The organism is Gloeothece verrucosa PCC 7822 (assembly GCF_000147335.1).
Taxonomy (GTDB): Bacteria; Cyanobacteriota; Cyanobacteriia; order Cyanobacteriales; family Microcystaceae; genus Gloeothece; species Gloeothece verrucosa.
This window is the reverse complement of record NC_014501.1, coordinates 749,731-807,401: the sequence shown is the minus strand read 5'-3', so window position 1 is coordinate 807,401 and position 57,671 is coordinate 749,731. Positions and strand designations below refer to the sequence as shown.

Sequence of the window (57,671 nt, the reverse complement as noted above, 5' to 3'; positions counted from 1 at the left end):
TACCTTAGCCGCTACCGGCATTAGTGCGGTGGGTTATGTCAGTTCTGGGGCAACTTTATTATTAACGGGGTTACGTCCAGCCATTCGGGCTTATGAATATCTAGCCGCCCGTTTATCCATGATTCGTGAACAAATTAAATATCCTCGGGAGGATGTCATCGAGTTGCGTAGCCGCTTTAATCAGTTAGAGGAAACAGTTAAAGAATTACAAGACAAATTAGACCTTAATAACCCTGATTCTTGGTCAACCAAACAAGAGCAAAAAATTCAAAAATTGCGACAAGATTTAGCCAGTTTGATCGCTAATTTAGAGCAATTCGAGGCAAGAAATAAAGCTCAACATGAACAGTTATCCCGAGAAGCCAAAAGCGCCATCGCTCAACTGACGGAAGATAGTCAGTTTCTCGCCCATGTTCGAGAAATCATTCGCTTTGTCAAAAGTTCTTAATGGTCATTAGTCATTAAATCAATACATTAGATCGCTTCTGGTTCAAAGCGGCTAGGAAGTTCACAGTAATGACACAATGAGGTTATTGTCTGAAACTTCTAAGAGCGGCATGAACAAACGACTTATATCTATAGCAGTCAGCGTTGCTATCCTTCTAATTATTTACTCAAAAATCGATATCCAACATCTGCTAGAAGTTTTCCAAAAAAGTGATCCTTTATGGATGACCGTCAGTTTAGGGATGGTTATCCCCATTACTCTATTTACCTCTTGGCGGCTACAACAGCTAATGCCTAAAGATACTCATTTAGACTTTATCGAAGCTAACCGTTTAATTTTAGGGGCTAGTGTCCTCAATATGGTGCTACCCTCCAAAATGGGAGATATCGCCAAAGCTTACTTTATGAAAGACAGAGGACATTTAAGCGGCTCACTGGCTCTATCTTTAGTAATCTTTGAAAAAGCCTGTGATATGCTCTCCCTGCTGTTGTGGTGTGTGTTTGGTTTATTTATCTATTCGCCAAAAGATAGTTTTTTTTGGGTCATGACTTTGGCCGTCGCTGCCGGGTTAATCTTAGGTTTATTATTACTTGGTTCTCGTCAATTTGCCGCAGTATTTTTTGTCAATGCCATTAAAATCGCTCCCAAGAAGATCAAGAAAAAACTGAGTTCAGCACAAACCGCTTGGGAAGAAATGCACTCGTATTTCTGGAGTGATCGACAACAACTGTTGAAAATCTCTCTCACTTCTATCTTTATCTGGTTTTTACATCTGTTGCAAATTTGGCTTTTTATGGTGGCTTTGAGAGCCTGGGTTCCCTTTTGGGTTAACTTTGCTCTTTCTCCTTTAGCTATCTTGGCTGGGTTACTTCCTTTAACTTTTGCGGGTGTGGGAACTCGTGACGGTGCTTTAGTGTTTTTATATGCCATTAGCCCCTCACCCCCTTATTTTGGGGAAGCTACCGCCGCCGCGTTAGGGTTACTCTGTACTTCCCGTTATTTTCTACCAGCGATCATCGGTTTACCTTTTCTTAGCCAAATGATGGGAGCCGCCAAAAAAATGCGGAATCAGTAAAAGTGTAGCCTCGTTATGGTAAACTTTCCCAGGCTTGAGTCACAATTTGACTGAGCCAACGTCGCTGTACTTGATCCAATATGGGATCGTCAGCCAGCACTTCCGCCTTTAATTCTTCCAAAGAGCCACCCTGAGAACGGGTGATTTGAATTAAACCGGCAATGGCGGCCGCGATCATTTCCTCGTCAACTGGTCTGTGACGGAATGCGATAATTTCTTCTGGACTGGTGGGGATAGAATAGTGCATGGCGGATTTAAATTAGCACAAAATAATTTATCTTACAAGGGTATGAAGGTAAAAATTTTTAAACTTGTTTTAAGGATATAGTAATCGGTAGTCTAGCGCAGTTTTTACTTTTTCGGTTCCGTATTTGTAATTAATTTCATTTTTCAGTCAACGATAAAGATGGAAGAAATCCTCTATTTGGAAGTTCCCACACCAGACACAAAAGCCGTAAGCACCTGGTTACAACAACAGTGGCAACCCCCACAAGGACAAAAAATTGTAACGAAAACGGGCATTCGTTTACAACTACGTTCCCTAACTACAACAGCAAGCAACCCGATTTCGGATCAAGAACTGTCGATTTTTGTGTGGTCGGTGCAACGAACCACCTATTTAAAAGTCTTTCGTTGGGCACAAGCTCCCATCAAGCCAGAAAAACCGATCTGTCAACACTTAAGGCGGGCACTCTTAACTCAATTCCCACCTAATTATCCTCAACCACCCGAAATAGATCTGTCTCAACAATCGATTTTTGAAGCTTTAGCTCCCTACTATCCCAAAACCGTCCATTTTTTTGAGAAAATGCCTAAAGGAGAATACGACCTCCAGCGAGTTTATTGGTGGGAAAAACGGTGGCGCGACAGTGTGCGTAACCCCAAAGAACCAAAACAGGTAGTTTTTGAAGGTTCCGGAGCAAGAGTTGCGCCCGTCTCTGAGGATAACCCCTATGACCTCATTTATATCGGGGGTGCCTTGGGAGTGGTTCATGCCGCCGTCATGGCCATGTTAGGCTACCGGGTGCTATTGGTAGAACGTCTATCTTTTGGCAGAATGAATCGGGAATGGAATATTTCTCGTTCTGAATTTCAAAGCTTGATTGACCTGGGTTTGTTTAGCCCACAAGAGTTTGAGGCGGTAATTGCCCGAGAATATACAGACGGATTTAATAAATTCTTTGACAGTAATAATCCTCCCCATTTAAAAGCCCCCGTCCTACATACCCCCAAAGTCTTAAATGTGGCCATTGATTCGGAGAAATTCTTGGCTTTATGTGGCGAAAAATTACGCCGCGCCGGCGGGGAAATCTGGGACGAAACCGAGTTTATCAGGGCAGATATCCATCAGCAACAAGTGAGCGTTCAATTAGTCCATCTTCCCACAGGCGAAGCTAAACAAGTTAGTGGACGGTTATTAGTAGACGCGATGGGAACGGCTTCTCCCATTGCTTGGCAGCTAAATGGGAAACGAGCTTTTGATAGTGTTTGTCCCACAGTGGGTGCGGTGATAGAGGGATTTGACCCCCAAGTTTGGGATGCTCAATATGGAGATGTGCTTAACTCTCATGGCGATATTTCTCGCGGAAGACAGTTAATTTGGGAATTATTTCCAGGCATCGGTCAAGAATTAACTATTTATCTGTTTCATTATCATCAGGTACATCCCGATAATCCCGGCTCTTTATTAGAAATGTATGAAGATTTCTTTACAATCCTGCCCGAGTACCGTCGCTGTGATCTCGAAAAATTGATTTGGAAAAAACCCACCTTTGGTTATATTCCGGGCCATTTTAGTCGAGGCAAGCGCGACCGCAAGGTGGCTTATGATCGACTGTTAGCCATTGGAGACGCGGCTTCTCTTCAATCTCCTCTCATTTTTACCGGCTTTGGTTCACTGGTGCGAAATTTAGGCCGTTTAACCCATTTATTAGATACTGCCCTCAAACATGACCTATTAAGTGCCGAAGATTTAGAGCAGATTCGGGCTTATCAAAGTAATATTGCCGTAACCTGGCTATTTTCTAAAGGGATGATGGTGCCGACTGGAAAAATCTTATCACCTCAACGGATTAATAGTATGCTCAATACTTTTTTTGGACTCCTAGAAGCCGAACCCCCAGAAGTGGCCGATACTTTTATTAAGGATAAAACTACTTGGTGGATGTTTACCCGACTCGCTATCAAAGCGGCACGGAAAAATCCGGCTTTGTTGTGGTGGATCTTAGAAATGGCCGGACCTGAAGATATGATCTATTGGTTAGCCACTTACCTAGACTTTACCCTTGATGGCCTGAAAAATCCCCTGTTTGGCGGCTGGTTTCCTCAATGGTTAAAACAATCTCAGTCTTGGTTAGAAAAGTCCTATCCGGCTTGGTGGTTAAGGTTGTTGAGTTTTCGCTATAGCTTAAATTTTTAGAACTCCTTGTAGACAAGAGCATTTCCAGCAGCGTCTCTAGAATAAAACCCTGCCCTCCCCGGCGGGGTATTACAGCACGGTGTGGGGGATATAGTGTGGCAAAAAAATCAAATAAGTTGCTAAAAAATCTTCTTTTTCTATCTAAAGAGTTAAACTTTTTTCTCTATGGTTAGCTCTAGAGAAGGAAGAGTATATTAAATTCCTTTCGTTACTATTTAAAAAACAAGTTTTGGTAAAAATATATGGATATAGCAGATAACATTAGTAAACTCAAAGAAAAGCTACCTAACGTAACTCCTACTCCTCCTGATTTACATCCTCAAGCTACCGCTCATGAACTCAAGTCTCGCCTGAAATTAGGAGAGCAAGCACTAACAATTATTGACGTGCGGGATCATGATAGTTATCGGTATGGCCACATTCAGGGAGCTATGAATGTCGATCAAGGAGATTTGGAACAATTCGCTAAATCTAGTTTAGAACCCAATCGCGATATTTATATTTATGGGGCTAGTGATGAGGAAACAGCCGAAGCCGCTAACAGTCTTAGACAAGCCGGTTATAGCCGAGTCGCTGAACTTCAAGGCGGACTAAAAGCTTGGCAAGAAATTTATGGCGCTATGGAAGGAATTGACTCCGAAAAACCCCCAAGCGAAGGAGATTATAATGTTAAATCTCGCTTAGAACAGTTCAAGGACGAAAGAGATAAAGAGAACCAAATGAAATAAAGGGCATATTCAATATAGTCTTACACATTTGTCCTAACTAATCAGGATGGGGGTAATACCCCCATTTTTATTGATTTGTTGAACTTTGGCTCAAGAGAAAATACAAATAAATAATTAGGAATACCAAGAGTTTTCTCAAAAATATTACTCTTTTAGATTAAACTAAAGATGATGAACGTGCCATTTGAGGTAAAAAAGAAATATCCATATAATAGTTATTGAAATCGCTCGAATCTACATAAACTAAAATGTCTTGAGACTCGATAAATTCTTCGGGATTGAACCAAATCGGCTCACTATAAAAAACATGAACTTCGTTAGTGACTGGATTTAACCACTGAGAAATAATTTGATAAGGATGGTTTCCATTAACAGCTATAGCTGTGTTTAATTGAACCCCGGCAAAGTGGGTCAGCAATTGTTGTCCTTTGGCCAGCAGCGAAGATTGCTGTTTCTGAAGCTTAAGCGATAACAACAGACTCAAGCCTACCACTGTAAAAATTCCTCCCATTCCTAGTAAAAGGATAGATACGAACCACAGGGACCAAAAAGACTTAATTTGAGCTTGGTCAGGATTATCCGGATGATAAAGAACAGGGACTTGTTGCCCAACTTTATAAGCCGGAGGATTAGTGCCAAAATTGGACTCAAAATCAATTTTTTCTGCTTTTTCAGTTTGAAAGCTGACCCTAGGATAATAAATACTTCCGCCATCATGATCATAAGAGGATTTTACTCTTAGATCAATGACAGTACCAACGGAAGAGACTGAATTTTTTAAAAAATCCTGAGTACCACTAAAGGAAAGCCAACTGCCAAATAACATTCCCAGTCCTAATAGACCGAAGACACTCCCAACTATACTAAAAAGTTTATTGTGCTGATTCATCTTGGTGTCTGTAAAAAACTTGCAAGTGGTTGGTACTCTTAAAATACAAAACCTCTTGCTGTTATTTCGGAAATTACTCAACCATTAGCTTGATTTGTTAACAATGTTAACAAAAGTTGAGTTTAGGATGTTAATAAATTATATTTAAGTTGATTTACTCAGCTAACTATGAAGCGACGAGTTTTCCTACAAAAAAAGGTCTTTAGCGCACTAGGATTGTTTTTGTTTGCCTGTAACTCTAATTCTTCTAATTCTGCCCTCTCCTCGACAAACAAAATGAAATTAGAAAGTACCGCCTTTAGGGCTAACGAACTGATTCCGTCCCTATATACTTGCGATGGTCAGGATATCTCTCCTGCACTGTCTTGGGATGAACCACCAGCAGGCACAAAAAGCCTGGCTTTAATCTGCGATGACCCAGATGCACCCTTTAAAACTTGGGTTCACTGGGTTGTCTATAATTTACCCCCAACTAGCCGCTCTTTGCCTGAAAATGTCCCTTCAGGGGATGCTTTACCCAATGGAGGAGTTCAGGGAATTAATGATTTCAAAAAAGTTGCCTATGGGGGGCCCTGTCCGCCAAAAGGCACTCACCGCTATTTCTTCAAGCTTTACGCTCTCGATACCTTGCTAGACCTGAAAGCCAAAGCTACCAAAGCGCAATTAGAAGCGGCTATGGCTGGTCATGTGCTGGCATCTGCCGAATTAATAGGTATTTATCGTCGTTCCTAATTGGCTTTAGTCGAAACTCGCGTCTCAGACCTTGGATGCAGGATTTTCAAAGCAGTAACTGAACAAATATAGTCAGTACAGTTACTACTCTGAATTTTATGCTATCCTGCTTAATATAAACTACAATTATTGTTTAAAAGTTGAATTAGTAAGAGAAAGGAGAGCTACGCCTTGTTGGACTTTTCTTTCTCTTGTTTTTTAGCCAGCGTGCGCTTGAAGCTAGCTCCTAAGCTTATCGCTGTAGCCGCCCCCAACATGGTTAAGGGTTCAGGCACCGGTTCTATCGCTAGAGAACTTTGCAAGGCGCTATCTAGACTGTTGAACACACCAACACCTATTAAGTAAGTTCCAGGGGTGTTGAAAGTATAGGTGGCAATGCCGCTTCCTTCTCCATAATCACCAACCAGAGAGACATTCGATAAAAGATATCCCTCAGAAGAGCTTTCTACTACGCTATAAAACGCAAAATCGTTATAAGGCAAATAATCGCCAGCATCAAAGATCCATTTAAATTGAATTTGATCATTGGCGTTCGCTGTAATTGTTGTTGCGGCAACAGAACCAGTAGTAGGATTATCACCGATACTACTTATTGTTCCGGAAGATAAGCCGAGAAAGCTTTCAGCATCAATAGTATTCACCCCTCCGTCAGTGGACAAAAAGAGGCTATTACCACTTTGAGATCCCGATCCTAAAATGCTCCAACCTCCTAAAGGAAGGGTTGCTGCACTGGCTTGAGAGCCAAAAGCACTAACAGCGAGTAATGCCATTCCAGTGGACACAAAAAAAGAAGATTTGCTAATTATATTCATCATAATTTTCAATTAAGAGGGAAAACCCTTTCAAAAAAACTACTATGAGTTTATAAAAAAAACCTAAGATTGGCAATAGATATTTAATAAATTCATCAAATCTTCAAAAAAAAATTTAGCCTATTTTTTTGAATTTTTCCGAGTATTTTAATCAATATTATCAAAAATTTGTCGATTATAGCCTTGTTCGTTTTCAACAAAAAATTTAGTAGATTATAAATTGATTTCTAGACGGTTTTATATTTAAGTTCATTTGTCGTAGCTTACTGGAGCTATAGTATTAGTAGTGTAGCAGAACCAAATAATTGAGGAATCGCTCCTCTAACCCAAGAGCGAATTCGTCTTTTTAAGCCTTATTTTGAGCAATTTGTAATTTCGTATACACAGGCTTTCAGCCGTTACTATAAAGTCGGCAATTGATAGTGTAATTTTTAGGGAAAAGATGTAAGTTAAATAAAATAAATAATCTAAACAAATTGTCTGGCAAAAAACCGTTAATATAGCCGATAATACTATGTATGATTTTTCAACATCGATGGCTTCTAGCGATCCTATCTCTTTTGCGGAGTTAATTTTCAAAATTAATAATCAGCAGATAGGTTCAAATTTTACCGCCTCGACAACGACTATTAATAAAAATACTAATTTTCAGGGAAATGATTTGACTGTTGATGATATTTCCTTGACGGCTGTGAAGACTCTTCCCGAACCGTCGATGATAGTCGGTTTAGGAGTAATAACAGGACTAGGGTGGCTGATTCTACGTAAGAATTGTGGTACTTTTTAAAAATCTCAAGACTCTTAATTATCTTAATCCGTAAATTCTTTTGACCGCTCATTCCCTTGGGCTACACCGAATAAAGCTTGACAAGCCATTTCTTGAGCCATCGGCATTTGTCCATAAGAAAACACCCAAGGTAACTCGCCAGCGAGTTGATCACGAAACCACTCTAAAACGTAAGGACTCCCATAAATAATTAACCCTTGTATCAGCCGCTTTTCTAATAAATGCTGATAAAAATTAGCAGCGATGTCAGTTAATCCCGCACTTCCTCGAAAAGGATTTCCGCGAATAAACACTTGTAGTAAAGTAAGCCTGTGATAAGCCCCGGCAAAAGCTAAAGTATTTTGATCAAATAACTGTAAATCATATCCGAATTGTTTCGGTAACACCACCGCCGGAGATTGACGGTCTAAAAAATCCCGATTGAGCAAATCATCCACCACAATTAAATTTCTCGCACTGTTGCCCTGTAAAGGTTCTAGCGGGAAATTCCCCCCGGTTTGTAGGGAAGCTTGTAAAATACTTTTAACGGTTTCCCTGGAAGAGGGTTGTAATAACCCCTGTAGGGGCAATTCATCTCTCCTTACCCTATCTCCTAATTTGAGCTTTTCTTTGGCTTCAATAATACGTTGTACAGACTGGGCAATACGTTCAGGAGATATTCGGCCAGACTGCACCGCCTGATAAACCGCTTCAATTGCCACCAAGGGATCATCAGGCATTAATAAAATATCCGCCCCGGCTTCTACTGCCTTAACGGCGATTTCTGCGGGTGAGGCATATTTCGTCACTCCTCCCATGATTAAAGCATCGGTGACAATTATCCCTTTAAAGCCTAATTTTTCCCTTAATTGCTCTGTGAGAATGGCTCTAGAAAGCGTGGCCGGATTTTCTTGATCCCAAGCCGGGATCAGTAAATGGGCACTCATGATACTATCTACACCAAAAGCGATCACCTCTTTAAAGGGGGGTAATTCTGTCTTTTCGAGGTCTTCTTGGGAATGGGGAAGAACCGGTAAATCTAAATGAGAGTCTGTGGCGGTGTTTCCATGACCCGGAAAATGTTTGGCACAAGTTAAAACCGGATAATTTTGTGTTCCTTCAATAAAAGCGGTTGCCAACTTGCTCACCTGTTCCGGCTGATCGCCAAAAGAACGAACATTAATAACAGGGTTATGGGGATTATTATTAACATCTACCACAGGGGCGAGTATCCAATTAATCCCAATTTCATGAGCTTGCGCCGCCGTGATCGCTCCCATTTTAGCCGCTAAAGATTGAGCCATTGATAAGTTCTCTTTAGCAATTTCTCCTAATGCCATAATGGGAGGAAACTGTGTGGCGGCACTAAAACGCTGTCCTACCCCTTCTTCGAGGTCTGCTGCCATTAAAAGGGGGGTAGTGGCCCAGTTTTGTAGCTGCTGAGTTCTCAGGGCTAATTCTGCCGCACTGCCGCCGACGAAAATTACCCCACCCAGATTTAAAGTTTCTAACCAATGCCGTAATTGCTCATTAGTTGCTTCCCATTGCGGATAAAGTCTTTGGTGATCGAACAAATAGCCAGACGCTCTAACGACCACCATTTGTCCGATCTGTTGTTTGAGGGAAAACTCGCTACAATCTTTCACAACGCTTAACTGAGGTCCTCTTGTGCAGGCTCTATATCCTCATCATCTTCTTGACGAGTATCCCGGAGTTGGTTGAGTAGATGTAATGTGCGATCGCCTCGCTCTAAAGAACGATCTTCAAAAAACACTATTTCAGGGGTTCTCCGGAGGCGTATCCGTTGGCCAAGTTCACGGCGTACAAAACCGGCTGACGATCTTAAGCCCTCCATTGTTTCTGCTTTTGCTTGTTCTGTGCCGTAGATACTGACGAAAATTTTCGCGTGCTGTAAATCTCCGGACACATCTACATCGGTGACACTCACCATCCCCGCACCTACTCGATCATCCTTGATCTCGTAGAGTAACATTTGACTGACTTCGCGTTTAATTAAGGAGGAAACGCGAGAAACTCGACGATCGGTAGCCATGATTTCGCCCCCTATTGCTAACTTTATGGGCTTTAAGTAGGGTTGATTATGTTATTTCAACCCCTATCCGTTACTTAGTCTCTTGCTAAGAGATTCAGATCTACGTTGATCATACTGTAGATACCCCTAACATAGCTCGTAGGGTAAAGAATAAAAACACAAACCCTCCGACTAACATTCCTATCGTTGCGATCGCTGTGAGCGGATTCTTAAATAGAGGTTTCATCCATCCAAAGAAGGAAAAGAAGATGCCTAAAGAAAAACTGATCAGGTAGCGAGGGTAGCGAGAAATGTTATTAAAAAAATCTTCCATGATTTTAATCCTATGATAGTCGTCTCTTTATATATTTAATACATTTAAAAGCAATAAATTAAAGATTCTGTGAAGTCTGCTTATAAAGATTGATTATGCAAATGCTATATGTTAGGCTTCTGTCATCAAATACCAATTTACAGAAAATATAATGTTTAATCGCTCAAATAGGCTCAAAGACTACGCCTATGGCTTCAGCGCGTCCGTATTGTTGCTCCTGTGTGGAACATTGCCCCAGAGAGCTAACGCTCAAATTACCAATCCCAATGTTTTAATCAATGGCTTAGGTGGTCCTGCGGGATATGGTGAGCTATCTCAAGAACCTAACGATGATGGCTCGTCCAACTTATTAGACCTACCCTTTACCATCAACTTTTTTGGCAACTACTTTAACGAGTTTTGGATTAACAACAATGGCAACCTGACCTTCGAAAGTCCACTCTTTCGTTACACTCCTGAACCATTTCCTGTTAGCAACCAGCCAATGATTGCCCCTTACTGGGCAGATGTGGATACCCGATGCCAAGATTGCGGGGCCGTTTACGTGGGTTCTCCTAATTCAGACACGGTTGTGGTGACTTGGGATCAAGTTGGCTATTATGATGAACATAGTGATAAAACCAATACTTTCCAAGTTGTCCTGCGGAATCGGAGTCAGGACTTTACTCCAGGAGACTTTGACATTGAGTTTCGCTATGGCGGCCTTAACTGGACTACAGGGGATGCCTCTGGAGGCTCGAATGGACTGGGTGGTACACCTGCCCAAGCTGGCTTCGATGCTGGTGATGGGATAAATTTCTCGGCACTGCCAGGTTCTTTTAGCTCATATATTTTAAATTTGGTTAATAGTAGCAACCTAATTGATCCTGTCGCTGGAATATGGTCTTTCGCGATCCGACAAGGTAGTGTCCCAGGAACTATCCCAGGAACTACTCCAAGCAATCCTCTTCTTCCTGTGGTGACAGATAACGGATGGGAATTTAATTTTAATATTCAAGACCCTAATATCCCAGTCTTCATCGATCCATTAGTTGGCATCGGTTACGACTATGTTGTTGATTCAGGCCCAAACATTGCCTCTGTTCTTCTGCCCACTGGCATTGGCGATAATAATTATGAACTTTGGCTGTTTAATCCTACTATCAATGACTACGAGAATAGTGGCATCTTTTTGACGGGTGGCAATCCTTTCACTTTCTCGCCAGGTGGCGTGAATCGTTTCAGTATCAGAGGGATCGAGGTTGAGGCTGGGCTAGACCCCAACGATGTTCAAGCATTCGTAACAGGACTAACTTTTGTTAGCCCAGGCCAGGTGTCCATGCGCCAAATCCCCCAAGTCGTTCCAGAACCCTTTACTATTTTTGGCGTAAGTACAGCCTTGGGTTTCGGTTCGTTCTTCAAGCGAAGAGTGTCTAAAAAGCAGGAAAAAAAATCTAAAATTTCAACTCCCGTTTGAGAGTAAGCTCTGATCAAGGCCTCGTCCTTCAAGGGCGGGGTTCAAATAATGGAGAAGGCAAAATTATTCTTCTCCATTTGCCTAAAAGTTGAGAGAGAAAATATCCGGTTCAGCCGCGATTAAACCCTCAAATTTTTTAATAGCCGCTTGAATATGACTGTTAGCCAGATGAGTATCTAAACATGATTTATTTGTCCAAGTTTCCACAAAGGTAAAATCTGTTGGGTCATTTTGATTTTGTAAAAGATTGATTATGCAAATGCTATATGTTAGGATTCTGTCATAAATTCCTAATTTTCAGCCAATATGATGTTTAATCGTTCAAATAGGCTCAAAGACTGCGCCTTTGGCTTCAGTGCGTCCGTATTGTTGCTGCTGTGTGCAACATTGCCCCAGAGAGCTAACGCACAAATTACCAATCCCAATGTTTTAATCAAGGGTTTAGGTGGTCCTGCCGGATATGGTTATGCGACTTCAAAACTTAACCATGATTTAGAGCCAGGGGAACACACACCAGACCCATTAACCCTACCCTTTCCCCTCTTCGGCTCTCGTATGTTTTTTTTTGTTAACCCGAATGGCACCGTGACCATTGCTCCATTCCGTAGTTACACTCCTGAACCATTTCCTGTTAGCAACTACAACTACCCAATAATTGCCCCTTACTGGGCAGATGTGGATACCCGATGCGAAGATTGCGGGACCGTTTACGTGGGTTATCCTAATGAGAAGACCATTGTGGTTACTTGGGATCAAGTTGGCTATTATAATCAACATAGTGATAAAACCAATACTTTCCAAGTTGTCCTGCGGGATCGGAGGCAAGACTTTAAAGGAGGATACTTGGACATTGAGTTTCGCTATGCCGGCCTTAACTGGACTACAGGAGATGCCTCTGGAGGCTCGAATGGACTGGGTGGGACACCTGCTCTAGCTGGCTTCGATGCTGGTGATGGGATAAATTTATGGGTACTGCCAGGTTCTTTTAGCTCATCTATTTTAAATTTGGTTAATGGTAGCAACCTAATTGATCCTGTCCCTGGAATATGGTCTTACTCCATGCGCCAAACCCCCCAAGTCGTTCCAGAACCCTTTACTATTTTTGGCGTAAGTACAGCCTTGGGTTTCGGTTCGTTCTTCAAGCGAACAGTATCTAAAAAGCAGGAAAAAAAATCTAAAATTTCAACTCCCGTTTGAGAGTAAGCTCTCATGAAGGCCTCGTCCTTCAAGGGCGGGGTTCAAATAATGGATAAGGCAAAATTATCTATAGCCTGACTCAGTTGTCAAAATAATTGATCATACAAACGAATATCCGGTTCAGCCGCGATTAAACCCTCAAATTTTTTAATAGCCGCTTGAATATGACTGTTAGCGAGATGAGTATATAAAGATGATTTATTTGTCCAAGTTTCCACAAAGGTAAAATCTGTTGGGTCATTTTGATTTTGTAAAAGCTCATATTGAATACAACCGGTTTCTTGACGAGTGGGTTCAATAAGTTCACTGAGAATAGCTTTAACTTCCTCCACTTTATCAGGCAGAGCCGCCACCCGAGCCACAACACGAAGATATTCTTGAGCCATATTTAATTCCTTTTGAGCAACTAACCCCTTCGATTTTATCAGATCTCAGTTATGGGTCATTAGCTAGGAGCAATCAGCCCTAAGTTAAGTTGCTGATCGCTCATGGTTTATGATTTATGGATGGTTGATTTATTAAGCGGCTTTAGCTTGTGCCTTTTCCTGCAAGAATCTGAGAACCGAAGCTTTTTCCAATAATCCCACTACAACCCCATCGCCTCGGATAACCGTTAACTGAGGAGAGGTTTGATCTTCTAGAAGTTTTACCGCATCCAGTAAAGATTGTTCAGCCTGAATCGTTTTAATAGTATCTGCCGGTTGAATTAAGTCTTTGACTAGGACTTCCGTCCATTGAGAAGTAGGAACTTGCTTTAAGCTGTCAATCAAAAGAACTCCCATTAATTTATTATCTTCATTGGTCACTAAAAATTTTCTCCATTCTTTTTTCCCAATGACATATTCATTAACGAATTCTCGTAAAGTTAAGTCAGCCGAAACAATGGGGCTATCGGGAATAATCGCTTCTTCAACTTTATAACTCCCTAAAGTATCTTGAACCCTAGCCGTTTGGGCAGAAAACCCCGCATTTTGTAACAAGAAAAAGCCAATTAATAAAGTCCAAAAACTGCCAATTTGACTCACGCCAAAAATCGATAAGGCTCCAATAATAACCGCTAACCAACCGAATAATTGACCGACTCGACTGGCAAAAATAACGCCTTTATTCGGATTACCAGTAATCTGCCAGACAACAGATTTTAAAACATTGCCACCATCTAAGGGCAACCCAGGAATCAAGTTAAAAACAGCTAAGGCTAAGTTAATATAAGCTAACATAGAGACGATAGCAGCAAGCGGAGTGGGCAAAGCCAGTTGATTCGAGATCAGCAAAAACAAGCCAAACAGAAGTAAACTAACAACCGGTCCTGCAATCGCTACTAAAAAAGCCTGAAGCGGGGTTTCAGATTCTTTCCCTAAGCTGGCTAATCCACCAAAAAGAAACAAAGTGATAGACTTAACTTCTATACCTTGAGCGAGTGCGACAAAACTATGTCCCAATTCATGGGCAACCACAGAAGCAAATAGGAGTAGTGCGGCAACAAATCCTAACAACCAAGGTGTAATCCCACTCAGTTGCGGAAATTGAGCTAAATCTCCTCCATAACTGAGGGTAACTAACCCCAAAACAAAAAACCAAGATGGATTTACATAAAAAGGTATCCCAAATAAGTTACCTACACGAATGTTGCCGTTCATCTGTGGATTTCCTCCTTTGATTGTTGGTAAAACCTAATTAGCTCTACCTCTTCATTACTCATTGTAACGAAAGCTTAAAAAGAGCCATAATGCTTTAATACAGTAAAACCCGTCGGGAAAAGTACGGTTAGCAACAAACAATTCAACAAATGCGCGTGAGTCTCCACCCGAGCGCGAAGCGGGGTAGAGAGACTAAAAGCTATTAGGGTGAAACCTAAAATCAAGTAGCTGGATGAGTACGGGGATTTTGTCAGCATCCCCTAATGTGTCAGACGATGAAGCCAAAGCCAAGAATCTGCAAAGGTTTTTGGAGTTGCGGTGGAGTTTAGATGCAAGTTCCGACAAGAGCGCCTTCTTCGGGTCGGAGTAGTTGACTCGTAATAAACTATAAATAAGGACTAGGTACAAGGATAAAAACCAAATACCTATTCCCCAAAGCCCTAAAAATTTGATAGCCTAGGCTAATAGCCTTGGGAATAAGATAGACAAAGAGTGAATATTATCATTGGACGGGGTAAAATCGCTCGTCGAGCCTATGGTATCGATGAGATAGCACTGGTCCCCGGAGTGCGGACTCTAGACCCTAGTTTGGCAGATACTCGCTTTTCTATTGGTGGGATCGAGCGAGAAATCCCGATTATTGCTAGTGCAATGGACGGTGTAGTCGATGTGCGAATGGCGGTATTACTTTCAGAATTAGGCGCTTTAGGCGTTCTCAACCTAGAAGGAATTCAAACTCGTTACGCTGATCCCAATCCTATTTTAGACCGTATTGCTTCTGTCGGAAAATCGGAATTTGTCGGGTTGATGCAAGAACTCTATGCTGAACCCATTAAGCCAGAATTAATTAAACAACGCATTAGCGAAATTAAACAGCAAGGCGGCATCGCGGCAGTTAGCTTAACGCCTGCGGGGGCTTACTCTTTTGGGGAAGTCGTCGCCCTTGCCAAAGCCGATTTAGTCTTTGTGCAAGCGACAGTGGTGTCTACCGACCATTTGTCCCCTGCCTCGATTAATCCGCTAGATTTAGCCCAATTTTCTCAAAATATGCCGATGCCGGTAATTTTAGGCAATTGTGTTACTTATGAGGTCACACTTGAGCTAATGAAAGCAGGAGCGGCTGGAATTTTGGTGGGTATTGGTCCAGGTGCGGCTTGTACTTCTCGCGGCGTGTTGGGGGTGGGTATTCCCCAAGCAACGGCGGTGGCTGACTGTGCGGCGGCTAGAGAGGATTATTATCAGGAAACGGGTAGATATGTTCCAGTGATTGCTGATGGTGGCATTATTACCGGTGGTGATATTTGTAAATGTATTGCCTGTGGTGCGGATGCGGTGATGATTGGTTCTCCCATTGCTCGTTCAGCAGAAGCGCCCGGTAGAGGGTTTCACTGGGGGATGGCCACCCCTAGTCCGGTGTTACCGCGAGGAACTCGGATTAATGTGGGTACAACCGGAACAATTCAAGAAATTTTGAGAGGTCCGGCTAAACTTGATGATGGTACTCATAATCTCTTAGGCGCTCTTAAAACCAGTATGGGGACTTTGGGCGCTAAAGATATTAAGGAGATGCAGCAGGTTGAGGTGGTAATTGCGCCTTCTCTGTTAACGGAGGGTAAGGTTTACCAAAAGGCTCAACAATTGGGTATGGGTAAGTAAAAGCAATCGGATGGGTGGGCACTGCCCACCTTATTTTTATTTTATGCAGAGACAGGGAGACAGAGAGGAGGTTATCTTTAAGGGTAAAAAAATATGACAGAGCAAAGTGAGATACAAGTATTTTTAAGCTATGCAAGCCAGGATCGGGAGAGAGTTTTACCGGTTTATGAATATTTAGTAACAAATGGTTATCCCAACACATGGATTGACTGTAAGAAATTACTCGGCGGACAAAACTGGGATCTTGAGATTAAAAGAAATCTTGGCAAGTCCCAAATTATTATTATCTTTATTTCTAATAGCTCTGTTAATAAACGTGGCTATGTTCAAAGAGAAATTAAGATAGCACTCAAATACTTAGAAGAAAAACTAAGTGATGATATATATATTATTCCAGTAAAGCTTGACAGTGATGCTGTTTTACCTGATGAACTATCTAGCCGTCAATTTGTTGATTTGAACTCATCGGATTCATTGTTAAAAATAAAACAATCCTTAGATTCCCAAATGGAGAATCTTGGCTTTGAAATATCTTATAATGATAATGTAGACGAAATTCATGTGAGAAAACAAGTCAGACAAGAATCTTGGGAAGGCTTACCGGGTTATAAAGTAGAATTTACTCTACCAAGATTTAGCTCAACAAGATTTAAAAATCTTGATGAAATTACTAAAATTATTGAAGCCAGATTTATTCAAATATTGCATAGCTACAGGTCAATCAAGTTAGAGCAATCATTAGATAGATTTAGTTTTGCCCAAAATGAATTCTTTAGAACAGATATATATGATGCTTATTATGAAAGCATCTTTCACGAAAACTCTTTTCTCAGCATTTTATATACTGTATATTGGCATGGTTCTGGTGCTGCTCATCCAAATTACGGATTTGAAACCTTTAATTTTATGCTAAATCCACTCATAGAAATTTCTGATATTAAAGATATTTTTAATGATGCTGATAATTGTTTTGAAAAAATAGTCGGCTACGTCAGAAAATCTCTGTTAGAGCAAAAAAAAGAAAGATTTGAAAAATGGGAATTTACCGAAGAAGAAGAAGTCAAAGAAAACAACCCTGACAGGGATAAAGACTCAGATATTATAGAACAATCAACATTTCATCAAGAAATGATTTATTCAAATACAGAAACTTGGGAAGCATTCTCAGCTTTTTCTTTTTCAAAAAATGGGCTGGTTATCAGCTTTGCGCCCGACCAAGTCGGATGCCATGCTGAAGGTGCTTATTCTGTGGAAATGCCCTATGATTTTTTCTCAAAAGATATAAAGCGAGATATTCGGTATGCACTTTCTTTAAACATTTATGATTAATATCAATCTGTATTTAAATAAATTGAAGCAAAAATTAATGCTTGTTGAATATCTTCTTTTTCAAGTTCAGGAAATTCTCTATATAACTCTTCTCGTTCAGGATAGAGTGCTAATAACTCAATTACTCGCCGAACTGTAAGCCTTAAATTTCGGATACAGGGTTGTCATTCATCCGAGCAGAGTTGCTAGTTATGCGGTCTAGTTTCATATTAATTAATAAGAATCGAGATACCTAGTTAAATAATACTATTTAGCGGCGTTCCTCAATAATTGTTTCAGAAACGGGTTTACCTTGTACCTCGAGCAGTTTTCGTTTAGTTGGCTCATCATACGTAGGGTTTTTAATCTGTTTGACTAAGCCAGACTCTAATAGGGCTTGATAAAATTTAGTCTTTTGAACCGTTTTTTGTTGCTCAGATGATTTTACATTCATGTTTACTATGGTATTTTTTTTTACTATAGCTAATTATTCAGTAAAGCTGTTCGATCATCGCTAATTCATCAGAAAGTAGTGGCTTAAATTGCTGTGCCACCCTAATATTTTTTTCTAACTGCTCCAACGTATCGGCCGCATTAATCGGCACTAAAGCAGTATCAAAAGCATAGCGACTCAATCCCTTAACAATAATCTCAGGATTATGATGTCCGGTAATTCCCACTGAACGGATTAAACCCTGTTTCTTAGCCTCAATTGCCGCCCTTATAGCTCCCCCTTTTGATAAAATCGTGTCGAGGTCCCAATCATGAGTTAAAGCATGAAACTGCCACAGGTCTAAATAATTCGTTTGCAAACGCTTTAAAGAGGTTTCTAACTCCCGCCAAGCCCCATCTCTATCTCTAGCACTGCCTTGCCTTTGCGCGAAATAAAATAAAGTGCCCACCCTACGGCTGATCAAATCCGAGCAAAGTTTGAGTAAAAATAGAAAAATTCCCATTAAAACACCTAAAAAAAATGATTCGTTTAAAATTATGGCAATGGATTATCTTAGCAACCCCACTGGTAGGAATCATCGGATTTATCGTCTTTGCCGCCGGGCAACAAATACACACTTGGGGCATTAATTGGATCTGGGGAGTCTTTATTTTGATCTTGGCAATTTGGCGATGGTTACTGGCCAAATGGACTCAACCGGTTATACAAGAGATGGAATCTGTCCTCAACCAAGTTAACCAAGAACTAGAAATCTCCCTAGAAAATTCCCAAGAAATTATCGCCAAAGAAGATATTATCAAACAAGCCGAAGCCGCCTTAGAAAAAGTCCTCAAAGACACCCAAAACGATCCCCCTATGTGGGAAGACTGGCAAACCTTTTGGGGGCGATGTCAAGAACTCGTCACCGCGATCGCCAATATTTTTTATCCCGAGGTTAAATATCCCCTCTTAAATATCTACGTACCCCAAGCTTACACTCTCATACGAGGCACAGTAGACGACCTAGATTTGTGGATGCAAAAATTATCTCCTGCCCTCAATCAAGTTAGCATTGGGCAAGCTGTACAGGCTTATGAAGTCTATCAAAAATTAGAACCCTCTGCCCGCAAACTCTTACAAGCTTGGAATTGGGCCCAGTGGTTATTAAATCCCGCCGCCGCCGTCGCTAAAATCGCTAGTGAACGTTACAATAACCAAGCCGGTCAACAATTAATCGTTAATTTAGGGCAAATCTTGCGAGAAGCCGCCTTAAGAAATCTCTGCCACCAAGCCCTCGCCCTCTACGGCCATACTACCATTAATCTACCCATACCCGAAGCTTCTAAACCCGCCTTACCCAAAGCCAAAACCCAAACCCTACGAGAGATTCTCACCCAGGCTGAACCGGTTGAAGAGGTAGAACAAAAACCCCTTAATATTTTAGTGGTGGGAAGAACCGGTGCCGGCAAAAGTAGCCTGATCAATACCCTATTTCAATCTGAATTAGCCGAAGTGGATGTATTACCCAGTACCGAGCAAATTTCGCAGTACCATTGGAAGTCAAAAAGCGGCGATCATCTCAGCCTTTGGGATACTCCCGGTTATGAACAAGTCAAGCGAGAAGACTTGCGGGAATTAGTGCTAGACTATGCTACGACGGCTGATTTACTGTTGTTGATTAATCCCGCCCTCGATCCTGCCCTACAAATGGATGTGGACTTTTTGAAAGATATTCGAGAACAACTGAGCGACTTGCCCATCATTACTGTTGTAACGCAAGTGGATCGACTACGACCGATACGGGAATGGGAACCTCCCTATAATTGGCAATGGGGTGATCGTCCCAAAGAAATTGCGATCCGAGAAGCGGTGGAATATCGCGCCCTTCGTTTGGCCCAGTTGAATTTAGAGCCAACTTTGGGTCAACAAATACAGGTGTTACCGGTAGTTACCCGAGATTTTCCAAGCGATCGCCCGGATTGGGGAGTGGATATGTTATCGTTAGCCTTAATCTCAGCGATCGCCCCGGCCAGTCAACTTCGCTTAGCGCGTTTTCTGCGGAATTTAGAAGCCCGTACCCTTGCCGCTACTCAAATTATCGATCATTACACCTTTCAAATGACCACTACCCAAGGCGTGACAGCACTCTTAAAAAGTCCGGTGCTTAAATTTTTGGCTACTCTCTCCACCGGTTCCCCCACCTTAGCTTATGTCTTAGCCGAACAAATCCCAGTAGAACAGTTGCCTGTGGTGATTGGTAAACTGCAAATGGCTTATGATCTTTTTAACCTTTTAAACACCAATAAAACCAGCAATTTTGATTTACTTGCCCTCTGGCCATTATTACTAGAAAATCCCACCTCTCCCGAGCGTAATGCTTGGGCATTTGGTCATGCTTTAGTAGAATACTGGACAAAAGATTTAACCATTGCCCAACTGCGAGAACGGTTTCAATATTACATATCACATACTGGCTTAAATGTCAACTAAAAATTTCTAAATCATCTGGCTCCTGCTCGGGGTGTTGTATTTCTTCGAGGGTTTTCCAACCCGCATCCCAAAGGGTTTTATCCTTAAGCTGTTTAGCGTTAACCCAAAAACGGACTGAGGGATCAACTGAAGCGATCATTTCCGCAAAAACCCATTTTCCTTGATTTTTGCGATTGATCACTTGGAAATGCCGCCAACCCCAGTGGGTTTGTTTAGCTGTCCACTTAGAACCTAATAGGTGAGGAAACTTTTGTTTTTGAGACATTCGTCTAATCCAATAAGGCTAAAGACAATATATCCTAGATCTAAAAAGGTCGTTAAATAATCGCTAGAATCAAAGTCGCCTATTTAAACATCCTATAAAAGATTATGGTTGGTCAAGTCTTCCCTAGTTATCCTGTTAAAGCATCGATTCTAACTCTGGTGTGGTTACTAGCCGCTCCTTTATCTGCCTTCGCTCAACCAATTGCTCCCAAGAAAACCGTCCCCACCTTGTCTAACACCCCCTCACCAGCACAAACTTCTGGGGTCAGTGCGGAACGAGTTCCGCACCCCAATCAAGATACGGATTATATTTTAGGAGGAGGCGATGGTATTACTGTGACCGTCTTTCAAGTCCCAGAATTTAGTGGACAATATTTGATCCTAGTCGATGGAACCATTAGCGCTCCTTTGGTCGGTAGAGTGAAATTAGCAGGGTTAACTGTATCCCAAGCGAGTCAACTCCTCTCACAACTTTATACACCTTATTTAAAACGCCCTTTTGTCACGGTGAATGTTACTACCCCCCGTCCCTTGCAAATTGCCGTGGCCGGAGAAGTCAATAGTCCAGGTTCTTATACATTAACCCCAGGAGGGCAAACGCCTTTAGTCACTGATTTAATTCGAGAAGCCGGTGGACTTACCACAGTGGCCGATATTAGTCAAGTGCAATTGCGACGAGTGGTCAACGGAAAAGAAAAAACATGGACTCTGAATTTATGGGAACTCATTCAACAGGGAAATTTAAATCAAGATTTAACTGTACGCGATGGAGACGTGATCGTTGTTCCCACCAAAGAAAACATTTCTGAGGTAGAAACTCGACAACTATCCGATGCTAATTTTGGGATTCGGGCCGATCAAGAGCTTAATGTAGCTGTCGTCGGAGAAGTCTATCGTCCTGGTGCTTATAAAGTGACCCCACAACAAGTATCAGTGGCAGCCGGTTCAGGCACTACCGCTCAATCAGCCAAACGACAACCGCCAAGACTCTCTTTAGCCCTGCAACTGGCAGGAGGTATTAAACCTTTGGCAGATCTTCGTCAAATTGAAGTTCGTCGCTTTAATCGAAACACGACTCAGCAAACAATTAAGGTAGATTTATGGAATCTGTTGGCAACCGGTGATATCACCCAAGATATTATTTTACAAGAAGGAGACACCATCGTTGTTCCCACAGCTAGTGAAGTGGCTCCTGCTGAATCACAAACCTTAGCTATGGCTAGTTTTGCTCCCTTGACTATTAAAGTTAATGTGGTGGGTGAAGTTCTTAGACCTGGAGTCGTTGATGTTCAACCAGATACGCCTTTGAATCAGGCCATTATGACCGCCGGTGGATTTGATAAAAGACGCGCTAATCGTTCAGAAATTGTGCTAATTCGTCTTAATCCTAATGGAACTGTGACTAAACGAAAGATTCCTATAGATTTTGCCGCAGGGATTGCAGGAGAAAATAATCCACCTTTACGCAATAATGACATTGTGATCGTCAACCGCAATGGCATAACCGCGACAACAGATACCCTAAACACGGTACTGAGTCCCTTGGGGACTATATCAGGATTCGCTAACTTTGTTAACATATTTACAGGTAACAACTAACTCACAATAATTTGTAACAATTACTTCTTGAAAATCTGAGGTAAAACTAAATTATCAACACTTCGAAATTAAGCCCTGCTTCGGTCAACCTTAATAGTGAGGAAAAAAAAATGGAGGAGATCGGTATTGCTACGCGATTGCTAAACAACAGCACCGCGAAAATAACTCAACTTCGAGTGACAAGACAGACCCCAAAAATTGAATACGAAAAAAATTTCACAGAGCGTCCTTTTTGGAAAGTCGTCACCCATCGAATCGGTGTGATTATCGCTGTAACCATTGGGGTAACCGCCGGGGTCGGAGTTTGGACATTTCAACAAACTCCCAGGTATGTAGGAAAATTTCAGTTATTAGTAGCATCCGGAGATAACCCGCCTGCGCTCAATCAGTTACCGGCCCCAGACGTAAGTGGGAATACAGTAGAATATGATACTCAAATAGAAGTTTTACGCAGTCCGAAAATCCTCAAACCAATTTTGCAAAAAATTTCTCCTCACTATCGAGATTTAGACGACAAAGGTTTAGCTCAAAAGCCAAAAAATAAAGAAGAACCCCTCAAAATAATTCGCTTACCCCAAACGAAAATTTTAGAGATCTCTTACGAAGATAACAATCCGAAAAAAATTATTTTTGTTCTTAATAATCTTGCCGATGCCTATTTGAAATATGCAAGAGAAGTCAAACAGTCTGAACTTAAAGCCGCCATTGAATTTGTCAACATTCAGTTGCCCAAATATCAGCAACAAGTGTCTCAATATGAGCAAAAATTACAAAAAGTTAGGGAAAAATATAATATCCTTGACCCTCAAGCGCAGGCCAATGAGTTATCAAAACAATTGCTTTACTTACAAACGGAACTGTTAAATACCCAAGTCCAACTGAAGGAAACAACATCTTTATATCAAAATTTGGAAAAACAGGTGGGATTAAAGCCCCAGGAAGCCTTAAATTCAAGCTATCTAAGTGAATCTCCCCGTTATCAATACTTACTGAACCAATTACAGCAAGTAGAAATAGAACTGGCGAAACAGGCGACAATTTTTGTTGACGATAGTCCCATCATCCAAACCCTTAAGGAAAAACAAGCTAATTTACAGTCCCTACTCAAAGAAGAATCGAAGAAAATTTTAGGCGATCAACCATCAGAACAAATCAATCCTAGCAATAATCACCTCGATTCTCCGAGTGCTGTGCGTTTAGCTCTCAATCAGCAATTAGTTCAATCAGCCAATCAAATCCAAGTCTTACAGACACGAAGCTCGGTTTTACAAAAACAAATAGAAAATGTCAAAAAACAGCTAGAAAAAATCCCAGAAATAGCCAAGCAGTACACAGAACTGCAAAGAAAAATTCAGGTGGCTAATGAAAGTTTAAGCCGCTTTTTAGAGGCTCAAGAAAAAATTCAAATTAAAGCGGCTCAAAAAATGTCACCTTGGGAATTACTCTCTAGTCCAGAACTTTTAAAAGAGCCAATTTATCCCAATCCAATGCGGAATTTAAGTTTAGGGCTAGTGGGAGGAATTTTATTAGGAATGGTAGCGGCTGTTGGGCTTGAGAAACTCGATAATAAGTTTCATTCGGGCCAAGAAATTAAAGAAGCCACCCCATTACCTATTCTGGGATATATTCCTTTTCAAAGAAACCTGAATAATCTTAAGCCGGGTCACAAACACGCCTTATGGCATTCTAATCTTAACCTCGGGCAACCCGGGAATGAGCCTTCAAACTTACCGAGAAAACCCCTTCAATCATTTCATTATTTTTCGGCTTTTCTAGAAGCTTGTATGTCGATGTATGCCAACATTTCTTTGTTGGACAGTGAACCATTAAAGTCAATTGTGATTAGTTCAGCCACAGCAGGAGAAGGAAAATCCACTATCGCTTTATATTTAGCTCAAGTGGCGGCTGTCATGGGACAGAGAGTTTTACTCGTAGAAGCCAATTTAAGAAAGCCTCAGTATTATCAATGGGTAGATGTTCCTCAGCCAGAGGGATTAAATGAAGTGCTTACTCTAGGATTAGAGGTCGCTAAAGCGATTCAAAAAGTTCCTCAATGGGAAAATTTATCGGTCTTGATGGCGGGTGACGAGGCGGCTAATCCAACTGGGTTACTGGCTAGTGAAAAAATGGGACAACTCATCGAGCAATTCCATCAAGATAGTCAGTATGATTTGGTCATTTATGATACTCCCCCTATACTCGGCTTTCCTGATGCTAAGATTTTAGCCGCTTCGACGGAAGGATTGATTTTAGTGACTAAGATGGGCAAAACTGAGCGTCAAGCCTTTAAAGATTGTTTAGATGAGTTAAAAATGTCTGCTATTTCCCTGTTAGGGTTAGTGGCTAATGGGGTAAGTCGTCACCGTTAAAGGCTAACAGATTGATGAACGACTCTCAAAGCTTGGTCTTTCAGGTCAGGGATAAAAACCTGGCCAGTTTTTTGTCCACAGATAATCAAAAGTACGGAAATGCTCAAAAAACCTTGTTCATCATGGCTCTCAAATGAGTCAGTAAATTCTATAATGGCGGCATAAGCTGAAATAGGTTAACCTGAAAGTATCTTGAGTAGTCAATTACAATGCCTTTGCTTGTTGAGCAACTTATTTACACCAGCTTCTCTAAAATCGGGTTTAAGTGTTTCACGAGTGAACTGATCCCGTTAGTCATTAAACGAGCTTTCACTGAACAGATTGTCAATCAGCACTGGAATACTTATGAGCCACCAGAAGCCGGTTTCCGAGCCGCTTACCTCCATCAGATCTCGCCGAGTCAAACCCTATTTGGCTGGCTCTATAATGATGGCCCCGATGACTTTGGGCGCTCGAATATACCCTATTTTATTTGCTACTATATTGCTGAAAATTTAACCCCTTTCCAACTCGATAAAATTATCACCTGTTTAGAAACCGGTCCAGTAGATATTATAGACCGTAAAGATCCCCCCGAGCATTTAGATAATTTGTTGATTCCTGATTTTTGCCTCTATGAAGCCCCCATACGAGGAGTGGCTATTGGTTCGGAGATTCGTCAACAATCTCACAATAACTTAAAACAGAATAAACTGATTAATTTATTTGTATCTGGGGAGAAAAGTACCCTAATTCAAGCTAAAGAAACCGTTATTCAATCTCATTCAACGAAATCTCAACTAGGAAGCAATTCTACTCACACTACCTTAGATTTACCTTCAGTCAGCGCTCCCGGGATTAACTCTCAAATTTCCTCATCAACCAATAAACTCGAAGAAATTTTACAAGAATTAGCCACAAAACCCATTGGCATTGAGGGAGTTGTGCTGGTTTCTGTGGAAGGATATCCGATTATTCCCTCCATTAATATAGATGACAATACAGCCTTAATTATTGCTGGAACAATGCTTTATTTAGCCAAAAGCGCGGAAGAAGAGTTTGGTTGGCAACAGATAGAGAATATATCGATCAAAGGTCCACAGGGTCATATCATCTTAGCCATTTGTAATTTAGAGATGTTTTTGTTAGTAAAAGCCGGCAAAGCGGTTACAGGCTTATTAGAAGCAGAGATTAAACGCACAATTAAAAAGTTGAATGCAGCGATGGAAGTGCCACAAGCTCAAAAAGCACTGACCCCCAAGCCGCCTCAAACTTCACCAGATTTGAAAGAAAAAAACAACTCTGTGCCGGCAGAAGATGAAACATTTTTACCAGAGATGACAGAAGATGTCTCTTTAAAAGTGGATCAAGACATCCGCTATCGAGGTCGTCGAACTAACCTTTAAGTTTTATGTTTGTTGTTGAGCCGACTAATAATTCCTGCAACCATAGGAGAAACGTCATTTTTCAACATAAAACCCGTGTAAGCCTGAAGGCCATGCTCACTTATATCTAAACCTTTCAATTCGGCTTCTGGAGAGACTCGTATCCCCACAAACAAATCAATTAAAGACCAAACCATCCAACTCGCTAAAACGGTAAAAAGGCTAACAGAGGCAATTCCTAACAGTTGAATAAACATCTGCTTAATCCCTCCTAAGCCGCCTCCCACCAGCAATCCTTGGGCCGGACCAATATGATACAAATTCACATCAGGTCCCACAGCCAATAAAGCCACTGCCAAGGTTCCCCAGATCCCCCCGACAAGATGGACAGAAATCGCTCCGGCAGGATCATCAATTTGTAAATGATCAAATACATCCACCGCAAAAACGATCAACACACCCGCCACTAAGCCAATAAACCCGGCTCCTCCGAGGGATACAAAACGACAGCCAGCAGTAATGGCTACTAACCCCCCTAAAATTCCGTTAATAATCACTGACAAATCCGGCTTACCAAAATAGAACCAAGTGGTGATCGTAGCGGCAATTCCTCCCATAGCCGCCGACATATTAGTGGTCAACAAAATGTGACTGATAGCCAGGGGATCGGCTTTCATGGTTGAGCCGGCATTAAAACCAAACCAACCTAACCACAGAATAAAGCATCCCAAAGTTGAAAGGGTAAGATTATGGCCAGGCAAAGCAAAAGACTTTCCCTGTTGATATTTTCCTATTCGGGGACCGAGAATAACGGCTCCCACCAAAGCCGCCCAACCCCCAACCGAATGAACCACCGTAGAACCCGCAAAATCATAAAAATCGAGGCCTTGTAGCCAGCCGCCTCCCCAAATCCAATGACCCGTCACGGGGTAGCAAAAGCCTACCAAAACTAGGCTAAAAATAAAAAAAGCTAAAAAGCGAATCCGTTCGGCTACCGCTCCAGAAACAATGGTTGCCGCCGTTCCTGCAAACATCAATTGAAAGAAAAATTTAGCTTTCAAAGGGATTCCCGTCCCTGCCAAAGCTGTAAACACCCCTTGATAATTTTCGCCGGTGGCCGGACTATTATCCACACCGCTTAAGAAAAACCCCTGAAAACCAAAAAGCGGCGTTCCCTCGCTAAACATTATTCCAAAACCAAAAGACCAAAACGCTATAGTGGCTAGAGTAAAAACAATCAGATTTTTCGCCAAAACATTAACCACATTTTTTTGTCTACAAAAGCCAGACTCTAGCGTAGCAAAGCCGGCATTCATGAAGAAAATAAGACAACCCCCAAAAATTACCCAAACGGTGTCAAGCGCGATCTGAAGTTTTTGTTCAACTAGATCAACCCGAGTCATGGTGGTGGGTTTGGCCATGGCGGCTCCAACCCAGACTAAGACAATGACCGTTGCTAATAAGACCCTCGGCACGACTCTTAAGTGAAAAATATTTTTAATTAACTTTACTTTATTTAGCTTTTTTTGAAACATTAGTGTCAGAATATTAGAGATAGGTTAGATCTATACAAGGACTATTTAAATGATACTTATCCAATATGACATCATTATCTAGCAAAGAGCTACCTATTTACAGATTGTTAAGTCTTGGACAACGGGGAGTAGGCAAGACGGTTTTTTTAGCTGGCAGCTACACAAACTTAAAAAGCTATCAATCCACTAAACCTTCTTCTTCTGTTTGGTTTGAATGTCTTGAAGCCCAGGATCAGAATAATCTAGAAGCTATTCTTGGCTATATTGCCCAAACTGGAGAATATCCACCGCCGACGATGAAGATTACTGACTTTAACTTTGCCGTTAAACAACAGACTCGTTTCGGTAAAACAAAAACCCTTTGTCAGTTTCTCTGGTGGGATATTCCTGGTGAGTGTGCTACCTTTGATAATCCTGATTTTCAAGAGATGGTTTTAGCTTCTCATAGCTGTTGTGTGTTTATCAATGCTTTTCGCTTACTCAACGACCCTAATTATCGGCAAGAATTTCAGGCGATTATCAAACAGATTTTTGCCATTGCCTCTTTAGTCAACCCTGCCGAGATTGAATATAACTTTGCTCTGATCTTTACTCAATGTGATCGCATTGATGCCGGACCCATCGGGCGCTTGCAAATTGAACAGTATTTACAACCGTTAAATAAAGCCTTAGAGTCTGTTCAGGCTCATTATCAACGATTTTACTCAGGCATCCCGATTGTTTCAGAACAAGGGACTTTTCAACTCAAAACCCGGGGAGCCTCTGATGTTTTTTTGTGGTTAATTGGCGAATTACTCAAAAGCAAGTCAGATAAATCTTTAGAAAATGCCTTAAAGCCAGATGTTATGGGACCTCAACGGGTTAGGTCTTTAGCTAAGCGCTCTCTGGTTTGGGTCATTGCCGCTAGTGTCGGTTTATTAGCATTAACTGCGGGTTTATTATTCGGGTTTGGTTTGATGTCGCCAGCCAAGCAACAAGCCCAATCATCAGATTCCGAAATTCAACAGTATTTACAAACTTTAAACAAAAACCCTGATGATTTTGATGCTTTAGTGGCTTTAGCCAATCGATATTTACAACTCGGAGAATTAGAGCAAGCCATTATTATTTTAGAAAAAATTGTGGACAAAAAACCTCAAGATTTACAATGGCAGTTCAATTTAGCTCAGTTATATGAACTGACTCAAGCAAAGCCTAAAGCAGAAGCTATCTATGATCGAATTTTAGCTCAAGATCAAAATAACTTTAAAGCCTTAATGGGGAAAGGTCTAATCCGCAAGGAATCAGGAGATCATCAGACAGCACAGCAGTTATTTAAACAGGCTGAACAAGTCGCACCCTCAACGGATTTAAAACAGAAAATTCATGATATTTATATGAATAGTAAATAACTCGTTAAGCCAAAACCTCATTATGGTTAAGAAAAACACAACTATCCTGGTGCTACTCGGGCTACTGGTAGCAGCCGGATTTTTTGGAGCTATTTCCTGGCTTATTCTCTCATTAATGGGAGGAATAGCAGAAAAAAAAAGTATTGAGCCAGCAGTACCCCCATTATCTTCTGATTTCGCTTTAACGACTGTGGAACGCTTGAATGACGTTAAAAATGTTCCACAAGGATTGTTTAATTATGGCGGAAGTACCTCTTGGGTTCCGATTCAAGCGGCTGTAAATCCGTTTCTTCAAATCCTTTTTCCTCAATTTATACTGCGTTACACTAATCCGGTTAATGGCAAACCGGGTTCGGGAACCGGAATTAAAATGTTGCTCGAGAATCAGTTATCTTTTGCTTTGTCATCTCGCCCTCTGATAGCCGCCGAATATCAACAAGCCAAAAATCAAGGATTCAATTTTGAAGAGATTCCTGTTGCTATTGATGCTATTGCTATTGCGGTGCATCCGACTCTGAATATTCCCGGTTTAACCATATCCCAATTGAAAGATATTTACACTGGCAAAATTATCAATTGGAGTCAAGTAGGCGGCCCCGATCTTCCCATTACTCCCTATTCTCGTCTTGAAAAAGACAGTGGAACTGTTGAGTTTTTTGTGCAAAATATTTTAGAAAGAGAAGCCTTTACAAACAACTTGGTATTAGTGAGTGACACCTCTACAGGCTTGCAAAAATTATCAAAAAATCCGGGAGGCATTTATTATGCTTCTGCACCAGAAATTGTTCCTCAGTGCGGCGTTAAAGCTTTACCTATAGGACAAAAATTGGGAGAATGGAAGACTCCTTATCAAGAACCTTTTATCCCTTTATCCCACTGTCCGGCTAAACGCAACCAAGTTAATAACAAATTAATTAAAAGTGGTGAGTACCCCATTACTCGCCGCTTATTTGTCATTGTTAAAGGGGATAAATCCATTGATGAACAGGCCGGCAGGGCTTATGCTAATTTATTACTCACGAAGGAAGGTCAAGAGTTGATTAATAAATCGGGTTTTGTTAGTCTTCGTTAAGCATAATTGCTCGGTTTTTAACAATAACCTTGCTCAATGTATAATTTTCTATTGATAATTGATTGTTATTTAGAAGTTAAGACCTCTCATGCTCAAGGAGAAGGGAAAAAAGAAAAAATATTTTTCCTTGTTTTAATTTTTGTCATTAATCAAGAGGTAATAAGCACTTCTCTCTGATTAATTATCATTTAGACAATATTGCTACTCTTGCTATTTATATTATAGCGTGATAATGTCAAATTTAAAATTTAGCTTTCAAATAATTTGGAGTTTAAATTATGTATAAACCTATAAATCGGCTGAAATCAATCATCAAAAAATCTCCCTTAAGTCCCTTAGCTAAAAAAATTTATCGAAATTTTAGTCCACATGGCAAAAATGAACTTTATGATCGACAGATAGTTGAGGTTATGCGACGTTGTCTGAAAAATGATTCTGTTTGTGTTGATATTGGTGCCCATACAGGAACCATTCTCAAACACATGATTGATTTAGCTCCTAACGCAACCCATTTTGCCTTTGAACCCATTCCTCATCTGGCTAATTTTTTACAAACTAACTTTCCTCAAACTCGTGTGTATGAGTTGGCTTTAAGCGATGAATCAAAAGAAGTAGAGTTTAACTTAGTAACTAACGATCCGGCTTATAGTGGACTACGGAAGCGAAATTTTCTTCCTGAAGACGCTAAAATTGAAAAAATTCTTGTTCGCACTGAAAAGTTAGATAATATTATTCCATCAAACGTTTCTATTTCATTTATCAAAATTGATGTAGAAGGTGCAGAATACCTTGCTTTTCAGGGAGGTATAGAAACTCTCAAACGAAATCGGCCGACAATTGTCTTTGAATCTGGCAAAAAATCCGCACCATACTACAACGTTACTCCTGAAAAGATCTTTAATTTTTTAAAAAATGAATGCGAACTACAAGTTTCAACCATGAAACGCTGGCTTGAAAATAAACATTCATTCTCAAAAGAAGAATTTTGTCTTAGTTTTAATAAAACTAAAGATTTTGTTTTTATGGCTTATTCTTAATCATAGCAGTCGAAGCCAAGCTTAGGACGTTAATTTAAAATCCTAGCGTGAGGTTGACTGTAAAATGTTCCCTAACCCCTACACCCTAACTTATTTCGCTTCCATCCAATTTTTACCCGAACGAATCTCAACTACCAAAGGAACAGTTAAATTAACAGCATTTTCCATTGTATTTTTAATTTTAACTTCTAACTCTTCCCATTCATGCGGCGGCACTTCAAACACTAATTCATCATGCACTTGTAACAACAATCTCGCTTGATACTGCTGTAAAATTTCCTGGAGTTGTACCATTGCTATTTTAATAATATCAGCACTTGAGCCTTGAATCGGAGCATTAGCCGCAGCCCTTAATAATTGAGCATCAGAAAAATTTAACTCCAGTTTTTTTAAATCCAAGTTTTCAGGCTTTTCACCTCGTAACCGATTTAACTTATCATCAAAAAATTCAAAATAGCGTCGTCTTCCTAAAATCGTTGTGACAAAACCCTTGGCGATCGCTTCTTTTTTTACCCTTTCTAAATACTCAAATACTCGCGCATATTTTTGATGATATTTCTCAATAAATTCTTTTCCTTCTTGCACACTTAACCCAAATGCTCTAGCAAATCTTTGCGCTCCCATCCCATAAATTACGCCAAAGTTAATGGTTTTGCCGATACTCCGTTCTTCAGAAGTAATATTAGCTTTATCAAATAACAATTGCGCTGTTACTCGATGCACATCTTGATAATTTTGATAGGCTTCTACTAAAAGGGGTTCTTGAGTTAAATGAGCTAAAATTCTTAATTCAATTTGAGAGTAATCGGCTGAAACTAATAGCCATCCTTCTTCGGGAATAAAGGCTTGTCTGATTTGGCGAGAAAATTCGGTTTTAATGGGTATATTTTGCAAATTGGGATTAGAAGAAGATAACCTTCCTGTGGTGGTCACCGTTTGATTAAAATCCGTATGAACTCGCCCGGTTTTAGGATGAACTAAAGCAGGTAAAGCATCAACATAAGTAGATTTAAGTTTAGCTAGGGTTCGATGTTCGAGGATATAATCAATAATGCGGTCTTCTCCTTGTAATTTTTCTAAGGTCGCATGATCGGTTGAGTAACCGGTTTTTATTTTCCGAGATTTGCTTTTACTTAATTTTAATTTATCAAACAAAATATAACTCAATTGTTTAGGAGAACCTAAATTAAAGCTTTCTCCTGCCGCTTCATAAGCTTTCTTTTCAAAGATGGCTAAATCTTGCTCTAATTTTTGAGAAAACGCTTTCAAATATTGGCTATCAATCCGCACTCCTGTATTTTCCATTTCGGCTAATACAGGCTCTAAAGGTTGCTCAACCTTGATTAATAAATTGTATAAGTCGGGAGCTTTTTCAAGTTCTGCTAGGAGTTTAGGGACTAATTTAAAGGTAGCATAAGCATCCATCCCACAATAATGAGCCACTCGACTAATATCTAAATTAGCAATGGTTTGAGTTTTGGGAATCTCTAAGTCTTTATAGTTTAACGATTTAATATTCTCTAGATAACGATGGCATAAATCACTCAGTTTATGACTGTCTTCAGGACGTAGGACATAACTAGCTAACATCGTATCAAAAACCACACCAGCTAATTGTATTCCCTGATGAAGTAAAACAATTCTGTCAAATTTAGTATTCTGAAAGGCTTTAGGATATTGATCACTTTCTAAAATAGAACGTAAAGCCGCTAAAACTTCTGTTTGTGGTAATTGTTCGCCTTCAGTATGATTTAAAGGAATATAAGCAACATCTGTAGATTGATGCCCCCAACAGCAACCTATGCCTACTAAAGTGGCTTCTATCGGATCAAGGGATGTGGTTTCTGTATCCCAAGTCACCGGTTGATGAGTATCTGTATGTTGTTCTAAAATATTGATTAACTTGGCGAGTTTTTCTGAAGTGTCAATAATTTGCGGCTCAATGGAACTCACCTCAGCAACCGGCTCAGTTTTTTCTACTTCTTTAATATTTTCGCTTACAGGCGTTGCAAATAGAGAAAGTTGTTGAGGTTCATTAATATCAGTTGTGGGGTGAACTGTTCCGCCAAATTTCTCTTGTAAACGGTTGATATTTTGTAAAAATTTCTTCAGTTCTAATTTTTCCAAAAGTGGGCGAATGGTATTAATATCAAATCCTTTTAATTGACATTTTTCTAAATCAATATCAGTGGGAACATCTAAAGCCAACTGTGCTAAAACTCGAGACTGTTGGGCATCTTCTTTACCGGCTTCGAGTTTCTTTTTAACGGCTCCTTTGATCTGATCTAGATTTTGATAAATACCTTCTAAAGACCCATATTCTTTTAGCAGCGTCGCGGCGGTTTTTTCGCCGATCCCTAAAATTCCGGGAATGCTATCAGATTTATCCCCACATAAGGCTTTAAAATCTACTACTTGGTTAGGTTTTACGCCTAATTTTTCTTCTACCACCTTGGGATCGACTTCTGTATATCCATGAGCCGCAATTCCTTTGAGGGCATTTTTTTCTACATAAAGAACGCTGATCTGTTTTTCGGGATCAACCAGTTGAAATAAATCTCGATCCCCGGTGACAATTTTAACGCGATAGTTGCTTGAAGCCGCTTTTTCGGCTAAAGTGCCTAAAATATCATCCGCTTCGTAGCCGGCAACCGTAACCATCTGCAAATTCAAAGCATTTAATAAGCGTTTGAGGTTTTCTAAGTCAGGGATAAACTCTTCTGGGGTTTCTTTGCGATCACCCTTATAATTAGGGTAAAGTAGATGACGAAATGAAGGTTCTTTGCGATCAAATGCGATCACCACACCCTGTGGCTGTTGTGTTTCGATCACCTGTAACAAGGAGTTGAGAAAGCCAAAACAGACGCTAGTGGGAATTCCTGTAGAGGTACGCAACGGTCCGGCTTTGGCGTGGGCAAAGGCATGATACGCCCGATACGCTAAAGAGTGACCATCAATTAAGAGAAATAAAGCGGCTGTGTCTGCTGTCATTGCAAATTCCTGTTACGTCCCTGACCTATTGTAGCCCTAACCCTCAAGGGTTGGGGCCAACCGAACAGAGCAACGCCTGCGCGGGCTACATGAGACTTGCTACCTGGGGGCGTTTCTTGATTCTGAGACGTTTCTAAATTAAAGACTAGGTGTTACCTGTCTAGCATCATCTTGAGTCGGGAAATTCTTCACATCACTGTAACCCATATTAGAGGCTATCTCCCGCAAAATAGAAATTTGTGCCTCAAAGTCGAGACCTTCAATTTTCGAGAGAGCATTATTAACCGCTTCCGTTGCTTTATAATTACCCGGAATATCCACTACCGTATCGCCCATAGCTTCAGCCCAAGCATACCAGACGAATAACTGATTGTTGGGAGATAAACCCCCATAATAACGGGAATATTCGCTATCTTTAGCATTAACAATATCCCGCATGATTTCTAATTGTTCATTATCTGATAACTGTAAAAAATCTTCGATCAGCGAGGAAAGAAAATCTACATTGATGGCATTAGTTCCGGCGGGAGTAATAGAGTCTCCCATCTTTTCATAAATATAATAAAGCAACGCCAACTTATCATCAGTATTTAACTGATTATACTCTTCAAAAATCGCTTGAGTCTCCTTGGAGAGAATATTAGAGCTTGTATCTGTTAATCCAGTCATAGCTTGACATTTTTTTACTACTTGATATATTTATTCATCCATAATCTGCCTTCAACAGCACCTAACGAGAGAAAGAATTTAGCAATTTTACTCAGCTAAAAAAACTTACAACTTTTAGAGGATTTAATTGAGATTATTCAGCGTTATCATTCATATTTCTCAAAGCCAAGCTCAACAATTGTAAGTGAGGATCATTCTGCCCTTTGAGAGAATTAATCAGCTTACAAACTAATTATGATTGGATAATTATCCTTGTCAAAAAACTTAACATCAATTATGCAATCTTATGATGTCATTATTATAGGCGCGGGCCATAACGGTCTAGTGTGTGCGGCTTACCTCCTAAAAGCCGGCTACTCGGTCTTATTATTAGAAAAACGATCAGTTCCCGGTGGGGCAGCCACCACTGAAGAAGCCTTACCAAAAGAAGCGCCGGGGTTTTATTTCAACCTTTGTGCTATCGATCATGAATTTATTCATCTCGGTCCAGTAGTAGAAGAATTAGAATTAAATAAATACGGATTGGAATATCTCTTCTGTGATCCCGTCCTATTTTGTCCTCATCCGGATGGAAAATACTTTTTAGGTCATCGTTCCATCGAAAAAACCTGTAACGAAATTGCTCGTTATAACCAGCGAGATGCTCGAAAATATGCCGAATTCATGGACTATTGGCAGCGCCTAATCAGAGGCATTGCCCCCATCTTTAATTCACCGCCCAAATCTGTCGTTGATATGATGGGCAATTATGACTTTAAAAATCTTCAAGATCTACTATCAGTCATGCACGGTGTTGATCCCACCCTAGACTTGATTAGAACCATGCTCAGTAGTGCAAAAGATAGCCTTAATGAGTGGTTTGATTCGGAATTTTTGAAAGCACCTTTAGCAAGACTGGCCTCAGAATTAGGCGCTCCCCCTTCGCAAAAAACCCTGGCCATTGGTGCAATGATGATGGGGTTGCGGCATCATCCCGGCATGGCTAGACCTCGTGGCGGAACCGGCGCACTGGTTAAAGCGTTAGTGAACTTAGTCAATAGTGAGGGGGGAACTATCCTCTGTGACCAAATTGTTGAGCGAGTTTTGATTAACGATAAAGGTCAAGCCGAAGGAGTTAGAACCGCAGGCGGCAAAGAATATTTAGCTAAAAAAGGTGTCATCTCTAATATAGATGCTCAACGTTTATTCCTTCAGATGGTTGACCCGGCAGCACTGGATGCGGCAGACCCTAAACTACGGGAGCGTGTAGAACGTAGAATTGTCAACAATAACGATAGTATCCTCAAAATTGACTGCGCCCTCTCCGAAGCGCCTCGCTTTGAAAGATATGACCACAAAGATGAATATTTAATTGGCTCAGTGGTGATTGCTGATTCGGTAGATCATGTAGAAGAGGCGCACGTCCTGCCAGAATTGGGCAGAATTCCGGATGCTAACCCTTCTATCTATGTTGTTGTGCCGACGATGCTTGATCCCTCTATGGCACCGGCTGGTAAACATACCATGTGGATTGAGTTTTTTGCCCCTTACCAACTTGCCGATGCCCAAGGAACGGGATTACATGGAACGGGTTGGACAGATGAATTGAAGAATAAAGTAGCAGACCGCGTCATCGATAAATTGGCCGAGTATGCGCCGAATGTGAAAAACGCCATTATTGCTCGTCGGGTAGAAAGTCCAGCAGAATTGTCAGAACGTCTGGGAGCCTATCATGGCAATCATTATCATATTGATATGACCCTAGAACAGATGGTCTTTTTCCGTCCCTTACCCGAGATAGCCAATTATAAAACCCCTATTGAGGGATTATTCCTAACAGGTGCCGGTACTCACCCGGGTGGCTCCATTTCTGGATTGCCGGGTCGCAACTGTGCCCGAGTGTTTTTAAATGTTCAGCAGCCGCTTAAGCAGAATCTCAAGGAAGTGGGTGATTGGCTCAAATCCACTTTAACCCCTTCTCATGGTTAACCCAATCCGGGTTGATCACCTCTGAGAGCGTAGAGACGTTGTATCTAATGTCTCTACAGGGTTAACTGGGCCCCAAAAAACGGTAAAAAATTCCCTTTTAAAGGCTTAAAAATTTTTTTTTGAACTGTCGCCATTGCTCTCCTCCTATTTCTTTACGGCTGAGTTTTTTTTCTCTATCTTTTGGTCTACTCAAAGTTCCTCAAAATTCAATTACAATTGTTAATATAAAATCCTCAATCATAAGTGTATCTATTAGCCTTTTAATAGGAGGTATTGACATGACACCTTTTGAATGGATACTTTTTGTTACTGCGCCTGTAGTAATCTTTGTATTCGGTCTAGAGATCAATATTCTCAATGATAAATAACTTTCAATTAATACCAGTAACCAAACATTTGTTCTTGGCTTAAAGTTTCATCGTTTTCTCAAGGTACTGAGGTTAAATCCGCGTTAAGTAGCTCGACAAAAAAAGACGGATTGTAAAAAGTAGGGTGTGAGAAATTAAAATAAATTTACAGTCCTTAGAAAAATTTATAACTACTTAACTTCCTTTTTCAAACAATAAGAAGAAGGGGAAAACCGAGATCTCCAATTCCGGGTGGGACAAAGGAGCTATGGGGCCGAAATTGTCCGGTCACAGCCGCCACCTTGCCCACCCCACCAACTGCGCCTGCTCACGACTTTACCTTTAATTCGAGCCTACATTAAGGAGGATCAATTGACTGACATCATTAACCTAGATAGCCTTGTTGAAATCTTATTAGGCATAAGCTTAAGTGCGGCGGCGGGTTTCCGGGTATTTGTCCCCCTGTTAGTCTTAAGTGCGGCGGCGGTGGTGGGACATTTAGACCTACCAACAGACTTTAATTGGGTAGAAACGCCTCAAGCTTTAGGGGTGTTTGGGGCGGCTTGCTTGCTGGAGATAGCCGGCTATTATATTCCTTGGTTTGATCATTTGCTTGATACCGTTGCCACCCCTGCCGCCTTTATTGCCGGTACAGTGGTAACCGCCAACGTCACCCCTGAAATGAATCCCCTTGTACAATGGACTTTAGCAGTGGTAGCTGGCGGCGGTACAGCCGGATTAACCAAAGGCTTGATGAATATCTTAAGAGTGGGAAGTAGCGCAACATCAGGAGGATTGACTAATCCTATCTTAGCGACTGTTGAATTGATTGCCGCCGCCGGGCTATCTGTTCTGGCTGTTACCCTGCCAGTGGTAGCCGGGCTATTAGTTTTAGGTACAATCATTTTCGCGCTGCAAAAACTCTGGAAATATTTTTCTATTCCCAAACCTTCACCAATCGATAAAACACCTGCTACATAACCCATCATTTACGAGTATAATTTGGAGGATGAAACGCCAAGTCAGCAAATTCCTTATCCGCTTGTTAGACAGATGTCTTCACCCCCTACCAATCCCTATCAAAGCCGACTGCTTAACCTATTCAATCGTCAATCCCTTCGCTTGAAAGAACAATTAAATCGGACAGGGCGACAGTTAAAAAATGCTGTAGAAATGGGGGTGCAAATCCTTGTCTATCCCCTGTATTTGCTGGTACAAACCGGACGGATGGTTCAACGCCAACTGCAACAAAAAATTGCACAACAACAATTTCTGCTTTCCCCATCTTCTTCTAATTCTGGATCTGTTCCCGTTACTTGTGATCAACCCATTGAACAGATTTTAAAAACCCTTGAGCCTTGGTTATCCGAAGCTCAAGACACCATTTCCCCCTCAGCCGTCAGTGCCCCTTTAGAAAAAGTTCCCATCGAGCCTTTTAGCCAAAATATAGAAATTCAGGGACTAGCAACACTGCTACAAAATCAGAAATTAGTATTAGTAAGTTCAAACAATCTTTTAATAGATATTTTTTACCCGGCTCAACAAGAACAACTCAAACAGCGTATTGTTAGCGAGCTTGCCAATTATCAGTATCAACGACGCTTAGAACTGCAAGCGGCTAAAAAATTTCCTTCTTTAATCCCTTCGTTTCAAATTAACAGCCCTCAAGTTTTGCCGCCTGTGCGTTGGTTTTGGACAGTAATGCGTTGGATACAAACTGGCGAACTGGCCAACGCGATCAATCTTTTTGGAGAATCAACCCTCGTTCGTCGCTCTGGGATCAATAATATTACCGTTTCTACAACCCTAACTGAACCCATAAAATCGATTCCTAGAGAAACTCAATACCAGGTCTTAACCTCTATTGAAACCTTAGATCATTATTCGGTTAATCTAGGCCGAATACAAGTCATTATACAAGCCGCTCTTGAATACTTTTTTGGAGAAAGAAAAGCCGAACGAGTTGAACAAAAAGAAGCCTTTTCCTTAAAAAAATCCCCCACAGACAGCATGGCTTATTTAGCTCATTGGGGTGCGGAACGAGTTCCGCACGGGGAGACAGCCGCCTTGGGCAATACAGATATTTCCCCTCAACTCCTTCCCCCGACAGACATCCATTTAACCATTAAGGGAAAGAGAGAACAACTCACACAAAAACCTTTAACCCTGACCCCCGCAGAATCCGATCCTTTTCAAATCCAAATTTTGATTCAAGCGGCTATTGATTATTTCTTTGGACAAACTAAAAAACAATTGTTAGGAGGAGGAAATCCAAATCGAGCAAGATTATCGACTCCATCAAGAAAACCCTTATCTCAAGAACCAGAACCCGATCCCTGGTTATCGAAAGAAGATTTATTTTCCGAAAATATCCCCCGAGAAAATCCGAAAAAACCTAATGATGGGATGAGTTCTGAACCCGCAAAACTAGCGGGAACTTCCCGAGAAATTAAATCTAAAAAGAGTCTTTTAGAAACCTTCAAACAAACTCTAACTCAAGAAAATAAAGCTCAATCTCTCACGCTCGAAAAACCCTTACCAACACCCGCCCCATCTCCTTTAAATGAAGCGGCTACAGCAAAAAACCTAGAAATTACGCCTATTTCTGCTAAAGTAGAGGAATTAGAAGCAAAACCTGAATGGATTGAAACCGAAGCGACACCGGTCGGTTATGTTAAACATCCTTTAGTAAAAATTTTAGAAACCTTAGATCGCGTGATCTTTTGGTTAGAGGAACAGGGGTTAAAGTTTTGGAATTGGGTTAGAGGCAATAAAAATAGCCATTAAGTTGCTAAAATTCTCTTTTCCCCTTTCCCCTTCCCCCTTTCCCCTTCCCCTTCCCCTTCCCTAGTCATCTCAAAAAAATCTCAAAAAATAGGTTAATTTATTTTTAAACTAGGGAAACCTAACTATTAAAGACAACCCCATCGTGAGCAATTATGAATTTAGGTTTTCTCGTCTGTTCAAGTGAAAATGATTTTGGTATAGGAAAACTCATAGCAGCAGAGCAACCTAATGCCACTGTTGAGTATTTCTATTCGGTTGGACAGCGTATGACTCAAACGGTTCCCCTCGCTTCTATCCGTCGCGTCAGACTGCAACGTCAAACCAGATGTTATCTTAATTTATATGGAACAGATACTTGGCAAATAGGCAGAATTTACGCATGGGACGAAGAAAACCAGCAATATCAAATAGATTTACCCGACAGTAAACACACCTTTGCCACAGAAAGCGAAATATACGTTAGATGCGACCTTCCCATCGATGATCCGATGGACATCCTAGCGATGAAGGGACAAGAAACCCCCTACTTTCACAACCAGCGTTCGCGGTTTCTTCAATCTTTAATTAAACAACGCGCGGTGAGTCGGGGAATGACCGGGTTACTCTCAGCGAATATAGAACTCTATCCTCATCAAGTAGAAGTAGTGCGCCGGGTGTTAGAAGATCCCATCGGACGCTACCTTTTAGCCGATGAAGTGGGTCTTGGTAAAACCATCGAAGCGGGGGTCATTTTGCGTCAGTTTCTCTTGGATACACTGACCGCGTCGGCCTTAATTGTGGTTCCCTCCTATCTGGTTTATCAGTGGAGACAAGAACTCGAAGATAAATTTTATCTATCACAGTTTCGGGAGCGAGTCACCATTCTGGCCAGTGAAGACTGGAAGCAAGTGCAAAATTCCACTGATGCTTATGAGTTTCTCATTATTGATGAGGCCCATCACATCGCCGCCATGGCCAGATCCGATGACCCTTCACAACGTCGCTGTTTTGACACCTGTCGGAAATTAGCCCATCATTGTCCTCGCTTGTTGCTTCTGTCTGCGACTCCTGTGCTTAACCACGAACAGGACTTTCTAGCCATGTTACACCTTCTCGATCCAACCACCTATTCATTAGATGATCTAGAAGGGTTTAGAGAACGAGTTCACAAACGCCAAAACATCGGACGGGTTTTATTAACTTTTAACGAAGGATGTGACCCCTTTGTCCTTAAAAAAAGTCTTAGCACCCTAGAGTCCCTATTTTCAGAAGATACCTATCTTTTAACCCTCACTAACCAGTTACAAACCGAGTTAGAAAACCCAGACAGTGAAGTCATTGATCAGCAGATTCGCGCCATCCGTACCTATATTAGCGACACTTACCGGCTTCATCGGCGAATGCTGCGTAACCGTCGCGCTACCGTATCCGATGTCATTTTTGATCGTAACGCAGTCCCAAAACTAGAATATGATTTAGATGAACGGGCTTATTCTCTTCATGAATTATTAGAAGAATGGCGCACTGCCGCCCCTGATGAAGCCAATTATCAGCGCATTTTCCTATTACTGTTTCGGGCGAGTAACACTTGGTTAGGAATACTACAACAACTCCTTGAATCGCGTTTGAGAGGGGTAGGTTCTAGCGCTTTAAGATTAGAATGGGGGCAAAATAATAGCACGCTCTTAACTAAAACGCCTCTTTTTGAGGGAGAAAGTGCCATTTTAAAATCTATTGTTAACCTATTGAAAAGCCCTTCGGAAGATGGCGATAGATTAGAATTACTAAAAATCGTTATTTTGTACCATCTAGCGGATCATCTAAACCTGCAAAAACTGAAAGGAAATTTAACTAAGTTACAAAACGAAATTCAGCAAAGAATTCTGCGTCCCTTCGCCGCAGATAAGTTTCCAAAATTGATGATTTTTACCAGTTTTACCGGCAGTTGTACTGCCATTATTGATTTTATTTCAGCTATCTTTGGAGCGAATACAGTGGTTAGTCATCGCACCGGTGACAATCGAGATACCATTGAAACTAATCTAAATCGTTTTAAAACTGACCCTCAATGTTTTCTGTTAGTAGCTGATGCTTCGGGAGAAGAAGGAAGAAACTTACAATTTATCGATGGGGTGATTCATTTTGATTTACCTTTTTCGCCGAATCAATTAGAACAACGTTTAGGAAGAGTTGATCGAATAGGAGGAAAAATCAATCTCAATTCTTGGTTACTAGCCGGCGTTGATTTACCCGATAGTCCATCCGCCGCTTGGTATCAATTGCTCAGTGAAGGCTTAGGAATTTTTAATCATTCTATTTCGAGTTTACAATTTTATGTTGAGGCTAGTCTGCCTGAACTTGAAAAAACTTTGTTTAAGTCAGGGGCAAGCGGATGGCAAGAAATAATTGGACAGATTCAAAGCGAGGTGGAAAATGAAAAAGTCAAGATCAGTGAACAAACCGTCTTAGATGAAATTGATCTTCGCTCCGAGGTAGCTAGGGATTATTTTGAAGACCTTGACAGTTATGATCAAAACCATAAAAACCTTGAAAAAGCAACCGAAGGATGGCTATGTAGTGCTTTGAGATTTCAGCGATTGTATGACGAAAATTTGGCAGAGGTTCGTCATTATAAAGCCACACAACAGACTTTAATTCCTCTCAAAGACTTGAAAAATTATTTTGCCGCTTACACCAAAAATAAAGGCGTTTATAACCGTCGTGTAGCCAATAAATATTCAGGGGTTCACCTCTACAGAATCGGAGAAGAATTAATTGATACATTAACCAATTATCTAAACTTAGATGAACGGGGAAAAGCCTTTGCTATGTGGCGGCAAGAACCAACATGGGATAGTAAAAGAGGCGGAGAATGGCTAGGGTTTCGCTTTGATTATTTGATCGAACTTGACTGGACAGAAATTCAATCCATTATTCAAAGTTTTAGCCCTAAGCAGTTTCATGAAAAAGCCCTAAAACGTCAAAGAGATGGGTTATTTCCCCCTTTAATGGAAACGGTCTTTTTAGATGTAAATTTACAACGGGTAGAAGATGAAGCCCTCTTAAAAATTTTGTCTCGTCCTTATGTGAGGAAAAATGACGACTTTCGAGACTATAACCTAGCCAAAGAACGCCTAGAGATCTTCGATGAATTTATTGATCCGAGTGAGTGGCAAAATTTATGCTATCAGGCGGGCAAAACGGCTGAAAAATCCCTCAAGGAATCGCCCCATTTTCGAGAATACTGTCAGAAACAAACCGAGATAGCCAAGAGAAAATTAGACACTCGTCTTCATCAATTACAGTGCCGCTATAACCGTTTTTCCCATGACTCTTTAGCCAAAGAACTCGAATTTGAAACCGCCCTCAGTGCCACTTTATTAAAAGCGATTAGTTCTCCTCGCCTTTATTTAGATGCGGTGGGGTTCATTATTGTGTCTGAGCGAGCGCCTGTTCTAACAGCAGGAGGTGATATTTTCTAACCCTTTAAACGCCCTATATTTCAGCAGCATTTCTTCTTTATATCACCGATACACGGTTGAGTGAGAGAACAGAGAACAGAGAACAGGCAAAACTTGTTTCTGTTCCCGGTTCGTTTTAACTGGCAATCGCAACAGGTTTAAAAGATAAATTCTCTTCAGATACAGAATCCCAATAGGCTTCTCTCGTCGGACAATATCCGTTTTGAAATTTCACTCTTCGTTGTTTAACTTGCTCTAAATTCCAAGCCGCTTTAAGTCCACCCACTTCGATCACGTTACAAAGAACAGATTCGCAAGCACTGCACTCAAAAATATCCCCATATAAGTTGATAAATAAACCCACATTAATTTGATTACAAACAAATCCAGCCGCCACTGGTAAAGTGGGGGTATATTCTATGCCAAAGGTTTTATCGACTTCTGCTAGAATTTTGATAATATTTAAACTTTCCTCTCGGGTTATAATGGCACTTCCGTCATTATCTAGCGCATTTCCACCGGGAATAAGAGAGGAAATATAGGGAAAAATATTATTTTGTCGAGACATCCGCAAAATATTGGTTACATCATCTATATTATGCGGCGTAACAACGGTGTGAATTCCCAAGCGCGTAGGAGAAGATTGAGTAAATCCGGCTTCTATTAACGTTTGTAGTGTTTGATAACAGCTTTCACCATAGCCTTTTTGGCGAACCATTTTATCCTGAACTTGTGTGTCCATACTTTCAAATTTTAGGACAATTGAAGCTCCTAGTTCATTCAGTTTTTGAGCCGTATAATCGTTAATTAATGCTCCTTTTTTAGAATAGCCGCTAGTAAATACTAGCCCAATCATATTGAGTTCAGCTATGGTTTCCAGATAAGTCCAAAAATGAGGGTCTAATAAAGGTTCTCCGGCTCCCGGAATTTCTACTGTTTGACATCCTAAAGATTTAGCTTCTTTGATTAGCTCTACTTTTTGTTCAACTGTTAGCTCTTTACGGATCTTTCTTCTCGCCTCAATGCGATCACAATAACTACAATTTAAATGACATATCGGCGCAAAATCAAGACCCAAAACTAACATTTCATTTTTTTCCATTGCTTTTTTAGCAATTTGAGGATCAAAATTAAATTCAAATCCTTTAAGTCCGTAATTGACCATAATAGCTCCTGTTCTGAATGCCCTTATTTCAACCTTTATAACTTTTATCTGACTCTACTTTTTGCACTTATATTTTTTAATTTTTCCTCGAGAAATTAAGGCTATTTAACTACCTTATATGACAATTTTAATAGCAATTTACAATAATCACTTCAGAATGATTTCTGAATATTTTTTTTGCCAGTTCACCCGCCAATAGTAAAAACACTTAATTTGTGTAAAGATTACTCTAAAAATAATGAATTTTATTAACTCGCCTTGACAATTATTTTATATTTAAACGAAAAAATTTTGAAACCGAAAAAAATGCACAAGATTCTGCAACAATAAAAAATGAGTGCTTTTAAATAGAGAAATTGCCTAGCACTCTTGCACCATTCACATCTGCTAGGTAAAAAAAGCACTCTTGTACTTATGTAGAAGAACTGAGGGAAAAGTCAATTAGGCAAGATTATACTCTTAAAAATTAAGTCCTGACTGATTCAGCAAGATTATATAGCATAGATACTGTGGTTGGAAAATCTACGCAAGCATCAGTAATACTCTGACCATACACTAATTGACTTAAATCTTTTGGAATAGATTGATTACCTGCCACTAAATGACTTTCAATCATGACCCCCATAATATCAGGACTTTCCTCTTTGAGTTGTTCAGCAATATTCTCCAACACCATCGACTGACGATTATGGTCTTTATTACTATTACCATGACTACAATCAATCATCAAACGAGCGGCAACTCCTTTACGGTTTAAAAACTCTGCCGCCACTGCAACATGAACAGCATCATAATTGGTTTCGCTATTTCCCCCTCGTAAAACTAAATGCCCGTCAGGGTTGCCTGTGGTGGTGACGATACTCGCTAATCCTTTATAATTAATTCCCAAAAAATGATGGGGTTTGCTGGCGGCTATCATCGCATTGATAGCAGACTCAAGACTGCCATCAGTTCCATTCTTAAACCCAACCGGCATGGATAAACCTGATGCCATCTCGCGATGAGTTTGGCTTTCAGTGGTGCGAGCGCCGATGGCGGTCCAAGAAACCAAATCGGCGATATACTGAGGGATAATGGGATCAAGTAACTCCGTAGCCGCCGGTAAGCCTAGATCGGCTAAATCTAATAATAACTTCCGTGCCCGTTGTAGTCCTGTATTAATGTCATAACTCCCATCTAGATGAGGATCATTGATCATTCCTTTCCAGCCAGTTGTGGTGCGCGGTTTTTCAAAGTAAACCCGCATGACAATTTCCAATTTGTCTTTTAATTGATTTCTTAAATAGATTAACTTTTCTCCGTATTCATAAGCCGCTTTTACATCATGAATTGAACAAGGACCAACAATGACCAATATTCGTCGATCAACGCCTTCTAAAATTTTCCGAATGGTTTGCCTTGTCTGAGTCACTAATGCGGCTGCCCCTTCAGTGAGAGGACATAGACAATGAATTGTCTCGGGACTTAACAGAGAACGGGTTTCAACAACGTGCAGGTCAAAAACTTGATCAATTTTCATAGTGAATTATTCTGAAGAACTCAAACGTTGCTTTATGGCTTGTAGGGTTAGCTGGATGGCTAAAAGAACTAAACCAAAACTTACAAAAGCAAAGATAAATGTTGCCAGGGAAGCTACCCCCACGACCAAAGTTCTCACAGCCGAACCAATATTAATGACAAGTTGATTACTTGAGGTGATTGGTTTCTGGGCAAAAGTTGACCCGATCGAATAGGTCAGATAATACATCCCTGTTCCCAATGTAGCAGAAATTGCTGCCCCTAATAAACACCGTAAAGGGGTCACTTGATTTTGATCAGCTTCAGGATTAGACAATTCTGGCTTTTTTGGATCGGTAGATTGACTCATAAAACTCCGCAGCCTCGATTGATTAGGCAAGTTAGTATTAATTATTAACTAGCAGTTTCTACTTGAATTCCCCGATTTGACAATTGAGCTACCCATAATTGTAAATCTGAATCGGGGAGTTTCTGTCTTATTTTTTGTTGAATTTCTGCTGCTTGTTCTCTTGACTCACACAGGGTAAACACCGTCGGACCCGACCCGGACATCATGGTTCCTAGACCGCCAGCCTGCTGCATGGTTTCTCGAAGTTGAGCTACTTGGGGATAGGCGGGTAAAACGACTTTTTCTAGGTCATTGTGCAATAATTGGCCGATTTTTGCTCCATCTTTATGTACAATTGCACCCACTAATGGACCGGCATGAACTTGATGAGTTTTGGCTTCAATTCCTGACAGATGATTAATGTAGCTATCACTAAACTGTTGCCGATAAGTTTGGTAAGCCCAAGGGGTAGATACGGCAATACTATCATATTTAGCTAAAACAAGGTAAAGATTAGCTAAATTATTGATTTGATCGAGTTTTTCTCCTCTTCCTGTCGCTATAGCTGTTCCCCCTGACACGCAGAAAGGCAAATCAGACCCTAATAGTGCGGCTAAATTTTGTAATTCCAGTTGAGTGAGTCCGAGTTGCCAGATTAAATTTAATCCCACTAATACCGCCGCCCCATCTGTAGAGCCGCCAGCTAATCCGGCCGCTACTGGGATCTGTTTGTCAATGGTAATATCTACTCCCCCATAGTTAGCAAATTCTTTGGGAAATTCTTGCTCCATTAAGACAGCCGCTCGATAGGCCAAGTTAGTTTCATCTAGGGGGACTTGGGGATGAGAACAAGAAAGGCGGCACTTTTGCAACCCGTTAGAACGTAGAGTCAGGCGGTCCGCTAAGTCAATGCTTTGGAGGATCATGATCAGTTCATGATAGCCATCCGGGCGATCGCCGATAATTTCTAAATACAGATTAATTTTCCCAGGGGCAATTAAAGTATAAGCGTGCATGGCTCACGGAATTGGGACTATAGAATTACATCTTACCGCAACCGTGAAATACTATCCTTTGAATTCATTAACTTGGGGACAATTGAGCAACTATAGCAATACCAAAATACATTAGGACACTTTGAAAATGTTAAATTGTCCCAAGCGAGGCAACGAGGAATCTCAGATGATGTCCGCGCCATAAAGGCGTAGTGCTATAATTCTTAATTGTAGGTTGCTTATCTCCTCTAACTAGAATAATAAGTTTGCACTAAAGTGAGTCCCGAAAATTTGATGACCTTTTCAGCCCTTAAGTTACAAAACTTTACAGAAGTTCTAAAGTATTAAGCCGCCCAATCAACACTAAGTAACTCGGCTTGTTGTAGAACAGTTAGAGTCGCTTTCTCTTGTTTGTCTGGAGGATAACCATATTTCTTTAACAGCCGCTTAATTGTCACCCGCAGTTTAGCCCTAACGGTTTCTTTAACCGTCCAATCAATGGTTAAATTATTGCGAATGGCTATAACTAAATCTCTAGCAATGGCTTTAAGGGTATCGTCTCCTAATACTTTAACAGCACTATCATTAACTTCTAGTGCATCATAAAAGGCGATTTCATCTTCAGTTAAGCCTAAATTCTCTCCTCGTTTGTATGCCTCCCTGATATCTTTTGCTAATTCTATAAGTTCATTAATGACTTGGGCAGTTTCAAGAGAACGGTTTTGATAACGTTTGATAGTATTTTCCAGCATCTCTCGGAAAGAACGAGATTGTATTAGATTTCTACGCAAACGGGATCTAATATCATCGTTGATGAGTTTTCTAAGAATTTCAAGGGCAACATTTTTATAGGGTAATCCTTTAATTTCTTCGAGAAATTCATCAGATAAAATAGCGATGTTGGGATTTTTTAACCCTGCTGCGGCGAATATATCAATAACTTCATCGGATGCAACAGCAAGGGAGACAATCTGACGGACGGCGGCATCAATTTCTTCAGGACTTTTACCACCATGAGTTGTTGTATGTTTAACCATTGCCGCTTTGATAGCTTGGAAGAATCCCACTTCATCCCGTATGGCTATCGCTTCATCGGTACTGCTAACCAAGGCAAAGGCTTTAGATAATTCGGTGACACCTTTAACATAGCGTTCTTTGCCGTCTTCAATGCCTAAAATATGGTCGAGGGCAGCAGGAATGGTATTAAGGCGTTGTGCGGGAGTTCCCGTAAAGAAGGGTTGATAGTTGAACCCGTGATACATGGCCTTAACGATTTCGTATTTCTCAAAACAAACGGCTAACGCTTCATTAACGGGAATTCCTGTATCGTCCCTATCGCTTTTAGTATAGTCATTGAGGGCTGTTTTAAGTTGGTCGGCAATGCCTAAATAATCAACAACTAACCCCCCTGGTTTATCTTTAAATACACGGTTTACCCTCGCTATGGCTTGCATTAACCCGTGTCCCTTCATGGGTTTATCGACATAAAGGGTATGCAAACAGGGTGCATCAAAGCCGGTTAACCACATATCCCTGACAATGACTAATTTCATCTCATCATTAGGGTTCTTGAAGCGTTTGGCTAGGTCTTTACGGCGTTTTTTATTGCGGATGTGCGGCTGAAAAAGGGGGTCATCGGAGGCTGAACCGGTCATAACGACTTTTATTATGCCCCCTTTATCCTCGTCATGATGCCAGTCGGGTTTAAGTTTAATAATGGCGTTGTAGAGGTCAACACAGATACGGCGACTCATACAGACTATCATCGCTTTACCGTCTATGCTGGCTAACCGGTTCTCAAAATGGGTAACAATATCTTGGGCAATTTGATTAATCCGTTTTTCTGCCCCGACTAATGCTTCTAATCTTGCCCATTTACTTTTTAACTTCTCTTTAGTAGTGGTTTCCTCGTCTTCGGTGACTTCTTCAAAATTGGGGTCGATATTGGGTCTTTCTGAGGGTTCTAGATCTATTTTGGCGAGTCTGCCTTCATAATAAATTTTAACGGTGGCTTCATCTTCTACGGCGCGTTGGATGTCGTAAATATCGATATAGTCTCCAAAAACAGCAGGGGTGTTAATATCTCCAGCTTCAATGGGAGTTCCTGTAAAGCCGATAAAAGAGGCATTTGGTAGGGCATCTCTCAAATATTTAGCGAATCCGTAGGATATATAAGCTTCTTCTTGTTTATTAATGACTTTAGCCTCTAATCCGTATTGACTACGGTGTGCCTCATCAGCGATTAAAATAATATTGCGTCTATTGGAAAGTAAAGGGTATTGATTGCCGTATTCGGGAGAGAATTTCTGAATAGTAGTGAAAATGACACCACCAGAGGCGACTTTTAATAATTCCTGTAACTGTTCTCGACTTTCCGCTTGTGTGGGGGTTTGGCGTAATAAGTCGGTACACAGAGAGAAGGTGTTAAATAATTGGTCATCTAAATCGTTTCTATCGGTGAGGATAACGAGGGTAGGGTTAGCCATTTCGGGCTGTTGAATGATTTTACCGGCGTAGAATGCCATTGTGAGGCTTTTTCCGCTTCCTTGAGTATGCCAAACCACACCGACTTTTTTATCGCCTTGGGGATGGGTAGCTTCTAAAGTAGCAGTAATGGCTTTATTAACAGCATGATATTGATGATATCCGGCGAGTTTTTTGGTGATGGTGTCGCCGTCGGTTTCAAAGACGATGAATGATTGTAGTATGTCTAGGAGGGTTTTGGGAGGGAATACGCCGCGAATAAGGGTTTCTAATTCTGCAACTCGTTTAGGGGCGATATTTTCTCCGTCTACGGTACGCCAAGGGGCGAATCGTTCCCAATCTGCGGTTAATGTGCCGATTCTAGCCTCTGTTCCGTCTGAGATGATTAAGAGTTCGTTGGTAGAGAAAAGAGAGGGTATTTCTTGTTTATAGGTTTGCAGTTGGTTAAATGCGCCTGTAATAGTGGCGTTTTCGTCGGCAGGATTTTTGAGTTCGATAACCGCGATGGGTAAACCGTTGATGAAGATGACGACATCGGGACGGCGGGTATTTTTGCCTTCGGTGACGGTAAGTTGATTAGCGGCTAAATATTGGTTATTTTCGGGATGCTTGAAGTCGATTAACCAGACTTTATCGTATTTGGTGCGTCCGTCTTGTTGATATTCTACATCTACCCCATCGGTGAGGAGTTTATGAAAGCGCAGGTTATTTTCGATGAGGTTGGGGGTGTCGCTACGGGTAATTTTTTTGATGACTTCTTGGAGAGTTTCGGAGGGAATTTGAGGGTTAATTTTTTTTAAGGCAGTTTGAAGGGAATCAGTTAGGATAATGTCACTGTAGCTTTGTCTGTCAAGTTCTGAAGCGTGGCAAACGGTGTAGCCTAATAATTCAAACCAAGCTAGGGTCGCATCTTCAACAACAGATTCAGAAAAGTTAGGTTTCATTCTTTTTCATCCTCATTTGATAAATCTTCAGGATTCACGGACAAATCACTCAAATATTCTTGAAGGAAATTAATATAAGCTTGTTGATCGATTTTGAATAAAACATCACTGGTTTTATAAGGTAAGCCAGCAATAGAACATTCATACAAACTATCTAAATAAATATTAAATTCTGGGTTGTCTTCATAATAAGGAATTTTGGATGAAGTTAAATTATTTTTGTGAGTTTTAAATAAAAGATTGGCAATAGCATCAGCAACACGGGCAGCAAATAAAGCTTGTAAAGGTTCTAAAGATTTTATATATCCATTTCGTCCATGAGAGGCTGTTCCTTCTAAACGACGAATTTCACACAATCCATGAATAGTAGTTATAAGTCCATTTATAACGCTTTGAAAACTTTGTTCTACTTCAGGATTCAAATGTTCTTCAGGAATCAAATTTAATTGCTTTGTTGTATATTTAACTAATTTAGGTAACTCTAATAATTTGTCTTTACTTTCATCGTTTCTATCACTAAGAATAGTTTTACAAATACTTTCAACTAATGATTTTGCTAAATCAAACGCTAACCCTGGATCTTCTTCTACTGCTCTTTCAAGTGCATTAATTAGCTTTTCAATATGTACGGCTCCGACAGAAAGTTCTAATACTTCTCTTGCTCCATGACAAATAAAACGTAAATTATCTTTATCTAATTCGCTCATAACACCTCTTCTATCATTTTCTCTGCTTCCTTAACCCGTATCTGCCCTGACATTAATTTGGGTAATAGGGTGTCTCGGATAGTGGCAAGAATTTCTGATTGTAACCCGTTAGCATCTCGTTTTTTAAATAATGGTTGAGTAGTTTTTTCAAATACTTTTAAAACATATTGTTGAGGTAAAACTAATTCATATTTTTCACTAAATATTTTATAGGCTAAATTCTTAATTCCTGTCGTTCCATTTTCATATTGTAAAAAAGAATCAGAAGCATATAACCATCGTAACCATAAGTAAATAAAATTTGGTGAAATATCTTCTTTTAAAAAAATTAATCTACAAAAATTAGAACATACTAATGGATAAGATAATCTATCTAATAAATTAAGAGTTATTAATACTGGTCTTCCTGTTGATTGAGTCGGACTTCCTCCTGAGATTTCAATAACAATATTTCCTGCTTGTAAACTTCTCTTTTTTAAACTTGATGCTTTCAGATAACGAATAGGCATTTTTCCTAATCCCGCGTTTTGTAAATCAGGAATATCAGCACCACGAATACAATAAGCAGGTTGATTATATTGTTCTGAAGCCAAATCTTTTCCCCAATCTCCACCTAATACAAATTCTGTTACTTCATCAAGTGTACTAACCCTCCACCCCTTGGGAATTAACCCTAAATCTGACTCCTCGAAACTATCAGGAAATAACGCCGCCGTTGCTTCATCCATACCCACAAGTTGCTTACCTTCCATCTTCGCCCGCACAGGGTCAAAATCCACAAACCAAGACTTAAATATTGCCCTCGCCATTGCTTCTAGGGTTTGGTTCATCTGTTGGTTTAATTCGATTTTGTCGTCGAGTGTTCCTAAAATGTGAGCAATAGCTTTTTGTTCGGGTAGGGGAGGAAGGACGATTGGAAATTTACGAAGATAGGTTAAATTAGTTTTTGGAACTCCTGTTGCTTCTGAATCTTGAATAATTTTGCTTCGGCTGGTAAAAGAAGAAACATAATAGTAGACAAAAAGTGGCTCTGCTTTTTGAATATCTACAGTCAATTTCATTTGATTTGATGAAAGTAAAAATTTTTGATATTTGTGATTAAAGGGAATAATTGCTGTTTGTCCTAATGTTCCCTTCTTTGTAAAAATAATATCACCAGGTTCACATAAACTTCGCTCTAAACGTTTAGCCGTTTCCTCAGAAACAAATACAAACTCGTCATCTTTAAATCGAGTAGTTCCAAGAGATAAATTTGTCCCTCGGATGACAGGAATACCAAAAGGTACATACTCAGAAGCAGGAAGATTAGAACCAAAAGGCCCATCTACAAAGCCATGTCCATCTTTTTGAGCAATATCTTCTAAAGTTACTACTTGCCATTTTGTGCTTTTAAAGTTCATATCCAAACTCCCGCAAATTCTGACAAATCTCATTTTCTAATCTTGCTGATTCGCTAAACTGTTCCTCTAGCAACTTAGTTAACCGTTCCATCTTCTCCTCAAACGGTTCATCATCATCATCCACTTCTTCAGCGCCCACATAGCGCCCAGGAGTTAATACATACCCATGTCCCCTTATATCTTCTAAAGCCGCACTCTTACAAAACCCCGGCACATCCTCATATTCACCCTTACCCGAACCTCTCCAATTATGATAAGTCTCAGCAATACGGGTAATCTCTTCAGAAGTTAACTCCCGATGAACCCTATCTATCAACACCCCCAACTTACGCGCATCAATAAATAGGGTTTCTCCCTTACGCTGACGCATCCCCCCCTTATTAAGGAGGGTTAGGGGGGATTGACCCTTATTTCTCGTCAAAAACCACAAACAAGCCGGAATCTGGGTATTATAAAACAACTGCCCAGGTAAAGCCACCATACAATCCACTAAATCCGCCTCTACCAAAGCTTTTCTAATCTCCCCTTCCCCTGATTGATTAGAACTCATTGACCCATTAGCCAACACAAACCCCGCTATTCCATTGGGAGCTAAATGGGTAATAATCTGCTGAATCCAAGCATAATTTGCATTTCCTACGGGCGGAGTTCCATAAATCCAACGGCTATCTTCTCTTAAATGCTGTCCTCCCCAATCACTCACATTAAACGGGGGATTAGCTAAAATATAATCTGCCTTTAACTCCTTATGTAAATCATTGCGGAAACTATCAGCATTTTTTGCCCCTAAATTCCCATCAATACCCCGTATCGCCAAATTCATCTTACAGAGTTTCCAGGTTGTAGGGTTCGACTCCTGACCATAAATCGAAATATCGCCAATTTTTCCCCCATGCGCCTCAACAAATTTCTCCGACTGTACAAACATACCCCCACTTCCGCAACAAGGGTCATACACCCGTCCCTTGTAAGGTTCTAACATATCTACTAACAATTCCACCACACAGCGCGGCGTGTAAAACTGTCCCCCTTTCTTTCCCTCAGCACTGGCAAACTGTCCTAAAAAATACTCATAAACCCGCCCTAAAATGTCCTGAGAGCGATTTTGAGCATCTCCTAAGCCAATAGTGCCAATTAAATCAATTAACTCCCCTAATAAGCGTTTATCTAGGGCAGGTTTACCATAATCTTTCGGCAACACTCCCTTAAGCGATGGGTTTTCCTTTTCTATGGCCTCCATCGCCTCATCAACAAATTTACCAATATCTGGAGTTTTAGCCTTAGCCTGTAAATGTGACCATCTCGCCTCTACTGGAACCCAAAAAATATGTTCTGCGGTATATTCGTCCTTATCTTCGGGGTCTGCGTACTCATCTGTTGACAATTTATCGTAGAGTTCCCCAAACGCATCTGAAATATATTTCAGGAAAATTAGCCCTAAAACAACGTGCTTGTATTCTGCCGCATCCAAATGTCCCCGCAACTTATCAGCCGCTTTCCAGAGTTTATCCTCTAACTTGACAGTATTACCATTTGATGCAGTAGTTTCTGTTTTTTGCTTTTTAGGCACTGATTGCTCCAAAATTGATGTCTAATGAGAAAAATATTGTTCTAGTAAATCGGTTCCCTGACTTCCCATTTGATGTAACTGTTGCTCAATCTGCTTCTCTAGCGATGGGTAAAGGTTGAGTCTTCCCATTCTCCCATCGGTTGACAGTCTGAAAGGAAACGCCCAACAGATGAGCAAATTGGGTTTGAGTCAACCCCAAACGAGCGCAAGTTTCCCGCACCAGAACGGCTAAATTAGGCGATTGAGTCACTGCGATGAGGGTTAGGGCTATATTTCAGATTATGATATTACAGGGTTTATCACACATGGTATATTTACGGAAATTTACCGAGATAGAAGGGATTGAAAAGAATTAGAGATTATATGTCTAGCTGAGGCTTAATGACCTGGTCAGCGACAGTATTATCAAAAGCATCTAATAATATTTTTTGAAACCCTACTAGCTATTCCAGTTCAAGCCGGCAATTTTGAAAATAGATCGGCTTGCAAAAAATTTAAAATTTCAATTTTTGTAGCTGGGGGAAGAACCGCGATTTTTTGCTTTAGATTTTCTAAATCCAGATTAAAATCAGGCATTTTTACTTCTTCGGCTTTTATTTCGCCTTTTAAATAGTTATAAAGTTCATCCATCGTCATACCGGTTATTCGCGCGATTGCCCAAAAATTGTCGGTCTTTGGGAGCGTTCCAGACCCATTAGCTTTTTCCCATCCCTGAACAGCACCATAACTCACTTCAATTCCCGTCTGCCGCTCGACATATTCACAAAATTCTTGTTGCGACATTTTTAATTCTTGTTCTCTTTTTTTTAAAATTAATTCGGCTAATTTTTTACGTCTTGGATCTGAGGCTTTCATTTTTCTCTAAAAATACATAAATGTCTGTTCCTACCTTATCAACTGCGCGCGAAATTGACAACTGGCATAAATACTCATTCACATACATCTATGTATAATGAGGAAGACATTCAAGGATAAAAAATAATGGGCACCAACTTGGCAACTTACGTCGATCCTGCTAAGCTAAGACGCATTTAATTTTTATAACTTTATTTTTGGTACAAAGGTTCAATCCTTTCCCCTTTCCCCTTTCCTCTTTCCCCCTTCTTTATCTGGACTAATAATTTAGATGCGTAACAGCTTACCAGAGCCGCAATACACGCTCATTACCCCGCTTTTAGACGACAATGGCAAGGAAATTAAAGATGAAGAAGGAAAAACCCTTAAAACCTATAGCCCTTCATTAACTTGGGATGAGGGGATATCATCTAAAGGACGAGATTGAAGCCAGTTGTTAGGAGGTTGCCGCACTTGAGTTGATTGGGGGAGAATGCGAGTTCCGCACTGCCGGTGTTGCCTGGCCATTTCTGCGGCTTCTAATCTTTTGTTGAGTAATTCTTGCTGAAGAAGTGCGGCTCTTTTTTCGGCTTCAATAAATAATTGATTATCTGTGAATTCTATTTTTTCCCATTCTTTTTGATGAATCCATTCCCCTTCGCCAGTAAAAGCTTCTAGTATTCTTCCTTGGTAAGTGCGGAAAAAGCCCATTAACTGATTGTTTTTGGTGTTGTATAGATAGAAAAATTTGTCTGAATAGACAACTTTCCCTAATACCCTTTTCCCTAAAAATGTAACCCAATAGTTCCCGTTTTTTGGGGGAGCAACTGGGAGAAGACTTTTTTTGGACACGAAGCGGCATATTTCTTGGTCTTTGGCGTTCTTGAAACGGACAAGCAAAACATGGGCCCATTGCTCGAATCTGATGACGGTTTTGCCTAAGAATAGTTTGATTCTTTCTATGAGCGCACAGAGGAACATTCTTTCTAATGCTGTTAATCGGGGATGGTTTAACATTTGTTTTGCCTCGCTTTTTGAAGGGATAGATGGGGGATGGCTCCCCCTTGCGGTTAGATGTCTTTGATTTTTAATTGAATGTTGAGAAGGCTTTTAAGCTTGCCGCCATCTGAGAGTAGTTGTCTTGCGGTAGCGTCTATCTCGGACTTGGATTTGGTCGATTGCGGCTGTGCGGCTACTTGACATACATCGCCGGTGAAGTGACGGATGATGCCGCCTTTGGTTACCTCTGCGGCTTGGATAGTGACAATTGCGTCTGGTGTTGTTAACATATTAGTAATCCCTTTTTAAGGGTAAAGAGTTTTTTAGAAAGGCGATCACAAACTTTAGACGGTGGGTGATCGCTTTTCTTATAGCTTTAATTGTAAAGCGTTGGCTTATATTTTTCAACTGCTGTCTGATGTTTTATATTAGATAGTAGCCAATAATTTAGAATCAAAGGAGTACATTATTTATGAATTTTGTGAAAGTTAGGCGGTACATAGACAAAGAAGTGCAAGGATTGGGGGATCGCATCCGAAAAGCCAGAAAAGAATCGGGTGAAACTATAGAGGTGTTAGCGGGTAAGGCTGGTATTAGCCGCGTTTACTGGTACGACATAGAAAATGAAAGAATTAGAGACTCTTTGCCCGAAGAAACTCTGAGAAAGATAGAAAAAGCTTTAAACCTGGATTTGGGGGTGAACTTCGATGATTAATCCTCAATTGCTTAATATTGCCGCACTTCCGTCATTACCTCTTGAGTGGAAAAGCGGCTTACAAGTGCCTTTAATTAAGGTTTCAAGGCTAATTTTTCCGATGTCATTTTCGTTATCACTGCGTTTCCATGTGCCGAAATGTTCCCATTGGGCGGTTGTGCATATTTTAAATCCTCCACTATATTTTTAAATTTTGTCCTGAGTAATAATTAGGTTACTACACGCATTTTTTATTTTTAATCGTTCTACGTCTATTTCTCCTATGCCATTGACAAAGAATAATCATAATCATGTTTCCTCCTCATCCGAAAAAAGAGACTCTAAATCACGGTATCCACTAACAACCCGTAACACATAAATTCCCTCATCACTTGGATAATAAAAAATAATGTAATCATTGACAATAAAACCTCTTAAATTAGACATTAACTTATCATAGCTTTTTCCCATATTCGGAAAATTAGCCGCCAATTTACACTTTTTGCGAATCTCATCAAAAAGACGACTTGCCGCTTTAGGATTACCCTCTGCAATATAATTGCAAATTTCATCTAAATCCTTAATAGCTTGGTCAGAAAAAGAATAATAACTCATTCTTCTAACCCAAATTCAGACCGTAATCTTTCTTGTAAACGCTCAAAAACTAACTCTCCATCGGTGACTTTTCCTTGCTTAACATCTTCCAATCCCATCGCTATTTTTGCTTTTAATTCTTCTAAGCGTTTTTGGTCATTTTCTTGATTAATAATTTCAAGAATTGTCAA

Annotated in this window: 52 protein-coding genes (2 of these 52 only partly in view); 22 read left to right on the top strand and 30 right to left on the bottom strand. The window is 40.5% G+C overall.

The features are described 5' to 3' along the window. Positions 1-448, top strand: the 3' portion of a protein-coding gene (locus CYAN7822_RS03575; RefSeq protein WP_013320877.1) for a hypothetical protein. The gene continues 320 nt to the left of window position 1, outside the view; the window shows 448 of its 768 coding nt (coding positions 321-768); the start codon falls outside the window, past its left edge; it ends in the stop codon at positions 446-448. A 109-nt stretch (positions 449-557) separates the two neighbouring features. Then, entirely contained in the window at positions 558-1,523 is a 966-nt protein-coding gene (locus tag CYAN7822_RS03570; RefSeq protein ID WP_041933119.1) for a lysylphosphatidylglycerol synthase transmembrane domain-containing protein, read from the top strand. Positions 1,524-1,536: 13 nt separating this feature from the next. Here the strand turns inward: CYAN7822_RS03570 and CYAN7822_RS03565 are convergent, their stop codons facing one another. After that, positions 1,537-1,770: a hypothetical protein gene (locus CYAN7822_RS03565; RefSeq protein ID WP_013320875.1), complete on the bottom strand. Its 234-nt coding sequence runs from the start codon at positions 1,768-1,770 to the stop codon at positions 1,537-1,539. Positions 1,771-1,929: 159 nt separating this feature from the next. Here CYAN7822_RS03565 and CYAN7822_RS03560 point away from each other — a divergent pair, with 159 nt between their 5' ends. After that, on the top strand, positions 1,930-3,942 hold the full coding sequence (locus CYAN7822_RS03560; protein WP_013320874.1) for an NAD(P)/FAD-dependent oxidoreductase: 2,013 nt from the start codon (positions 1,930-1,932) through the stop codon (positions 3,940-3,942). 242 nt (positions 3,943-4,184) lie between these two features. Beyond that, on the top strand, positions 4,185-4,670 hold the full coding sequence (locus CYAN7822_RS03555) for a rhodanese-like domain-containing protein (protein ID WP_013320873.1): 486 nt from the start codon (positions 4,185-4,187) through the stop codon (positions 4,668-4,670). Positions 4,671-4,827: 157 nt separating this feature from the next. On the opposite strand, the gene CYAN7822_RS03550 is transcribed toward CYAN7822_RS03555, so the two are convergent. Then, positions 4,828-5,559, bottom strand: coding sequence for a DUF3592 domain-containing protein (locus CYAN7822_RS03550; protein ID WP_013320872.1), 732 nt, complete (start codon positions 5,557-5,559; stop codon positions 4,828-4,830). 168 nt (positions 5,560-5,727) lie between these two features. Here CYAN7822_RS03550 and CYAN7822_RS03545 point away from each other — a divergent pair, with 168 nt between their 5' ends. After that, positions 5,728-6,291, top strand: a complete 564-nt coding sequence (locus tag CYAN7822_RS03545) for a YbhB/YbcL family Raf kinase inhibitor-like protein (protein WP_013320871.1) — start codon at positions 5,728-5,730, stop codon at positions 6,289-6,291. A gap of 164 nt (positions 6,292-6,455) precedes the next feature. Here the strand turns inward: CYAN7822_RS03545 and CYAN7822_RS03540 are convergent, their stop codons facing one another. Further along, positions 6,456-7,106 carry a PEP-CTERM sorting domain-containing protein gene (locus CYAN7822_RS03540; RefSeq protein WP_013320870.1) on the bottom strand — a complete coding sequence of 217 codons (651 nt, stop codon included), beginning with the start codon at positions 7,104-7,106 and terminating at the stop codon, positions 6,456-6,458. Positions 7,107-7,617: 511 nt separating this feature from the next. Between CYAN7822_RS03540 and CYAN7822_RS03535 the strand changes: the two genes are divergently transcribed. Then, on the top strand, positions 7,618-7,890 hold the full coding sequence (locus CYAN7822_RS03535) for a PEP-CTERM sorting domain-containing protein (RefSeq protein WP_013320869.1): 273 nt from the start codon (positions 7,618-7,620) through the stop codon (positions 7,888-7,890). A 23-nt stretch (positions 7,891-7,913) separates the two neighbouring features. On the opposite strand, the gene CYAN7822_RS03530 is transcribed toward CYAN7822_RS03535, so the two are convergent. The 3 genes from CYAN7822_RS03530 to CYAN7822_RS03520 form a co-directional block, all read right to left on the bottom strand. Further along, positions 7,914-9,515: a glycoside hydrolase family 3 protein gene (locus CYAN7822_RS03530; protein WP_013320868.1), complete on the bottom strand. Its 1,602-nt coding sequence runs from the start codon at positions 9,513-9,515 to the stop codon at positions 7,914-7,916. Between the two features lie 5 nt (positions 9,516-9,520). Further along, positions 9,521-9,922 carry a 30S ribosome-binding factor RbfA gene (gene rbfA, locus CYAN7822_RS03525; RefSeq protein ID WP_013320867.1) on the bottom strand — a complete coding sequence of 134 codons (402 nt, stop codon included), beginning with the start codon at positions 9,920-9,922 and terminating at the stop codon, positions 9,521-9,523. A gap of 109 nt (positions 9,923-10,031) precedes the next feature. Further along, positions 10,032-10,235 carry a DUF751 family protein gene (locus CYAN7822_RS03520; protein WP_013320866.1) on the bottom strand — a complete coding sequence of 68 codons (204 nt, stop codon included), beginning with the start codon at positions 10,233-10,235 and terminating at the stop codon, positions 10,032-10,034. Between the two features lie 151 nt (positions 10,236-10,386). Here CYAN7822_RS03520 and CYAN7822_RS03515 point away from each other — a divergent pair, with 151 nt between their 5' ends. Continuing rightward, positions 10,387-11,691, top strand: coding sequence for a PEP-CTERM sorting domain-containing protein (locus tag CYAN7822_RS03515; RefSeq protein ID WP_013320865.1), 1,305 nt, complete (start codon positions 10,387-10,389; stop codon positions 11,689-11,691). A gap of 81 nt (positions 11,692-11,772) precedes the next feature. On the opposite strand, the gene CYAN7822_RS40115 is transcribed toward CYAN7822_RS03515, so the two are convergent. Continuing rightward, positions 11,773-11,943: a putative quinol monooxygenase gene (locus tag CYAN7822_RS40115; RefSeq protein WP_342635702.1), complete on the bottom strand. Its 171-nt coding sequence runs from the start codon at positions 11,941-11,943 to the stop codon at positions 11,773-11,775. Positions 11,944-11,997: 54 nt separating this feature from the next. Here CYAN7822_RS40115 and CYAN7822_RS03505 point away from each other — a divergent pair, with 54 nt between their 5' ends. Then, the gene (locus CYAN7822_RS03505; protein ID WP_041933118.1) at positions 11,998-12,888 is read left to right on the top strand and encodes a PEP-CTERM sorting domain-containing protein; all 891 of its coding nucleotides are present in this window, start codon (positions 11,998-12,000) and stop codon (positions 12,886-12,888) included. Positions 12,889-12,974: 86 nt separating this feature from the next. Here CYAN7822_RS03505 and CYAN7822_RS03500 read toward each other — a convergent pair whose 3' ends face one another. After that, the gene (locus tag CYAN7822_RS03500) at positions 12,975-13,274 is read right to left on the bottom strand and encodes a putative quinol monooxygenase (protein ID WP_013320863.1); all 300 of its coding nucleotides are present in this window, start codon (positions 13,272-13,274) and stop codon (positions 12,975-12,977) included. 132 nt (positions 13,275-13,406) lie between these two features. Further along, positions 13,407-14,528 carry a site-2 protease family protein gene (locus CYAN7822_RS03495; RefSeq protein WP_013320862.1) on the bottom strand — a complete coding sequence of 374 codons (1,122 nt, stop codon included), beginning with the start codon at positions 14,526-14,528 and terminating at the stop codon, positions 13,407-13,409. Positions 14,529-15,020: 492 nt separating this feature from the next. On the opposite strand from CYAN7822_RS03495, the gene CYAN7822_RS03490 reads away from it, so the two are divergent. After that, the gene (locus CYAN7822_RS03490) at positions 15,021-16,184 is read left to right on the top strand and encodes a GuaB3 family IMP dehydrogenase-related protein (RefSeq protein ID WP_013320861.1); all 1,164 of its coding nucleotides are present in this window, start codon (positions 15,021-15,023) and stop codon (positions 16,182-16,184) included. 93 nt (positions 16,185-16,277) lie between these two features. Then, the gene (locus CYAN7822_RS03485; RefSeq protein ID WP_013320860.1) at positions 16,278-17,513 is read left to right on the top strand and encodes a TIR domain-containing protein; all 1,236 of its coding nucleotides are present in this window, start codon (positions 16,278-16,280) and stop codon (positions 17,511-17,513) included. A gap of 2 nt (positions 17,514-17,515) precedes the next feature. Here CYAN7822_RS03485 and CYAN7822_RS40470 read toward each other — a convergent pair whose 3' ends face one another. The 3 genes from CYAN7822_RS40470 to CYAN7822_RS03475 form a co-directional block, all read right to left on the bottom strand. Then, positions 17,516-17,635 (bottom strand): DUF433 domain-containing protein, encoded by a 120-nt coding sequence (locus tag CYAN7822_RS40470; protein ID WP_245602745.1) that lies wholly within the window; start codon positions 17,633-17,635, stop codon positions 17,516-17,518. A gap of 128 nt (positions 17,636-17,763) precedes the next feature. After that, on the bottom strand, positions 17,764-17,946 hold the full coding sequence (locus tag CYAN7822_RS03480) for a hypothetical protein (protein ID WP_013320858.1): 183 nt from the start codon (positions 17,944-17,946) through the stop codon (positions 17,764-17,766). Between the two features lie 37 nt (positions 17,947-17,983). Beyond that, positions 17,984-18,448 carry an aldo/keto reductase gene (locus tag CYAN7822_RS03475; protein WP_041933117.1) on the bottom strand — a complete coding sequence of 155 codons (465 nt, stop codon included), beginning with the start codon at positions 18,446-18,448 and terminating at the stop codon, positions 17,984-17,986. Between the two features lie 17 nt (positions 18,449-18,465). On the opposite strand from CYAN7822_RS03475, the gene CYAN7822_RS03470 reads away from it, so the two are divergent. Continuing rightward, complete coding sequence (locus tag CYAN7822_RS03470) at positions 18,466-20,415, top strand: GTPase family protein (RefSeq protein ID WP_013320857.1); 1,950 nt, start codon at positions 18,466-18,468, stop codon at positions 20,413-20,415. On the opposite strand, the gene CYAN7822_RS03465 is transcribed toward CYAN7822_RS03470, so the two are convergent. Next, positions 20,408-20,680 carry a TIGR02450 family Trp-rich protein gene (locus CYAN7822_RS03465; protein ID WP_013320856.1) on the bottom strand — a complete coding sequence of 91 codons (273 nt, stop codon included), beginning with the start codon at positions 20,678-20,680 and terminating at the stop codon, positions 20,408-20,410. The genes CYAN7822_RS03470 and CYAN7822_RS03465 overlap by 8 nt on opposite strands. Before the next feature lie 104 nt (positions 20,681-20,784). On the opposite strand from CYAN7822_RS03465, the gene CYAN7822_RS03460 reads away from it, so the two are divergent. The 3 genes from CYAN7822_RS03460 (at position 20,785) to CYAN7822_RS03450 (ending at position 26,032) form a co-directional block, all read left to right on the top strand. Continuing rightward, positions 20,785-22,278 carry a polysaccharide biosynthesis/export family protein gene (locus CYAN7822_RS03460; RefSeq protein WP_013320855.1) on the top strand — a complete coding sequence of 498 codons (1,494 nt, stop codon included), beginning with the start codon at positions 20,785-20,787 and terminating at the stop codon, positions 22,276-22,278. A 110-nt stretch (positions 22,279-22,388) separates the two neighbouring features. Next, a complete protein-coding gene (locus CYAN7822_RS03455) occupies positions 22,389-24,647 on the top strand; it encodes a GumC family protein (RefSeq protein WP_013320854.1) in 2,259 nt (752 codons plus the stop codon). Between the two features lie 209 nt (positions 24,648-24,856). Then, on the top strand, positions 24,857-26,032 hold the full coding sequence (locus tag CYAN7822_RS03450) for a roadblock/LC7 domain-containing protein (RefSeq protein ID WP_013320853.1): 1,176 nt from the start codon (positions 24,857-24,859) through the stop codon (positions 26,030-26,032). On the opposite strand, the gene CYAN7822_RS03445 is transcribed toward CYAN7822_RS03450, so the two are convergent. Continuing rightward, complete coding sequence (locus CYAN7822_RS03445; protein ID WP_013320852.1) at positions 26,029-27,546, bottom strand: ammonium transporter; 1,518 nt, start codon at positions 27,544-27,546, stop codon at positions 26,029-26,031. The genes CYAN7822_RS03450 and CYAN7822_RS03445 overlap by 4 nt on opposite strands. A gap of 65 nt (positions 27,547-27,611) precedes the next feature. Here CYAN7822_RS03445 and CYAN7822_RS03440 point away from each other — a divergent pair, with 65 nt between their 5' ends. From CYAN7822_RS03440 to CYAN7822_RS03430, 3 genes are all read left to right on the top strand, one after another. Then, on the top strand, positions 27,612-28,937 hold the full coding sequence (locus CYAN7822_RS03440; RefSeq protein ID WP_013320851.1) for a tetratricopeptide repeat protein: 1,326 nt from the start codon (positions 27,612-27,614) through the stop codon (positions 28,935-28,937). A 22-nt stretch (positions 28,938-28,959) separates the two neighbouring features. Further along, complete coding sequence (locus CYAN7822_RS03435) at positions 28,960-30,009, top strand: PstS family phosphate ABC transporter substrate-binding protein (protein WP_013320850.1); 1,050 nt, start codon at positions 28,960-28,962, stop codon at positions 30,007-30,009. A 278-nt stretch (positions 30,010-30,287) separates the two neighbouring features. Further along, positions 30,288-31,046 (top strand): FkbM family methyltransferase, encoded by a 759-nt coding sequence (locus CYAN7822_RS03430; protein WP_013320848.1) that lies wholly within the window; start codon positions 30,288-30,290, stop codon positions 31,044-31,046. A gap of 90 nt (positions 31,047-31,136) precedes the next feature. Here the strand turns inward: CYAN7822_RS03430 and polA are convergent, their stop codons facing one another. Next, a complete protein-coding gene (gene polA, locus CYAN7822_RS03425; RefSeq protein WP_013320847.1) occupies positions 31,137-34,037 on the bottom strand; it encodes a DNA polymerase I in 2,901 nt (966 codons plus the stop codon). Between the two features lie 138 nt (positions 34,038-34,175). Next, on the bottom strand, positions 34,176-34,706 hold the full coding sequence (locus tag CYAN7822_RS03420) for an orange carotenoid protein N-terminal domain-containing protein (RefSeq protein ID WP_013320846.1): 531 nt from the start codon (positions 34,704-34,706) through the stop codon (positions 34,176-34,178). Positions 34,707-34,982: 276 nt separating this feature from the next. Here CYAN7822_RS03420 and crtO point away from each other — a divergent pair, with 276 nt between their 5' ends. The 4 genes from crtO (at position 34,983) to dpdE (ending at position 43,269) form a co-directional block, all read left to right on the top strand. After that, entirely contained in the window at positions 34,983-36,674 is a 1,692-nt protein-coding gene (gene crtO / locus CYAN7822_RS03415; RefSeq protein WP_013320845.1) for a beta-carotene ketolase CrtO, read from the top strand. Between the two features lie 719 nt (positions 36,675-37,393). Continuing rightward, entirely contained in the window at positions 37,394-38,002 is a 609-nt protein-coding gene (locus CYAN7822_RS03410; RefSeq protein ID WP_013320844.1) for a DUF4126 domain-containing protein, read from the top strand. Between the two features lie 72 nt (positions 38,003-38,074). After that, positions 38,075-39,808, top strand: a complete 1,734-nt coding sequence (locus CYAN7822_RS03405; protein ID WP_041933116.1) for a hypothetical protein — start codon at positions 38,075-38,077, stop codon at positions 39,806-39,808. Positions 39,809-39,960: 152 nt separating this feature from the next. Further along, on the top strand, positions 39,961-43,269 hold the full coding sequence (gene dpdE / locus CYAN7822_RS03400; protein ID WP_013320842.1) for a protein DpdE: 3,309 nt from the start codon (positions 39,961-39,963) through the stop codon (positions 43,267-43,269). Between the two features lie 115 nt (positions 43,270-43,384). Here dpdE and CYAN7822_RS03395 read toward each other — a convergent pair whose 3' ends face one another. The 12 genes from CYAN7822_RS03395 to CYAN7822_RS03345 all read right to left on the bottom strand — a co-directional run bounded on the left by CYAN7822_RS03395 (position 43,385) and on the right by CYAN7822_RS03345 (position 56,482). Beyond that, a complete protein-coding gene (locus CYAN7822_RS03395; protein ID WP_013320841.1) occupies positions 43,385-44,413 on the bottom strand; it encodes a radical SAM protein in 1,029 nt (342 codons plus the stop codon). A gap of 466 nt (positions 44,414-44,879) precedes the next feature. Beyond that, on the bottom strand, positions 44,880-45,932 hold the full coding sequence (locus tag CYAN7822_RS03390) for a 3-deoxy-7-phosphoheptulonate synthase (RefSeq protein ID WP_013320840.1): 1,053 nt from the start codon (positions 45,930-45,932) through the stop codon (positions 44,880-44,882). A gap of 6 nt (positions 45,933-45,938) precedes the next feature. Further along, on the bottom strand, positions 45,939-46,280 hold the full coding sequence (locus CYAN7822_RS03385; protein ID WP_013320839.1) for a DUF3082 domain-containing protein: 342 nt from the start codon (positions 46,278-46,280) through the stop codon (positions 45,939-45,941). 44 nt (positions 46,281-46,324) lie between these two features. After that, entirely contained in the window at positions 46,325-47,275 is a 951-nt protein-coding gene (ispE, locus tag CYAN7822_RS03380) for a 4-(cytidine 5'-diphospho)-2-C-methyl-D-erythritol kinase (protein WP_013320838.1), read from the bottom strand. Positions 47,276-47,598: 323 nt separating this feature from the next. Next, positions 47,599-50,682, bottom strand: coding sequence for a type I restriction endonuclease subunit R (locus tag CYAN7822_RS03375; protein ID WP_013320837.1), 3,084 nt, complete (start codon positions 50,680-50,682; stop codon positions 47,599-47,601). Then, positions 50,679-51,389 carry an abortive infection family protein gene (locus CYAN7822_RS34370; protein WP_013320836.1) on the bottom strand — a complete coding sequence of 237 codons (711 nt, stop codon included), beginning with the start codon at positions 51,387-51,389 and terminating at the stop codon, positions 50,679-50,681. The genes CYAN7822_RS03375 and CYAN7822_RS34370 overlap by 4 nt, the downstream gene beginning before the upstream one ends. Continuing rightward, positions 51,386-52,789, bottom strand: coding sequence for a restriction endonuclease subunit S (locus CYAN7822_RS03365; RefSeq protein ID WP_013320835.1), 1,404 nt, complete (start codon positions 52,787-52,789; stop codon positions 51,386-51,388). The genes CYAN7822_RS34370 and CYAN7822_RS03365 overlap by 4 nt, the downstream gene beginning before the upstream one ends. Beyond that, a complete protein-coding gene (locus CYAN7822_RS03360) occupies positions 52,779-54,359 on the bottom strand; it encodes a class I SAM-dependent DNA methyltransferase (protein WP_013320834.1) in 1,581 nt (526 codons plus the stop codon). Before CYAN7822_RS03360 ends, CYAN7822_RS03365 begins: the two co-directional genes overlap by 11 nt. Positions 54,360-54,444: 85 nt before the next feature. Then, a complete protein-coding gene (locus CYAN7822_RS38875; RefSeq protein ID WP_245602672.1) occupies positions 54,445-54,609 on the bottom strand; it encodes a helix-turn-helix domain-containing protein in 165 nt (54 codons plus the stop codon). Between the two features lie 203 nt (positions 54,610-54,812). Beyond that, complete coding sequence (locus tag CYAN7822_RS03355; protein WP_013320833.1) at positions 54,813-55,214, bottom strand: helix-turn-helix domain-containing protein; 402 nt, start codon at positions 55,212-55,214, stop codon at positions 54,813-54,815. Between the two features lie 372 nt (positions 55,215-55,586). Next, positions 55,587-56,210 (bottom strand): hypothetical protein, encoded by a 624-nt coding sequence (locus CYAN7822_RS03350; RefSeq protein ID WP_013320831.1) that lies wholly within the window; start codon positions 56,208-56,210, stop codon positions 55,587-55,589. Between the two features lie 53 nt (positions 56,211-56,263). Then, on the bottom strand, positions 56,264-56,482 hold the full coding sequence (locus tag CYAN7822_RS03345; protein ID WP_013320830.1) for a hypothetical protein: 219 nt from the start codon (positions 56,480-56,482) through the stop codon (positions 56,264-56,266). Between the two features lie 182 nt (positions 56,483-56,664). Here CYAN7822_RS03345 and CYAN7822_RS03340 point away from each other — a divergent pair, with 182 nt between their 5' ends. Then, positions 56,665-56,907 carry a helix-turn-helix domain-containing protein gene (locus CYAN7822_RS03340; protein WP_013320829.1) on the top strand — a complete coding sequence of 81 codons (243 nt, stop codon included), beginning with the start codon at positions 56,665-56,667 and terminating at the stop codon, positions 56,905-56,907. 288 nt (positions 56,908-57,195) lie between these two features. On the opposite strand, the gene CYAN7822_RS03335 is transcribed toward CYAN7822_RS03340, so the two are convergent. Continuing rightward, positions 57,196-57,501, bottom strand: a complete 306-nt coding sequence (locus CYAN7822_RS03335; RefSeq protein ID WP_013320828.1) for a type II toxin-antitoxin system RelE/ParE family toxin — start codon at positions 57,499-57,501, stop codon at positions 57,196-57,198. Further along, a protein-coding gene (locus CYAN7822_RS03330; protein ID WP_013320827.1) for a type II toxin-antitoxin system ParD family antitoxin crosses the window boundary here: on the bottom strand, positions 57,498-57,671 show its 3' portion. 96 nt of this gene lie beyond the right edge of the window; the window shows 174 of its 270 coding nt (coding positions 97-270); its start codon lies off the right edge, out of view — the gene reads right to left on this strand; the stop codon is at positions 57,498-57,500. The genes CYAN7822_RS03335 and CYAN7822_RS03330 overlap by 4 nt, the downstream gene beginning before the upstream one ends.

Excerpts from the sequence above, each read along its gene's own strand:
- rbfA (WP_013320867.1), bottom strand. The coding sequence starts at position 9,922 with ATGGCTACCGATCGTCGAGTTTCTCGCGTTTCCTCCTTAATTAAACGC.
- CYAN7822_RS03565 (WP_013320875.1), bottom strand. The coding sequence starts at position 1,770 with ATGCACTATTCTATCCCCACCAGTCCAGAAGAAATTATCGCATTCCGT.
- crtO (WP_013320845.1), top strand. The coding sequence starts at position 34,983 with ATGCAATCTTATGATGTCATTATTATAGGCGCGGGCCATAACGGTCTA.
- CYAN7822_RS03420 (WP_013320846.1), bottom strand. The coding sequence starts at position 34,706 with ATGACTGGATTAACAGATACAAGCTCTAATATTCTCTCCAAGGAGACT.
- CYAN7822_RS03455 (WP_013320854.1), top strand. The coding sequence starts at position 22,389 with ATGGAGGAGATCGGTATTGCTACGCGATTGCTAAACAACAGCACCGCG.
- CYAN7822_RS03520 (WP_013320866.1), bottom strand. The coding sequence starts at position 10,235 with ATGGAAGATTTTTTTAATAACATTTCTCGCTACCCTCGCTACCTGATC.
- CYAN7822_RS03345 (WP_013320830.1), bottom strand. The coding sequence starts at position 56,482 with ATGTTAACAACACCAGACGCAATTGTCACTATCCAAGCCGCAGAGGTA.
- CYAN7822_RS03435 (WP_013320850.1), top strand. The coding sequence starts at position 28,960 with ATGGTTAAGAAAAACACAACTATCCTGGTGCTACTCGGGCTACTGGTA.
- CYAN7822_RS34370 (WP_013320836.1), bottom strand. The coding sequence starts at position 51,389 with ATGAGCGAATTAGATAAAGATAATTTACGTTTTATTTGTCATGGAGCA.
- CYAN7822_RS03545 (WP_013320871.1), top strand. The coding sequence starts at position 5,728 with ATGAAGCGACGAGTTTTCCTACAAAAAAAGGTCTTTAGCGCACTAGGA.
- CYAN7822_RS03480 (WP_013320858.1), bottom strand. The coding sequence starts at position 17,946 with ATGAATGTAAAATCATCTGAGCAACAAAAAACGGTTCAAAAGACTAAA.
- CYAN7822_RS03445 (WP_013320852.1), bottom strand. The coding sequence starts at position 27,546 with ATGTTTCAAAAAAAGCTAAATAAAGTAAAGTTAATTAAAAATATTTTT.
- CYAN7822_RS03340 (WP_013320829.1), top strand. The coding sequence starts at position 56,665 with ATGAATTTTGTGAAAGTTAGGCGGTACATAGACAAAGAAGTGCAAGGA.
- CYAN7822_RS03550 (WP_013320872.1), bottom strand. The coding sequence starts at position 5,559 with ATGAATCAGCACAATAAACTTTTTAGTATAGTTGGGAGTGTCTTCGGT.
- ispE (WP_013320838.1), bottom strand. The coding sequence starts at position 47,275 with ATGCACGCTTATACTTTAATTGCCCCTGGGAAAATTAATCTGTATTTA.
- CYAN7822_RS03385 (WP_013320839.1), bottom strand. The coding sequence starts at position 46,280 with ATGAGTCAATCTACCGATCCAAAAAAGCCAGAATTGTCTAATCCTGAA.
- CYAN7822_RS03460 (WP_013320855.1), top strand. The coding sequence starts at position 20,785 with ATGGTTGGTCAAGTCTTCCCTAGTTATCCTGTTAAAGCATCGATTCTA.
- CYAN7822_RS03560 (WP_013320874.1), top strand. The coding sequence starts at position 1,930 with ATGGAAGAAATCCTCTATTTGGAAGTTCCCACACCAGACACAAAAGCC.
- dpdE (WP_013320842.1), top strand. The coding sequence starts at position 39,961 with ATGAATTTAGGTTTTCTCGTCTGTTCAAGTGAAAATGATTTTGGTATA.
- CYAN7822_RS03350 (WP_013320831.1), bottom strand. The coding sequence starts at position 56,210 with ATGTTAAACCATCCCCGATTAACAGCATTAGAAAGAATGTTCCTCTGT.
- CYAN7822_RS03430 (WP_013320848.1), top strand. The coding sequence starts at position 30,288 with ATGTATAAACCTATAAATCGGCTGAAATCAATCATCAAAAAATCTCCC.
- CYAN7822_RS03375 (WP_013320837.1), bottom strand. The coding sequence starts at position 50,682 with ATGAAACCTAACTTTTCTGAATCTGTTGTTGAAGATGCGACCCTAGCT.
- CYAN7822_RS03440 (WP_013320851.1), top strand. The coding sequence starts at position 27,612 with ATGACATCATTATCTAGCAAAGAGCTACCTATTTACAGATTGTTAAGT.
- CYAN7822_RS03495 (WP_013320862.1), bottom strand. The coding sequence starts at position 14,528 with ATGAACGGCAACATTCGTGTAGGTAACTTATTTGGGATACCTTTTTAT.
- CYAN7822_RS03500 (WP_013320863.1), bottom strand. The coding sequence starts at position 13,274 with ATGGCTCAAGAATATCTTCGTGTTGTGGCTCGGGTGGCGGCTCTGCCT.
- CYAN7822_RS03515 (WP_013320865.1), top strand. The coding sequence starts at position 10,387 with ATGTTTAATCGCTCAAATAGGCTCAAAGACTACGCCTATGGCTTCAGC.
- CYAN7822_RS03555 (WP_013320873.1), top strand. The coding sequence starts at position 4,185 with ATGGATATAGCAGATAACATTAGTAAACTCAAAGAAAAGCTACCTAAC.
- CYAN7822_RS03475 (WP_041933117.1), bottom strand. The coding sequence starts at position 18,448 with ATGGGAATTTTTCTATTTTTACTCAAACTTTGCTCGGATTTGATCAGC.
- CYAN7822_RS03335 (WP_013320828.1), bottom strand. The coding sequence starts at position 57,501 with ATGAGTTATTATTCTTTTTCTGACCAAGCTATTAAGGATTTAGATGAA.
- CYAN7822_RS03450 (WP_013320853.1), top strand. The coding sequence starts at position 24,857 with ATGCCTTTGCTTGTTGAGCAACTTATTTACACCAGCTTCTCTAAAATC.
- CYAN7822_RS03365 (WP_013320835.1), bottom strand. The coding sequence starts at position 52,789 with ATGAACTTTAAAAGCACAAAATGGCAAGTAGTAACTTTAGAAGATATT.
- CYAN7822_RS03395 (WP_013320841.1), bottom strand. The coding sequence starts at position 44,413 with ATGGTCAATTACGGACTTAAAGGATTTGAATTTAATTTTGATCCTCAA.
- CYAN7822_RS03570 (WP_041933119.1), top strand. The coding sequence starts at position 558 with ATGAACAAACGACTTATATCTATAGCAGTCAGCGTTGCTATCCTTCTA.
- polA (WP_013320847.1), bottom strand. The coding sequence starts at position 34,037 with ATGACAGCAGACACAGCCGCTTTATTTCTCTTAATTGATGGTCACTCT.
- CYAN7822_RS03485 (WP_013320860.1), top strand. The coding sequence starts at position 16,278 with ATGACAGAGCAAAGTGAGATACAAGTATTTTTAAGCTATGCAAGCCAG.
- CYAN7822_RS03465 (WP_013320856.1), bottom strand. The coding sequence starts at position 20,680 with ATGTCTCAAAAACAAAAGTTTCCTCACCTATTAGGTTCTAAGTGGACA.
- CYAN7822_RS03390 (WP_013320840.1), bottom strand. The coding sequence starts at position 45,932 with ATGAAAATTGATCAAGTTTTTGACCTGCACGTTGTTGAAACCCGTTCT.
- CYAN7822_RS03505 (WP_041933118.1), top strand. The coding sequence starts at position 11,998 with ATGATGTTTAATCGTTCAAATAGGCTCAAAGACTGCGCCTTTGGCTTC.
- CYAN7822_RS03470 (WP_013320857.1), top strand. The coding sequence starts at position 18,466 with ATGATTCGTTTAAAATTATGGCAATGGATTATCTTAGCAACCCCACTG.
- CYAN7822_RS03535 (WP_013320869.1), top strand. The coding sequence starts at position 7,618 with ATGTATGATTTTTCAACATCGATGGCTTCTAGCGATCCTATCTCTTTT.
- CYAN7822_RS03540 (WP_013320870.1), bottom strand. The coding sequence starts at position 7,106 with ATGATGAATATAATTAGCAAATCTTCTTTTTTTGTGTCCACTGGAATG.
- CYAN7822_RS03405 (WP_041933116.1), top strand. The coding sequence starts at position 38,075 with ATGTCTTCACCCCCTACCAATCCCTATCAAAGCCGACTGCTTAACCTA.
- CYAN7822_RS03355 (WP_013320833.1), bottom strand. The coding sequence starts at position 55,214 with ATGAAAGCCTCAGATCCAAGACGTAAAAAATTAGCCGAATTAATTTTA.